Source organism: Vibrio pectenicida (genome assembly GCA_024347015.1).
In the GTDB taxonomy this organism is placed as follows: domain Bacteria; phylum Pseudomonadota; class Gammaproteobacteria; order Enterobacterales; family Vibrionaceae; genus Vibrio; species Vibrio pectenicida.
This window is the reverse complement of record AP024890.1, coordinates 230686-288356: the sequence shown is the minus strand read 5'-3', so window position 1 is coordinate 288356 and position 57671 is coordinate 230686. Positions and strand designations below refer to the sequence as shown.

General features: G+C 40.7%; 48 protein-coding genes and 1 pseudogene (2 of these 49 only partly in view). 24 read left to right on the top strand and 25 right to left on the bottom strand.

Translation table 11 applies throughout. The features are described 5' to 3' along the window. From puuE to OCV27_RS16195, 7 genes are all read left to right on the top strand, one after another. Nucleotides 1-809 carry the 3' portion of an allantoinase PuuE gene (gene puuE, locus OCV27_RS16225; RefSeq protein WP_125320998.1) on the top strand. It extends 115 nt beyond the left edge of the window, so only the last 809 of its 924 coding nucleotides appear in the window; its start codon lies off the left edge, out of view; it ends in the stop codon at nucleotides 807-809. A 1-nt stretch (nucleotide 810) separates the two neighbouring features. After that, nucleotides 811-1326, top strand: coding sequence for a 2-oxo-4-hydroxy-4-carboxy-5-ureidoimidazoline decarboxylase (gene uraD, locus OCV27_RS16220; RefSeq protein ID WP_125320999.1), 516 nt, complete (start codon nucleotides 811-813; stop codon nucleotides 1324-1326). A 65-nt stretch (nucleotides 1327-1391) separates the two neighbouring features. After that, the gene (gene alc / locus OCV27_RS16215) at nucleotides 1392-2375 is read left to right on the top strand and encodes an allantoicase (RefSeq protein WP_125321023.1); all 984 of its coding nucleotides are present in this window, start codon (nucleotides 1392-1394) and stop codon (nucleotides 2373-2375) included. 14 nt (nucleotides 2376-2389) lie between these two features. Continuing rightward, a complete protein-coding gene (locus OCV27_RS16210; protein WP_125321000.1) occupies nucleotides 2390-2908 on the top strand; it encodes an ureidoglycolate lyase in 519 nt (172 codons plus the stop codon). A gap of 42 nt (nucleotides 2909-2950) precedes the next feature. Continuing rightward, nucleotides 2951-4204: a urate hydroxylase PuuD gene (locus tag OCV27_RS16205; RefSeq protein ID WP_125321001.1), complete on the top strand. Its 1254-nt coding sequence runs from the start codon at nucleotides 2951-2953 to the stop codon at nucleotides 4202-4204. Between the two features lie 156 nt (nucleotides 4205-4360). Further along, on the top strand, nucleotides 4361-4861 hold the full coding sequence (locus OCV27_RS16200; RefSeq protein WP_125321002.1) for a putative pterin-binding protein: 501 nt from the start codon (nucleotides 4361-4363) through the stop codon (nucleotides 4859-4861). Between the two features lie 5 nt (nucleotides 4862-4866). Then, on the top strand, nucleotides 4867-6984 hold the full coding sequence (locus tag OCV27_RS16195) for an ATP-binding protein (RefSeq protein WP_125321003.1): 2118 nt from the start codon (nucleotides 4867-4869) through the stop codon (nucleotides 6982-6984). An 18-nt stretch (nucleotides 6985-7002) separates the two neighbouring features. Here OCV27_RS16195 and OCV27_RS16190 read toward each other — a convergent pair whose 3' ends face one another. From OCV27_RS16190 to OCV27_RS16160, 7 genes are all read right to left on the bottom strand, one after another. Continuing rightward, the gene (locus OCV27_RS16190) at nucleotides 7003-7737 is read right to left on the bottom strand and encodes a methyltransferase domain-containing protein (protein WP_125321004.1); all 735 of its coding nucleotides are present in this window, start codon (nucleotides 7735-7737) and stop codon (nucleotides 7003-7005) included. A 178-nt stretch (nucleotides 7738-7915) separates the two neighbouring features. Then, a complete protein-coding gene (gene guaD / locus OCV27_RS16185; protein WP_125321005.1) occupies nucleotides 7916-9223 on the bottom strand; it encodes a guanine deaminase in 1308 nt (435 codons plus the stop codon). A gap of 31 nt (nucleotides 9224-9254) precedes the next feature. Beyond that, nucleotides 9255-10106: a xanthine dehydrogenase accessory protein XdhC gene (gene xdhC / locus OCV27_RS16180; protein WP_125321006.1), complete on the bottom strand. Its 852-nt coding sequence runs from the start codon at nucleotides 10104-10106 to the stop codon at nucleotides 9255-9257. A 29-nt stretch (nucleotides 10107-10135) separates the two neighbouring features. After that, nucleotides 10136-12460 (bottom strand): xanthine dehydrogenase molybdopterin binding subunit, encoded by a 2325-nt coding sequence (gene xdhB, locus OCV27_RS16175; protein ID WP_125321007.1) that lies wholly within the window; start codon nucleotides 12458-12460, stop codon nucleotides 10136-10138. Further along, a complete protein-coding gene (gene xdhA / locus OCV27_RS16170; RefSeq protein WP_245986724.1) occupies nucleotides 12453-13841 on the bottom strand; it encodes a xanthine dehydrogenase small subunit in 1389 nt (462 codons plus the stop codon). The genes xdhB and xdhA overlap by 8 nt, the downstream gene beginning before the upstream one ends. Before the next feature lie 410 nt (nucleotides 13842-14251). Beyond that, complete coding sequence (locus OCV27_RS16165) at nucleotides 14252-15832, bottom strand: S8 family peptidase (protein WP_125321009.1); 1581 nt, start codon at nucleotides 15830-15832, stop codon at nucleotides 14252-14254. A gap of 337 nt (nucleotides 15833-16169) precedes the next feature. Further along, a complete protein-coding gene (locus tag OCV27_RS16160) occupies nucleotides 16170-17831 on the bottom strand; it encodes a methyl-accepting chemotaxis protein (protein WP_125321010.1) in 1662 nt (553 codons plus the stop codon). A gap of 545 nt (nucleotides 17832-18376) precedes the next feature. On the opposite strand from OCV27_RS16160, the gene OCV27_RS16155 reads away from it, so the two are divergent. Together OCV27_RS16155 and OCV27_RS16150 are read left to right on the top strand one after the other, a co-directional pair. Then, nucleotides 18377-18733, top strand: coding sequence for a YibL family ribosome-associated protein (locus OCV27_RS16155; protein ID WP_125321011.1), 357 nt, complete (start codon nucleotides 18377-18379; stop codon nucleotides 18731-18733). A gap of 124 nt (nucleotides 18734-18857) precedes the next feature. After that, nucleotides 18858-19349: a GNAT family N-acetyltransferase gene (locus OCV27_RS16150; protein ID WP_125321012.1), complete on the top strand. Its 492-nt coding sequence runs from the start codon at nucleotides 18858-18860 to the stop codon at nucleotides 19347-19349. Nucleotides 19350-19413: 64 nt separating this feature from the next. Here the strand turns inward: OCV27_RS16150 and OCV27_RS16145 are convergent, their stop codons facing one another. Continuing rightward, nucleotides 19414-19617 (bottom strand): hypothetical protein, encoded by a 204-nt coding sequence (locus tag OCV27_RS16145; protein WP_125321013.1) that lies wholly within the window; start codon nucleotides 19615-19617, stop codon nucleotides 19414-19416. 166 nt (nucleotides 19618-19783) lie between these two features. Here OCV27_RS16145 and OCV27_RS16140 point away from each other — a divergent pair, with 166 nt between their 5' ends. From OCV27_RS16140 to OCV27_RS16130, 3 genes are read left to right on the top strand one after another with little or no spacing between them, the layout of a single operon-like run. Continuing rightward, a complete protein-coding gene (locus OCV27_RS16140; RefSeq protein WP_125321014.1) occupies nucleotides 19784-21148 on the top strand; it encodes a DNA-3-methyladenine glycosylase 2 family protein in 1365 nt (454 codons plus the stop codon). Then, nucleotides 21145-21627 carry a methylated-DNA--[protein]-cysteine S-methyltransferase gene (locus OCV27_RS16135; protein ID WP_125321015.1) on the top strand — a complete coding sequence of 161 codons (483 nt, stop codon included), beginning with the start codon at nucleotides 21145-21147 and terminating at the stop codon, nucleotides 21625-21627. The genes OCV27_RS16140 and OCV27_RS16135 overlap by 4 nt, the downstream gene beginning before the upstream one ends. Continuing rightward, nucleotides 21627-21992: a hypothetical protein gene (locus OCV27_RS16130; protein WP_125321016.1), complete on the top strand. Its 366-nt coding sequence runs from the start codon at nucleotides 21627-21629 to the stop codon at nucleotides 21990-21992. Before OCV27_RS16135 ends, OCV27_RS16130 begins: the two co-directional genes overlap by 1 nt. 85 nt (nucleotides 21993-22077) lie before the next feature. On the opposite strand, the gene nhaD is transcribed toward OCV27_RS16130, so the two are convergent. Further along, nucleotides 22078-23511, bottom strand: coding sequence for a sodium:proton antiporter NhaD (nhaD, locus tag OCV27_RS16125; protein ID WP_125321017.1), 1434 nt, complete (start codon nucleotides 23509-23511; stop codon nucleotides 22078-22080). Nucleotides 23512-23790: 279 nt separating this feature from the next. On the opposite strand from nhaD, the gene OCV27_RS16120 reads away from it, so the two are divergent. Next, entirely contained in the window at nucleotides 23791-24444 is a 654-nt protein-coding gene (locus tag OCV27_RS16120) for a tail fiber domain-containing protein (RefSeq protein WP_125321018.1), read from the top strand. A gap of 57 nt (nucleotides 24445-24501) precedes the next feature. Here the strand turns inward: OCV27_RS16120 and OCV27_RS16115 are convergent, their stop codons facing one another. Next, nucleotides 24502-27615 (bottom strand): HD domain-containing phosphohydrolase, encoded by a 3114-nt coding sequence (locus tag OCV27_RS16115; RefSeq protein WP_125321019.1) that lies wholly within the window; start codon nucleotides 27613-27615, stop codon nucleotides 24502-24504. 4 nt (nucleotides 27616-27619) lie between these two features. On the opposite strand from OCV27_RS16115, the gene OCV27_RS16110 reads away from it, so the two are divergent. After that, nucleotides 27620-27817 (top strand): hypothetical protein, encoded by a 198-nt coding sequence (locus tag OCV27_RS16110; RefSeq protein ID WP_125321020.1) that lies wholly within the window; start codon nucleotides 27620-27622, stop codon nucleotides 27815-27817. Between the two features lie 199 nt (nucleotides 27818-28016). On the opposite strand, the gene OCV27_RS16105 is transcribed toward OCV27_RS16110, so the two are convergent. Next, nucleotides 28017-29321, bottom strand: a complete 1305-nt coding sequence (locus OCV27_RS16105; protein WP_125321021.1) for a dicarboxylate/amino acid:cation symporter — start codon at nucleotides 29319-29321, stop codon at nucleotides 28017-28019. 712 nt (nucleotides 29322-30033) lie between these two features. On the opposite strand from OCV27_RS16105, the gene OCV27_RS16100 reads away from it, so the two are divergent. Then, a complete protein-coding gene (locus OCV27_RS16100; RefSeq protein WP_125319900.1) occupies nucleotides 30034-30492 on the top strand; it encodes a YaiI/YqxD family protein in 459 nt (152 codons plus the stop codon). 409 nt (nucleotides 30493-30901) lie between these two features. On the opposite strand, the gene OCV27_RS16095 is transcribed toward OCV27_RS16100, so the two are convergent. After that, a complete protein-coding gene (locus OCV27_RS16095; RefSeq protein WP_185759732.1) occupies nucleotides 30902-31726 on the bottom strand; it encodes a hypothetical protein in 825 nt (274 codons plus the stop codon). A gap of 398 nt (nucleotides 31727-32124) precedes the next feature. Here OCV27_RS16095 and OCV27_RS16090 point away from each other — a divergent pair, with 398 nt between their 5' ends. Further along, the gene (locus tag OCV27_RS16090; protein ID WP_125319898.1) at nucleotides 32125-34683 is read left to right on the top strand and encodes a hypothetical protein; all 2559 of its coding nucleotides are present in this window, start codon (nucleotides 32125-32127) and stop codon (nucleotides 34681-34683) included. On the opposite strand, the gene OCV27_RS16085 is transcribed toward OCV27_RS16090, so the two are convergent. The 8 genes and pseudogenes from OCV27_RS16085 to OCV27_RS16050 all read right to left on the bottom strand — a co-directional run bounded on the left by OCV27_RS16085 (nucleotide 34680) and on the right by OCV27_RS16050 (nucleotide 39751). Further along, nucleotides 34680-35264: a PIN domain-containing protein gene (locus tag OCV27_RS16085; protein ID WP_125319897.1), complete on the bottom strand. Its 585-nt coding sequence runs from the start codon at nucleotides 35262-35264 to the stop codon at nucleotides 34680-34682. The genes OCV27_RS16090 and OCV27_RS16085 overlap by 4 nt on opposite strands. Further along, nucleotides 35265-35717 (bottom strand): helix-turn-helix domain-containing protein, encoded by a 453-nt coding sequence (locus OCV27_RS16080; protein ID WP_125319896.1) that lies wholly within the window; start codon nucleotides 35715-35717, stop codon nucleotides 35265-35267. Nucleotides 35718-35801: 84 nt separating this feature from the next. Beyond that, nucleotides 35802-35966 (bottom strand): annotated as a pseudogene (locus tag OCV27_RS16075) (integrase); the annotation flags it as partial. A gap of 174 nt (nucleotides 35967-36140) precedes the next feature. Beyond that, the gene (locus OCV27_RS16070) at nucleotides 36141-37415 is read right to left on the bottom strand and encodes a type II toxin-antitoxin system HipA family toxin (protein WP_125319895.1); all 1275 of its coding nucleotides are present in this window, start codon (nucleotides 37413-37415) and stop codon (nucleotides 36141-36143) included. Next, entirely contained in the window at nucleotides 37405-37740 is a 336-nt protein-coding gene (locus OCV27_RS16065; RefSeq protein WP_125319894.1) for a helix-turn-helix domain-containing protein, read from the bottom strand. Before OCV27_RS16065 ends, OCV27_RS16070 begins: the two co-directional genes overlap by 11 nt. A gap of 537 nt (nucleotides 37741-38277) precedes the next feature. Continuing rightward, nucleotides 38278-38727: a copper chaperone PCu(A)C gene (locus OCV27_RS16060; protein ID WP_125319893.1), complete on the bottom strand. Its 450-nt coding sequence runs from the start codon at nucleotides 38725-38727 to the stop codon at nucleotides 38278-38280. Next, nucleotides 38727-39326 carry an SCO family protein gene (locus OCV27_RS16055; RefSeq protein ID WP_125319892.1) on the bottom strand — a complete coding sequence of 200 codons (600 nt, stop codon included), beginning with the start codon at nucleotides 39324-39326 and terminating at the stop codon, nucleotides 38727-38729. The genes OCV27_RS16060 and OCV27_RS16055 overlap by 1 nt, the downstream gene beginning before the upstream one ends. Further along, nucleotides 39323-39751 carry a hypothetical protein gene (locus OCV27_RS16050; protein WP_125319891.1) on the bottom strand — a complete coding sequence of 143 codons (429 nt, stop codon included), beginning with the start codon at nucleotides 39749-39751 and terminating at the stop codon, nucleotides 39323-39325. Before OCV27_RS16050 ends, OCV27_RS16055 begins: the two co-directional genes overlap by 4 nt. Before the next feature lie 314 nt (nucleotides 39752-40065). Between OCV27_RS16050 and OCV27_RS16045 the strand changes: the two genes are divergently transcribed. After that, nucleotides 40066-41337 (top strand): HD-GYP domain-containing protein, encoded by a 1272-nt coding sequence (locus OCV27_RS16045; RefSeq protein ID WP_125319890.1) that lies wholly within the window; start codon nucleotides 40066-40068, stop codon nucleotides 41335-41337. A gap of 18 nt (nucleotides 41338-41355) precedes the next feature. On the opposite strand, the gene OCV27_RS16040 is transcribed toward OCV27_RS16045, so the two are convergent. After that, nucleotides 41356-42003 carry a DUF2057 family protein gene (locus OCV27_RS16040; protein ID WP_125319889.1) on the bottom strand — a complete coding sequence of 216 codons (648 nt, stop codon included), beginning with the start codon at nucleotides 42001-42003 and terminating at the stop codon, nucleotides 41356-41358. Nucleotides 42004-42419: 416 nt separating this feature from the next. On the opposite strand from OCV27_RS16040, the gene OCV27_RS16035 reads away from it, so the two are divergent. Together OCV27_RS16035 and OCV27_RS16030 are read left to right on the top strand one after the other, a co-directional pair. Beyond that, a complete protein-coding gene (locus tag OCV27_RS16035) occupies nucleotides 42420-44957 on the top strand; it encodes a glycosyl hydrolase family 18 protein (RefSeq protein ID WP_125319888.1) in 2538 nt (845 codons plus the stop codon). 471 nt (nucleotides 44958-45428) lie between these two features. After that, nucleotides 45429-46025 carry a GTP cyclohydrolase II gene (locus tag OCV27_RS16030; protein WP_125319887.1) on the top strand — a complete coding sequence of 199 codons (597 nt, stop codon included), beginning with the start codon at nucleotides 45429-45431 and terminating at the stop codon, nucleotides 46023-46025. A gap of 94 nt (nucleotides 46026-46119) precedes the next feature. Here OCV27_RS16030 and OCV27_RS16025 read toward each other — a convergent pair whose 3' ends face one another. The 4 genes from OCV27_RS16025 to OCV27_RS16010 are packed head-to-tail and all read right to left on the bottom strand — an operon-like array spanning nucleotide 46120 to nucleotide 52267. Next, on the bottom strand, nucleotides 46120-48234 hold the full coding sequence (locus tag OCV27_RS16025) for a type I secretion system permease/ATPase (RefSeq protein ID WP_125319886.1): 2115 nt from the start codon (nucleotides 48232-48234) through the stop codon (nucleotides 46120-46122). Between the two features lie 17 nt (nucleotides 48235-48251). Continuing rightward, the gene (locus OCV27_RS16020) at nucleotides 48252-50162 is read right to left on the bottom strand and encodes a bifunctional diguanylate cyclase/phosphodiesterase (RefSeq protein WP_125319885.1); all 1911 of its coding nucleotides are present in this window, start codon (nucleotides 50160-50162) and stop codon (nucleotides 48252-48254) included. 5 nt (nucleotides 50163-50167) lie between these two features. Next, the gene (locus OCV27_RS16015) at nucleotides 50168-50830 is read right to left on the bottom strand and encodes a transglutaminase-like cysteine peptidase (RefSeq protein ID WP_125319884.1); all 663 of its coding nucleotides are present in this window, start codon (nucleotides 50828-50830) and stop codon (nucleotides 50168-50170) included. A 45-nt stretch (nucleotides 50831-50875) separates the two neighbouring features. Further along, nucleotides 50876-52267: an HlyD family type I secretion periplasmic adaptor subunit gene (locus OCV27_RS16010; RefSeq protein ID WP_125319883.1), complete on the bottom strand. Its 1392-nt coding sequence runs from the start codon at nucleotides 52265-52267 to the stop codon at nucleotides 50876-50878. 276 nt (nucleotides 52268-52543) lie between these two features. Between OCV27_RS16010 and OCV27_RS16005 the strand changes: the two genes are divergently transcribed. The 5 genes in view from OCV27_RS16005 to OCV27_RS15985 are tightly spaced (at most 58 nt apart) and all read left to right on the top strand, a layout consistent with a single transcriptional unit that may run on beyond the window. Continuing rightward, entirely contained in the window at nucleotides 52544-54115 is a 1572-nt protein-coding gene (locus tag OCV27_RS16005) for a PAS domain-containing protein (protein ID WP_125319882.1), read from the top strand. After that, nucleotides 54108-54485, top strand: coding sequence for an STAS domain-containing protein (locus tag OCV27_RS16000; RefSeq protein ID WP_185759731.1), 378 nt, complete (start codon nucleotides 54108-54110; stop codon nucleotides 54483-54485). Before OCV27_RS16005 ends, OCV27_RS16000 begins: the two co-directional genes overlap by 8 nt. 58 nt (nucleotides 54486-54543) lie before the next feature. Beyond that, on the top strand, nucleotides 54544-54945 hold the full coding sequence (locus OCV27_RS15995; protein WP_125319880.1) for an anti-sigma regulatory factor: 402 nt from the start codon (nucleotides 54544-54546) through the stop codon (nucleotides 54943-54945). Beyond that, nucleotides 54945-55523, top strand: coding sequence for a SpoIIE family protein phosphatase (locus OCV27_RS15990; protein ID WP_185759730.1), 579 nt, complete (start codon nucleotides 54945-54947; stop codon nucleotides 55521-55523). Before OCV27_RS15995 ends, OCV27_RS15990 begins: the two co-directional genes overlap by 1 nt. A 17-nt stretch (nucleotides 55524-55540) precedes the next feature. Further along, on the top strand, nucleotides 55541-57671 hold the 5' portion of the coding sequence (locus tag OCV27_RS15985; protein WP_125319878.1) for a response regulator. The gene runs 593 nt beyond the window's last position; the window shows 2131 of its 2724 coding nt (coding positions 1-2131); the start codon lies at nucleotides 55541-55543; its stop codon lies beyond the right edge, outside the window.

Below are 57671 nucleotides of genomic sequence, written 5' to 3'. Positions count from 1 at the left end.
GAGAGCGTTGCCTTTTACACGGTGATGATGAATCTGAATCCTTTTTGTCTGAAATCCCCGCCGCTAAGCCCATTCAAGGTGCTCGTCATATGAGTATGGAATCAATCTATGAATATGGTAGCAGAGTGGGGGTGTGGCGTATTTTAGGTTTGTTTGAGCAATACCAATTTCCGTTGACTGTGTTTGCCGTCGCCATGGCCATTGAGCGCCACCCTGCTGTGGCGAAAGCAATGACTCAAGCTGGACATGAAATATGTAGTCATGGTTATCGTTGGATTGATTACCAACATATGGAAGAAGCGTTAGAGCGAGAGCACATGGCTAAGGCAATAAACATTATTGAACAGGTCACGGGCAGCCGGCCTTTAGGTTGGTATACGGGCAGAACAGGGCCTAATACTCGCCGTTTGGTTGCAGAGGAGGGCGGTTTTTTGTATGACTCAGATGCCTATAATGATGATCTTCCCTACTGGTGTGAGGTGGCTGGGCGCCCACAGCTTGTGATTCCATATACGTTGGACGCCAATGACATGCGTTTTGCTACGGCGCAGGGTTTTAATTGTGGTGAGCAATTCTACCAATACTTGAAAGACAGCTTTGATGCTTTATATCAAGAAGGTGCAACCGCACCAAAAATGATGTCCGTTGGGTTGCATTGCCGCTTGATTGGCCGACCGGGCCGAATTATGGCCCTGAAGCGTTTTTTAGATTATGTACAATCTCATGACAGTGTATGGGTATGTCGACGTGTTGATATTGCTCGGCACTGGCATCAATATCATCCATATAATGCGGCAAAAGGGGAATAAAATGCGTCAGTTTAGTACTTGTGCTCCTTGTGACATGGCTCGCGAAGAATTTATTAATCAGTTCGGTGAAGTGTATGAACACAGTCCTTGGGTTGCTGAGAAGGTATTTGAACAAGGGCTCGGTGAAAAAGATAATGAGGTTGAGTTTTTACATCAACGCATGGCAAAAGTATTAATCGAGGCAGAAAAACATCAGCAATTAGACGTTCTTTGCGCACACCCCGATCTTGCAGGTCGGGCTGCCATTAGTGGTGATCTGAGTGTTTCATCTTTGGCTGAGCAGGCGGGAGCTGGACTTAGTCAATGCACTACTGAGGAGTTTGAGCAATTTACTCTCTATAACGACTTGTACAAAAGCCGTTTTAACTTTCCTTTCATCATGGCGGTGAAAGGGGCAACTCGAAAGCAAATTCTCGATGCTTTCAATAACAGAATTAACAATGACGTTAAGACGGAATTTGTGTTTGCCCTTGAAGAAGTCAACAAGATTGCATTACTGAGATTACAAGATATGTAATAAAATCAATATTTTTTGAAGTGTTTGATGACGTTGATGTGAAGTCAATTCGTGAGGATAAAGCCATGTCGTTAGAGTTTGAACATTATATCAACCTTGCTGATGAAAAGCTTGGCGCTCAGGTAATTTATGCCACGGATGATTTTTTTGCTGACAAAAGCCGATTAATACGTCGTGAGGCCCCTAAATGGCGGGAAGGTATCTATGATGAAAATGGAAAATGGATGGATGGCTGGGAAAGTCGCCGAAAGCGTGAAGAAGGCCATGATTTTTGTATCATTCGCTTGGGTTTAGTTGGAATGGTGGCGGGTGTTGATGTCGATACTTCTTTTTTTACGGGTAACTTTCCACCCGCGGCATCTATCGATGCTTGTTATTGGCCTGATGGCGATCCATGTGCATTGACCCAGTGGAAAGAAATTCTACCCCAAATGAATTTATACGGTAACACTCACCACGTTGAGAAAATAGATAGCGACGAAGTATACACTCACTTACGCCTTAATATATATCCAGATGGAGGCGTAGCTCGTTTACGTGTTTATGGCCGACCGAGTGTCGATTGGCAAGGATTGGATCATAGGCAAAGAGTGGACCTTGCTGCGGTTGAAAATGGTGGGCGTGCATTGTCATGCAGCGATCAACATTTTGGCAATAAGTCGAATATCCTTGGCATTGGTCGGGGTGAAAACATGGGTGATGGGTGGGAAACGGCTCGTAGGAGAACGCCGGGTAATGACTGGGTACTTGTTGAATTAGGCCATGCTGGAAACATAGAATGTGTGGTTGTCGATACAGGAAATTTCAAAGGTAACTTCCCAGACCGCTGTTCGGTTCAGGCTGCCTATCTTGAAGGAGAGAGTAATGAAGATTTGATAAATCAAAGCGTGTTTTGGTCTGAATTACTTCCTGCTCAAAAACTCAATGCGGATGACATTCATGAATTTACCTCGGAGGTGATTAATTTGGGTCCTGTTACGCATGTGCGTCTGAACATATTTCCTGATGGGGGAATCAGTCGCTTGCGTTTATTTGGTACTAAGGCTTAACGGGCTAGACAGATATGGCATGTGAACTGGGTCGGTTAAAAATAGAGCCACTAACGGCACAAACGTTTGCTCAATTTGGTGAAGTCATTGAGATAAAAAATCGTGATTATTCGATCATCAATGATGGTATGGCACGCCGTTACCATAAACTGGCTGTATCCGATGTAAATGATGAAGACGGAAATGCGGTTATCAGTATCTTTAAAGCAAAATTACCCAATTACCCTTTCACTATCAAAATACTTGAGCGTCATCCACTTGGAACTCAGGCCTTTATCCCACTTGATGGACATCCATTTTTAATTGTTGTTGCACCTAAGGGGGATTTTCCCACACTTTCCCAGAGTAGAGCTTTTGTTACTAATGGTCATCAAGGCGTAAATTACTTTAAAGGTGTTTGGCATCACCCTCTGCTTACTCTGGTTGAGGGTGATCAGTTGTTGGTTGTTGATCGTGATGGAAAAGGGAGTAATTGTGAAACTGTGATGTTTGATAAAGATTTGGTTGAGCTTCATCTAGCAGATATTCCCTAATACTTTGACTTGATTTAAGTCGGCGTTAAATAGGAGAACAATATGGATCCTCATGTAACAGAATGGTTGAATCTAGTGATTCGCTGGGCTCACATGGTGGTTGGTGTTGCTTGGATTGGAGCTTCGTTTTATTTTGTTTGGCTGGAAAACAACCTTAATCGAATCAATCCGAAAAAAGGGCTCTCGGGTGACTTGTGGGCAATACATGGGGGAGGTATTTATCATCTAGAAAAATATCAGCTAGCGCCAGATAAAATGCCAGAGCATCTGCATTGGTTTAAGTGGGAAGCTTATTTTACTTGGATAACCGGCGTTATGTTGCTGTGTGTTATCTACTATTTTAATGCTGAGCTTTATCTTATGTCCCCTGATTCAGAGTTGTCACCAGTAGGGGCTATTTCTATAGGTATTGGTTCTCTTTTTATTGGGTGGATTATTTATGATCGATTATGCAATTCACCGCTTAAACAAGTGCCGATATTACTGGCCATTACGTTGTTTGTTTTTTTTGTTGGCGCCAGTTATGGTTTAATTCAAGTTTTCAGTGGTCGAGGAGCATACATTCATATTGGTGCCATGATTGGTACTATCATGGTCGGTAATGTGTTTAGGGTTATTATGCCGGCTCAGCGTGACTTGGTCCAAGCGATTAAGCAGCAATGTCAGCCAGATCCGTCCTTGCCTGCTAAAGCGCTACTCCGCTCTCGGCATAATAATTATATGACGCTACCTGTCTTGTTTATTATGATAAGTAATCATTTTCCCAGCACTTATGGCTCCAGTTACAACTGGGCGATTCTAGCGGGTTTGTCTGCTCTTAGCATTTTGCTGCGCCATTATTTTAATACCCGCCATAGCAGTCAAAAGTTTGTTTGGGCGATCCCTGCATCAGCCTTAGGAATAATAGCATTAGCTTTTGTATCGTCTCCTTATATGACTAATACATCGTCAATGTCGATGTTCCAAATGGATAGTTTAGAAAAAATCTACTCCACGGAAATGAGGGATGAAGTTCAAGATAATTACGTTAGCTTTACTAGGGTAAATAAGGTCATTCAACTTCGCTGTGGTGTTTGTCACTCTCAAACTCCTGCACATCAGGCATTTTCGGTCGCACCTGCTGGCGTAAAATTAGACTCACCACAAGATATATTACACCACCTACCTTTAATTATGATTCAAGCGGTACAGACCCAAGTGATGCCACCAGGTAACTTAACTCAAATGACAGATGAAGAGCGTGCCTTGATCCAGTTATGGGTTGTTCAAGGTGCTTCTATTTCTACAAGTCAATAAAATCATGGCACTACTTTTTAAATATTCTGATGTGTTGTATTTGGCATCAATCATTGGAATTGAGTGAAGTCAAGAGTAGTAGTGATTCTTTGGCTATACTAAACGATAAATATATAAAAAAATTAATGATAATTAAAGCACTTTTGAGGGTTTCTTATGCGCCAAGTCGTTTTTGTCAGTTTGCTGAGTATTGGGGTAATGTTCGCTAATATTGTACATGCCCTGCCTCCTCCAGAAGGAGATCCAATACTTTGGGTCTCTGGCAAAATTACCGAGTCAAACACATCTAGTGGTGTTGAATTTGATACTAAAATGATTAAACAGTTACAACAAGGTGTCATTACAACCCATAACCATGTTGTTGCTGAGCCCTTAGAATACAAAGGACCTAAGTTAAGTGCATTGTTGGACTATGTTGGTGCAAAAGGTTCGTCACTTAAAGTGATTGCCTGGGACGATTATGTAGTGAGTATTTCCATTGCTGATATTAAAAAATATGACGTTTTGCTGGCAACACATGAAGATGGTATTAAGATGACTATTGATGGTAAAGGGCCATTTTTTATTGTTTTTCCATTTGTTGATCACCCAGAGCTTGATAGAGACCTGTACTATGGTTTGTCAGTCTGGCAGGTGCGAGATTTGATTGTCGAGTAGCGATTATGGGGGCAAGTTTTTGGGAAAGAGGACGACATTTTGTCGCTATCATCTCAGCGTTATCCCTTGTGCTTCTGTTAGTGATTATTTACGTTTTTTTCTCAGTCTCTAAAATTAAGAATGTTGCACCTGAACCTTATGTCACTATCATTAACAACAACATCACAGCGAAAACCAAGCTATTAACCGTAAAAGCGGCAATTCTTACCTACACCACCCACAGAGACAAAAAACATCTACTCCAGCTTAAGTTTAAATCGAAAGTGTTCCGAGCGAGTATCTATCATGATTTACTGGCTGAGAGGACGATAGACTTACACTCAAATTATGGTGATGTGGATGAACTCCGGCAGATTAACCATTTTGTTTCGGAGGCTTTTGATGACATTGATAAGCTCACTCTAGGTGATATCCAAGCAGCTCAACAAGTGATATCTGCATTTGATAAAGCATACACGCGATTGAATGCTTACTTGTCTGGATTTGTTAACAATGTCCAGCAGAGGCAGGCTGAATTTCTTAATTTTAAAGAGTCATTTTATAACAAACAATATATTTATTTGGGGATCATTTTCCTATGCTCGATGTTAATGGTCGGTGTGATCTCTTGGATGTACTTAAATCAAATCAGATTAGGGAAAGACTTAGAAGAAAAAACCCAAGTTATGGAAGAGGCCAAAAAGAATGCCGAGCAAAGTGCCAATGCTAAAGCAAGATTTTTGGCTAATATGTCCCATGAAATGCGCACTCCATTAAACGCAATTATTGGTCTGAGTCAAAAAGAGTATTACCAATCATCAGATGAGCAGACTCGCCACTTTTTATCAATGATTAATAGCTCCGGTGAGCACCTTCTTAAATTGATTAATAATGTTCTCGACCTAAGTAAAATTGAGAAGGGTAAATCGACGTTATCCAACGACGATTTTTATCTCAGTGAACTTATCGATGTGTCTAAAACGGTATTTATTAATTTTGATAAGCAACACGACGTTGAGGTGTTCTTTTCTACCGGACTTAAAAGTGATTACAAAATTCGCTCAGATAAGACCAAACTAGTGCAAATAATTAATAATTTAGGTTACAACGCCCTTAAATTTACTGAAAAGGGACTGGTAGATATGTCCATCTCTATCGCAAGGGAAGACGGACAAACTCAACTCAATATTAGAGTCAAGGATAGTGGTATAGGTATGACTCAAGAGCAGCTTGATAAAGTATTTCAAGAGTTTACCCAAGCTGATGACTCTATTACTCGTAAATATGGTGGGACAGGACTTGGCTTGTCTATTTGCCAGTCTTTAGTCTCGATGTTTGGCGGTACGATACAAGTGAATAGTACTTTTGGTGCCGGCAGTGAGTTTAGCGTTAATATTCCGACAGAGGTGATAAAAGAGAAACTCTTACTTAACCCTTTACAGAACAAAAAATTTGTACAAGTGATTGCCAGTAACCAAGATGTACGCTCGTTGATCATTGGTGAATTAGAGGAACTTGGTCTTTATGATTCACAGGGGACCACCTTACTGTACTATCTTAGTAATGGTGAGCAGTTGGATGAGAAACTCAATCAATTTGTTGAGGTTGAGCCAGAATCCATCTTAGTTTATGGCCACGTTAATACGCCTTTGCCTCTTATGGATAATGCCAGGCTGCTGAGCAAACCTTACGATCTTTTGAGTTTAGTTAGCTGCTTGCAGGGTACACCTGAACCAAGCTCAATACCTCCCTCTATGGGATATGAGCCACGAAAGGTTTCAGCTATGCTGGTTGAAGATATTCGCATGAATCAGATTGTGGCAGAAAAGATGCTGCTGACGTTGAGTGCCGAGATCACAACGGTGAATAATGGTCAAGAATGTCTAGATATGCTTCGACAAAAAAGTTTCGATATTATTTTTATGGACATTCAAATGCCCGTGATGGATGGTCTGGAAGCACTGCAGCGCATCAGGACAGAAGGGCTTGCCCCCAATACTCCGATTATTGCTTTGACTGCTAATACGTTTGATAGTGATGTAGAGTATTACCTAGAGCAAGGGTTTAGTAGCGTTCTTGGTAAACCATTTAAACTTGATTGGCTAAAGGGCATACTTGATGAGTATACCCGTATTGAAGGGTAAAATATGTCAATTAGCCTATTATGGAGTTTTGACACCTACCAACATTCCTACACGTTGATTTTCGATACCAAGCATCCATTTTTTGAGTGGACTCAGATCACCAAAATCGTAGCAATGAGCAGAAAAAACACTATTAAACCCCGCTTTTATTAGTTGCTCTCGCCAGTGAAGTTCTGAATTGAAACAAACGCCTACTCCAGCGGTGTTGGCGCCCATTTGAGAAGTCATAGGCTTGAGTAGCTTAGAAGACGTTAATTGATAGATTAACTTACCTGGTGCATTTGAGTGATCTTTCCCTTCATAAAAGTTTTCAAAGATAATTACAATGCCTTCTGATCCAAGCATGTTGTAGGCAGATTTCAGGCCTTCCAACTGGATTTCATGAGTTTCGCTGTAAGAGGATGCAATAAAGTGATGTAATACCCAGTTAAACTGGATCATATCGTAGTCTTTGGTACCTTTGAATTGTTGATAAACGCTATTAATAAGAACTTTATTACTATTAGGTATATTTTTAGTGTTCATATTCGAATCAGGCTCTATGATATCGACAAAGCAGCCAAGGTATTGACTAAGTAGCTTGTCGGCATACAATCCATTACCTCCTCCCACGTCTAGAAAATGTGCTTGGTTTGGATTGCTAATATTCTGATCAATGATACTGCAAATAAGCCGAAATAAAGCCTTATCGATATATTCGACATCAAATTTAGCGACTTGTTGTGGATTAAGTAACCTTATATTTTCTGACATAAATAATACCTCCAGTTTCAGTTACTTAAGCATATATCATGCCCGAAATGTAATTTTTAAGTCATTGATATTAAATAATATGTAGTTAAATAAAGCAGTGGTATTGAATTTATTCTCAATATGATTTTTATTTTGATGTATCCGTATTTTTTACACACTATTTTCAACCTTTATATCTCTAGCTAAGAGCATAAGCCTTTTCACCTAGGATGTAGGTTTCAAATACGATACGGTCATCTCCAAGAGTCAGTAGAACAAAGAGCTTTTCTTCTAGAGTTTTGGTTTGCTCCATTCTTATAGAAAGTAATGGCGTTGCGTGTAAATCAAGTACCACAAAATCAGCCTCTTTACCGACTTCAAGATTGCCAATTTTATCTTCTAGGTCTAGAGCTCTCGCCCCACCAAGTGTTGCTAGGTAGAGAGATTTCAAGGGGTGTAATTTCTCTTGTTGAAGTTGCATTACTTTGTATGCTTCGTTCATGGTTTGTAATAAAGAAAAACTGGTGCCAGCACCAATATCGGTGCCCATACCGACTTTGACTTTGTAGCTTTCTAGTTTAGATAGTTTGAATAAACCTGAGCCTAAGAAGAGGTTGGATGTTGGACAAAACGCAATTGCTGAATCTGTTTCAGCCAAACGCTGACATTCGTGATCCGACAGGTGAATACCATGTGCAAACACGGAGCGCTTATGCAAAAGTCCATAGTGATCATAGACATCAAGATAGCCAGCACGCTTTGGGAATAGCTCCTTAACCCATTCAATCTCTTTAAGGTTTTCGGATAGGTGCGTATGCATGTAAACGTCTGGATATTTTTCTAGTAGCTTACCAGCCATTTGCAATTGCTCTGGGCTGCTGGTGGGAGCAAATCGAGGAGTTACAGCATAGAGAAGCCTTCCTTTATTGTGCCATTTCTCAATCAATTGTTTAGACTCGTGATAGCCCGATTCTGGTGTATCAGTCAGTTCTTCTGGTGCATTGCGGTCCATGAGAACTTTTCCAGCGATCATTCTTAACCGACGTTTTTGTGCTTCTTCGAAAAAGATATCAACAGATTGTTTATGAACAGTACCAAAGACCAAAGCCGTGGTGGTACCGTTACTCAATAGTTGATGAAAAAAGAGTTTGGCAACACTTCTTGCGTAGTTGGGGTCGTTAAAGCGCATTTCTTCAGGAAACGTATAGTTTTCTAACCAATCAAGTAATTGATCTCCATAAGAGGCGATAATTCCTGTTTGTGGGTAGTGTATATGGGTATCTATAAAGCCAGAAGTTATTATTTTGTTTTTATATTCAGTAATCTGCATGTCTTTTGGTTGTTTTTTAAGTAGTGTTTGAGCCTCGCCTATGTCTATTATGCTGCCATTTTCAATCACTAGCAGTCCATCATCAAAGAACTGATAAGAATTGTTTAGTCCAACGTCTTTTGGATCAGCGATGCTGTGTATAATACTTGCGCGGTAAGCTTTGCGTTGACTTGCCATATATACTTCCTTTTTGGCTTACAGTCAGGGGTTAGGCTATTCTATCTTTTATCGAGATCTCGGCTTGGTCACTGCAAGCCATTTTCTGCTTAGAGCGTTTCTGTTCAATGGGCTGCCCTTGATAGTGCATGATTAATTCTCCTGCGATTGATACTGCAATTTCTGCGGGATGTTTGCCATTGATACCACTTAAACCAATAGGGCAAACAACAGTATCTATTTGCTGTTGTGAGTAACCTCGTTGAGCTAATCGCATATCAAATCTCTTTCTTTTTGACTGTGAACCTATAATGCCGAAATAAGTACTATCGCCTTTGTCTAAGATGGCTTTCGCTAACTCAAAATCTAACTGATGGTTGTGTGTCATCACAAGGTAGTAACTTCCCGGGGGTTGACTACTAACTTCATATAGCGGTTCATCAGAGACTAACTTAGTGACATGTGTAGGGATAGATTCTGGGAAAATATTGTCACGTTGGTCAATCCAAGTAATTTGAAATGGAAGTGTTGACACAATATGTAACAGTGCCTGAGCCACATGGCCGGCTCCAAATATGACTAAATGTTTAATGTTAGATCTGATTGGCTCGAAGCTGAGTGTTGCCATACCACCACAGCATTGACCCAATCTCGCCCCAAGGTTAAATCGTTCTAGTTTTGGGGATTCCTCACCAGATAGCAGCATTTCACGTGCAATTTGTGTTGCAAGGTGCTCTAAATGTCCTCCACCAATAGTTGCGATTAGACGATCACCTGTGATGAGCATTTTAGTGCCAGCAGCCCTTGGCACTGATCCATGTGTTTCTAAAATCGTGACTATTACACAAGGCTGATGCTGTTTTTCTAGCTGAGCAAGCTCATGAACCCAATTATCGTTATACATGGTTTTCTCCTGAGAAACTGCCTACTTTACTAAGATGGTTTAGTTTGGGTCGCTTCCTGAATAGCCATTAACACACGCTCTGGTGTTGCAGGTGTGTTGAGTGTTGGGGATGAGCCCTTGGTTGCGATAGAAGCTATTGCGTCTTTTAATGCGCTCCAGACTGAAATAGCGAGCATAAATGGTGGCTCTCCAACAGCTTTTGAATGAAAGACCGTATCCTCAGGGTTAGTGTGGTTTTGTAGAAGCTGAGTATTAAATTCAATTGGCATATCGGTAATAGCCGGTATTTTGTAGCTCGCGGGCCCATTAGTTGTAAGGCGGCCTTGGTCATTCCAGCTCAGTTCCTCTGTGGTTAGCCAGCCTACGCCTTGTATAAAGCCGCCTTCGATTTGGCCAATGTCTATCGCAGGGTTTAGTGATGCACCAACATCATGAAGAATATCAACACGTAGAATTTTATATTCTCCCGTCAAAGTATCAATAATAACTTCTGAGCAGGCAGCCCCATATGCGTAATAGTAGAATGGTCGGCCACGTGCTTTCTCACGGTCATAATGGATTTTTGGAGTCCGATAAAAGCCAGTACTTGAAAGTGATATCTGATTGAAGTATGCCTCTTGAATGAAAGCTTCAAAGGTTATGGTTTCAGTACCGACTATCACATTGCCATTTTTAAACACAACGTCTTGTGCAGGTATATGATAGTGTTTGACCGCAAACTCAGTTAGGCGTTTTTTTATTGTTATAGCTGCGTTCTGAGCAGCTTTACCATTTAGGTCGGTTCCTGAAGAGGCAGCTGTAGGGGAAGTATTTGGTACTTTATCTGTATTTGTAGCTGTGATTTGAATTTGTTCTATATCTACTTGGAATTCTTCGGCAACAATTTGTGCCACCTTGGTGTTCAAACCCTGTCCCATTTCCGTACCACCATGGTTAAGGTGAATACTACCATCGGTGTAAATATGAATCAGTGCGCCGGCCTGATTGAGAAAAGTGGCGGTAAAGGAAATACCAAATTTTACTGGAGTGATAGCCAAGCCTTTTTTAAGTATTGGGCTTTGTTTATTGTACTTCTTGATGGATTGACGGCGAGAGTGATAGTCGCAGGTTTTTTCAAGCTCAGACGTGATCGCTTGCAAGCAATTGTCTTCTACTTTTTGGTGGTAATGCGTAATGTTTCGCCCTTCACCACCATAGTAATTAGCCTTGCGGATATCGAGAGGATCTTTCCCTAGGTAGTGAGCAATTTCATCCATGATATGTTCAATAGTCATCATTCCTTGAGGCCCACCAAAGCCTCTAAATGCAGTGTTTGATGCTTTATTAGTTTTGCAGCGATGGCCTGTAACCGTTGCGGCCGCCAAGTAGTATGCATTGTCAGAGTGAAACATAGCTCGGTCAACAATTGAACTAGATAGATCTGGAGAATAGCCACAGTCTCCTGAAAGGACAATATCAATGCCTTCAATGATACCAGCGTCATTGAATCCGACTTTATATTGATTGTAAAAAGGGTGCCGTTTTCCGGTTAGCGTCATATCTTCCATACGGGGTAGACGCATTTTAGTTGGGCGTTTGGTTTGATGAGCAATGACGGCGGCTAGGCAAGCAGGAATCGCAGCCTGAGTTTCTTTACCGCCAAAACCTCCGCCCATTCTGCGTACTTCGATGATAATTTTATTTATCGGTAGGTTGAGAACTTGTGCGACTTTATGTTGGACTTCTGTAGGGTTTTGCGTTGAAGCGTAAACCTGCACTCCACCATCTTCAGTGGGTACTGCGCTGCTGACTTGAGTCTCTAGATAAAAGTGCTCCTGTCCACCTATTCCTAACTCACCTTCAATGATGTGCTTGGCTTGCTTTAGGGCATTCTTCGATGAGCCTCTTTTTTGCTGGTGGCTTTCTGTGACAAATTGTTTTTGCTCTAAAGCTTGCTTGACATCGAGTAGAGGAGGAAGAGGTTGATACTCTATAATGGCAGCTTGTGCTGCCTTGCGTGCTATGTCGAGGCTATTGGCCGCGACGGCAAAAATTGGCTGGCCGTAGTATTGAATTAAGCCGTCGCTGAGTAGTGGGTCCCCTGGTAAAATAGCGCCAATATCCAATTTCCCAGGAATGTTTTGGTGCGTTATAACGATTTCAACGCCTTCAACTTCATAGCAAGGGGAAACATCAAGCTTAGTTATCTTTGCATGTGCATAGGTGCTGAGTTTTGCATAGACATGTAATTGATTTGGGTATTCAAGTAAGTCATCAACGTAAACCGCTGTACCTGTAACCTGTTTTTCTGCACTATCATGTTTGACACTTTTGCCTACGCCAGTGGTTAACTCCTTTTGATGTGATTTAGACATAAGAGGTCACTCGTGTTTCAATTTGATTGTTAAGATAGTCTTGTTCAATAAATAACCTTTGAAGCATGTTGGCAGCGACTATAGATCGGTACTCTTTGCTAGCACGAAAGTCGGTCAGTGGTTCGAAATCTTGGCTTATTGACTTCATTGCTGACTCGATAGTTTTCTGATCCCATGAACTACCAATGAGAGTGTTCTCACAATGAATGGCTCGTTTTGGAATTTCTGCCATACCTCCAAAAGCTATTCGAGCATTAATGACTTTGTTGTTTTTAATTTCAATATTGAAAGCGCCACATACTGTAGAAATGTCATCATCAAGACGTTTGGAGAGTTTATAGGCTCGAAACAATGTTTTACTTTTTAGCTTGGGGATGAGAATTTGTTCTATGAACTCGCTTTTTTGTTGTGTGGTGACTTTGTAACTAACAAAGAAATCGTCAAGTGGTATTGTTCGTTTTTCCCCACCACATCGTAGCTTTAACTTAGCGTTCAGTGCGATAAGAAGAGGAGCAATATCACCGATTGGAGATGCATTAGCTAAATTCCCTCCAAGGGTACCTAGGTTACGTATTTGTGGTGAAGCGAAACGGTGTAATAGCTCACCAAAGTCAGGAAAGTGTTGTGTGAGTAGGGGAGCTGCATCAGTAATATTGGTATTGGCACCAATACTAATTACTTTACCGTTCTCACAACATAGCTTCATATCATCAACAAGATGTAAGCATATCAAGGTTGTAATTTCTTTGTGAAGCTGAGTTACCTCTAATGCTAAGTCTGTTCCTCCCGCAACTAATTTGGCTTTAGGGTTTACAGTGTAAACCTTAGCTATTTCTTCAATGCTGCGCGGCAAATAGGCAGTGAGTTTACCAAACTTAAGGGTCGCAGGTTGTTTACTGAGAGATGTGAGTTGGGAAATGGTTGTCTTCTCAAGAGAAGAAAATTGATCAACTAAAGGTTGATTAGAAGATAAGGAAAGAGCCGCATCTACGATTGAACGATAACCAGTGCAACGACATAAATTGCCGGCGAGAGACTCCAAAATATTTTGTTTGTCTAACTTAGGCTTATTCTTTACCAGTGCAAACATCGACATAATAAAGCCAGGAGTACAGTAACCACATTGAGAACCATGAAAGTCAACCATAGCCTGCTGAACGGGGTGCAACTTATCACTCTCTTGCAAATCTTCTACCGTAATGAGCTGTTTTCCATGTAATGAAGAAATAAAGGTCAGGCATGCGTTAATGGAACGATATTCAAGCTGATTGTTTTTGGCTTCAGCTAAAACGACGGTACAAGCGCCGCAGTCTCCAGAACCACATCCTTCTTTAGTCCCAGTTTTACGTGTATGTGTTCTTAGGTATTGAAGAACAGTCATGTTGGGTGAAAGTTGATGTTCTTGTTTGACTTCTTGATTGAGCATGAAAGTAATCAAGAGACCTCCGGTGTTGTGACACAGTTGTTTCAACCATAAAAATCTAACGTATTGTGCAAATCTAATTTTATAGCATCACTGATATCTTGGTGGGTTAAATGTCAGTAATTGTTGTTATCTTTAAGTATATGAATACTAGTGGCTATTTTCTAATTTAAATTTAATATTAACAACAGCTATTGAAATCAATATTATTTATTAAGCAGCCTAGTAGAAATTGAGTAGGGAATCGGTAGCAAAACGGTCCATATACGAACCGCTCACTAATATATGCTTTTGGGGGTTGGTGGATGAAAAGATGCCAGCCAACAAGTGTTGACTGGCATTGACTCTATGTTAGACGTTTATTTAAGTTAGTAGTTTGCTTGGAGAGTCACCCCACTGTAGGTGCTATATGCATTTAGCATGACGTGGTAACGACCAGTTTGTGTATTGGATATAGTACACACCTCATTATTACCAGAGCGATAAGGGCGGCAGTCCCACGTCCCGGTTGTCGGTTGTGCACCAAATCGTACATATAAATCAGCATCGCCGGAACCACCATTTGTGGTTATAGTGAGAGTTTTACCCGCAGTGACATCAATATAGTACTGCTTTTTCCCACCGCGGCTCGCGCTAATATTACTCACAGGTGTTCCATTACTAAGCTCCCCATCTGGAGTTGGAGTGTTACAATCTGGCTCACAGCCACTATCGTTGAGGCTGTATACAAGTTTGTTTACCGTGCCCCTAGTGTCATTAATCTTGCCAGTGCTAGCTCTGTTTGCTATTAGTGCTGAGACTTGTGATGGAGATAAAGAGTTGTTTTCATCTAGATAGAGCGCAGTCACACCAGCAACATGAGGTGCAGCCATTGACGTACCACTAATGGTTTTGTATCCACCATCATACCAAGCCGACTTGATGCTTGAGCCAGGCGCAAATACATCAACACAGTTTCCCCAATTCGAGAAACTGGAGCGACTGTCACTGCTTGTTGTGGAGCCGACTGTTAAACCACTTGGCTCACGGGCAGGTGAAGAGTTACAAGCGTCGGCATTCGAGTTGCCCGCAGCTAATGCGAAGCTAATGCCAGATTGTACAGCGCTTGCGACTGCGCGATCCAATGAGCTAGAAACACCTCCACCAAGGCTCATATTGGCCACTGAAGGGCCTGAAGCATTGGCTGCAACCCAGTTGACTCCTCCAATAACCCCTGAATTTGAGCCCGATCCTCTACAACTTAATACTCTTACACCAACAATGTTGACGTTTTTTGCAACACCGTATTGATTTCCACCTATGGTTCCTGCAACGTGGGTACCGTGCCCATTACAGTCGGTTGAATCGTTATCATTGTCGACAAAATCATAGCCAGATCTGGAACGACCACCAAATTCAATATGGGTGTTGGTTACACCGGTATCAATTACATATGCCGTGACACCTGTACCATCAAAGTTATAGTTGTAGCTGCCGCTTAGAGGTAAGTTACGTTGATCAACTCGGTCTAAGCCCCACACTGCGTTTGTTTGGGTTCCTTCATCTGACAAAATAGGATCGAGAGAAACAATTTGGTCTTGCTCGATGAAGTCAACCTGTGGGTCAGATTGAAGAGATTTTAGCTGTTCTTTGGTTAGTGTGGCTGAAAATCCACTGAGTACATGGTCGTAAATTCTCTCGGCTGAAAATGCATGCTGGTTTGCTAAACCCGCGACTGTTTGCTGTGTGAAATGAACCAGCGCTTGTGAGCCTTCAAACATCATTTCTGGTTTTTTTAGCACCACGATATACTTATTTTTTATTCCTTTGTTACTTGCGACTGTTAGTAAAGGTGCAAGGTTTTGACTTTCGGTAGCAGTGGATTTTACCTCGCCTTGTTGTGCAAGCCCTGACGTTGAGATAACTGATAGAGTTGATGCAATACAACAACTTATAAGCTTCTTGTACATGTTATTTTCCTTTGAATAGTAAAAGATATTGTTGAACATGGCCTACGACAAACATCAAGCAATTGATATATTTTGTGGCTTCTGAGAAACCTATCTACAACTTACACACAAATTACACACATGGTAAAATCGGGGTGTTTAATTGTATTAATTAGTCAATAACTTTGCGTGTGATTCATGGAAATTGGTGAAAAAAAATTTGCAGTTACGTGACTATTGGAACGCACTTCAATAATGAGAGTTTTTGCTCTATAGCTTGCGGGGGACGTGCTAGGTGATTTGAGTGGCGAGAGAGGTAATGTAAAAAGGCCCGCTTAAATGGCGGGCCAAGGAGTTTTTAGACTTTAAACCTGCCCACTAAGTCATAGAGTTCATTAGCTCTATGGTTTAGCCCTTGGCTACCTGCTTTATTTTCATTCGCTAGTTCGGCAGATTGAGAGCTTTGGTCGGAAATAACCACGATACGTTCAGAAATTTCCTGACCCACAATGCTTTGTTCTTCCGTTGCTGTGGCAATGAGAGAGTTCATATCCATAATGGTGCCGATGGATTCCTGAATCTTGACTAATGCTCTGGCTGCAGCATTGGCTTCTTCAACCGTGCTTGCACCGCGTTTTCGGCTTGATTCCATCGCCTTAACAGCGTCATCAGAAGCAGATTTCAACTGCTCAATCATTTGGTGAATTTCGCCAGTGCTGTCTTGAGTTCGACTTGCCAATTTACGAACTTCATCAGCTACCACGGCAAACCCGCGGCCTTGCTCACCTGCTCTAGCAGCCTCGATAGCAGCATTGAGTGCTAATAGATTGGTCTGTTCAGCAATGTCTTGAATGACTTCTAGAGAAGACGATATGTTTTGAACGTCACTTTCAAGGCGAGAGATGACACCGTTGGCTTGTGAAACTTCTTCTGCAAGTGCTTCTACCGACTGCGCTGCTGAATTGACAATACTTTGAGCATTCTTTGCATTATCATCCGCTTCTTTAGCTGAATCCGCTGCTTGACTGGCATTGTTGGAAATTTCTGATGCGGTCGTTGTCATCTCAGTCATTGCTGTAGCGACTTGTTCTGTTTCCTGTCGCTGCCCTGACGCGATTTCATCGACTTTTGCCGCACGTCCAGTCATATTGGTTGTTTCAGATACCACCTGCTGACCGACTTCGCTGACACTGCGGATTATAGTTTGTAGGCTAGCGACAAAGGCATTAAAGTTGGTACTCAGTTGTGAAAACTCCGGCGCTTTAAAACTATCCATACGCGCTGTTAGGTCGGCATCGCCACTGGCAAATGAGCTTATAGATGCATCAAATAGTTCAAGAGGCTTAAGAATAGTGCGATTTACTCCGACAGAAAATACCGCAACAATAGCTGCAATAATAATACAGAATAGGATGATAGCAGACAGCGTTTCTTGCAGTGCCTCGTTGGATGAGCTTTCCATTTCTGCAACAAGCTCGTCAATATCATCAGTGTAGAAACCAGTCCCTAGCATGAGATCCCACTCTGAAATAAAAATAGAATAAGCGAGTTTAGGTAAGGCTTCTTTTTCACCAGGCTTGGGGAAATAATAGGTGGTGAAATCTCCAGATTTCGAGTTACGGATAAGATCACGAATAAGATAGTTACCTTTCTTATCCTTCAAATCCCAATAATTATTACCAATACCTGCGGTACTGCTGCCTTGAATTTTTCTGATACCTTTAGAGTCGTAACCAAACATGTAGCCTGTTTTACCGTATTTCAGGGCCCTAAGAATAGGGGAGGCTTCTTCGAGACTTGCACCTTTATCAAGTAAAGGTTGTACCGCAGACTGTGCCATTTGAAGATAGTGTTTAAGCTCCTCTTTCTTCATGTCCATCATATTACTTCGAGTAACTTCAATCTGCTGAGCGTTAAGCTCGTTGGTTTTTATGTAGGTAAATCCAAGCATGCCCAGTGCAATGATGAGTAAAGGAGCAAGTGCCAAAATGTATAGGCGGCTTCGAATTGTAAGGCTCATACATACATCCTGTTTTTAGTAGTTCTTAGGGCGCCAGTGTCAGTGCCAGTTCCAGTTATAAATAGTTGAACCCAGGAGAGCATGCCTAACAAAGACTAAACAATATAGGGGGCGGATCCTGAGTCAACCGCTGCTACATTAAGATTAGACAATATGTGGGTATAGGCACATATTTATTGATAATTTAGTTTTTAGTTTTAAATGTATAGGAATGGATTGTTCTAGGTTGCATGAGTAAGCTCCAATTTTTATCTTTTATGTCAATATATTAGTCATGGGTAGCGTGCAAATTATATCGCGCTATAAATAGCGCTTGAATTTGACTGGACAGATGAGTGTATTACGAGGCTGGTAGCCAAATGTATTACGTCTTGTTTTTAGATGAAGTTTTCAAGCAGGTCGTAAGTCTCTTTTTATGGCGTTATTGGCTCATACCTCGTGCGCTACTGTGTTTGTGTCAAGCTGATATGTGGTTGATTGTTTGGCAATACAGCACTTCCTAATTATGTTAGACTCACTAACCTTTTTTCTGAGAACATGACATAATGAGTACTACGCAAGAAATTCAAGATCTTAATAATCGCGTCGATAAATGCCAGCGCAAGTTGGACTCAGCGAGAACTCGTGGTGACCAAGAAATGGTGACTAAATTTACTGATGAAATAGATAAACTCAATAAAAAAATTCATGCCTTCAGAAGTAAGCAAACTTATGATTTGAGCAAGGAACGTAAAACGCTTAAAGCGATGGCCTTTTCACGTGAGATTACCAAGGCGGAGCAGGCTGATATTGGAAAGCTAAAGAAGTCCGTCAAAGGCTTAATTGTGGTACACCCAATGACGAAGCTGGGTAAGTTTCTAGAGCTAAGCGTGATGACAGGCTACGCCCCAAAACCTTTTTAATCCCATTGTGATGAATTTTCCTAATGGTATTGATTGTGCTTGTTCGGATCTCTTTATCTTCTTGATATGAATCAAGGTTTGTATTATTTTTATTGGCCTTTATTCTCGTTTTCAGGAAGTAAATATGAGTGATCAAAGGTTAAGCATTATCCAAATTACCCCCGAGCATGATTCGAAGATATGCCAGATCATAAAACAAGTTGGCAAAGAGTATGGTGCTGTTGGAGAAGGTTTTGGACCGTCAGATGCTGAAGTCGAAAATATGAGCCAATATTATTCGCTGGAGAAAAATTCCTTGTATTTGGTCGCTCTTCTGGATAATAAGATCGTAGGCGGTTGTGGTATTGCTCCCTTCACCGCTGATGGGAAAATAAGTGAGCTAAAAAAGCTTTTTTTGCTGAAAGAGAGCCGTGGGTTAGGACTCGGAAAAAAGTTGTCTCTAAAGTGCCTTGAATTTGCCCAGCAGCAAGGTTTTGAACAGTGTTACCTAGATACTTTATCGAATATGTCCGAAGCTGTTAAACTTTATGAAAGTCTGGGCTTTGAACACCTTAACTCTCCTCTAGCTGGGACCTTGCATGACAGCTGTGATGTATGGATGCTCAAGCATTTGTAGTTTTGATAGAATAGATAAAAAATAGGCCTGCTAAAACAGGCCTATTGCTATTTTTGAAGAAGGATTATAAATCCATCAGACTCTCAATAGACTCTTCCACCGATAGGTCGTAGTAAGAGCGTATAGTTTGCCCATCAGTAGCATCGATCAATATATTACTAATGCCAGAGGTGCCGTGTACTTCTATTATTTCTAGGCTTTTTTCAACATTATGGTAGGTGAGTTTATGGTTATCTTTGAGCACAATAGTGCACGTGTGTAAGTTCATAGCCAACGTCCTTATATTTGTTTTATTTTATTTTATTTTCCATTGTAACTCTAGATGAGTTTAAACCAATAGCAAATTCGATTCGGTTCCGAAAATGGCTAGTATTCTATTCTTAGGTAGTTAAACTTTATATAAGAGCTCAAAGCTGAAGAATTGAAGAGTTTTTATGCACTTAATATCACAAGTCTCCTTGCAAGAATGTCAAAATGCTCGTAAAGCAAGAGATGCACGTTTTGATGGTCTGTTTTACGTGGCTGTAAAAACAACAGGCATTTTTTGTAGACCTATCTGTCCAGCAAATTTACCTAAAGAAGAAAATGTCGAGTACTTTTTTGATAAAGCGCAGGCGCTAAAGGCAGGATATCGGCCATGCTTGCGGTGCAGACCAGACAGTGCACCAAACTCATGGGCATGGAAAGGAGTGGAAACTACTTTTTTGCGTGCTGTCAAACTTATTGATCAAGGTGTGCTTCAGTCCGGTAGTCTTAGTGACTTATCGCAAAAATTAGGAATAAGTGACAGGTATTTACGTCACTTGTTTCAACGCTATCTAGGTATGCCTCCGAAACAATATGCTTTGTACCATCAATTGATGTTCGCTAAGCAGTTGCTCCATTCTAGTTCAATGTCTATAACCGATGTTGCTTTTGCCAGCGGCTTTGCAAGTGTGCGCCGTTTTAATGATGCATTTAAACAAGTTATGAAGCTCACCCCTACCCTGATGCGTCAGAAGCAAGGCCAACTACAACTTGAAACCAACTATATTGATTTGACATATAATGGGCCGTTAGATTGGCAACATATGCTTGAATTCTATCGGTTAAGAGCGATTGAGGGTTTGGAGCGTGTATATAAAAATCGTTACCAGCGAAGGTTTATCATTAATGGTGCATCAGGTACTTTTTCTATTTATCCTATTCGGACTGGAATAATGCGAGTTGAGTTTGAGTTATCTGATCATCTTCAGCTTCAAGCCATGGTTAATCTGCTAAGGAGGATGTTCGATCTCGATAGTGATATCCTAGCGATTGAAAATGTTTTTAACCACCTAAGCCCAAAGTTAATCAAGAGAAGCGGTATCCGAATTCCAGGCGTTTTGAGTACTTGGGAAGCTGGTGTACGTGCAATTTTGGGCCAACAAGTGTCAATTAAGGCTGCTATAGGGCAACTCAACTTGCTGGTGCGTCATTTACAACCCCAAAAAGTGACTCACTTTCCGACGCCACAAGAAGTGGGTCAAGCCGATGTGTCTTTTTTGCGTATGCCGCAAAGCCGGAAACAGACTTTGATCAGGTTTGCCGAATATGTGCAAGAATATCCCGAAGCAGAGTGTGATACATGGCTGGATATTAAGGGTATTGGGCCTTGGAGTATTAACTATGCCAAATTGCGAGGAGCCTCAAATCCTAACTGTTTTCTTGAAGGAGATTTAATTGTGAAAAAAGTACTGAAACAGTTTCCTGAACTCAGCTCTGATAGTGTTGCTCCGTGGGGGAGCTACGCCACATTTCATTGTTGGAGTCATGCATGAACCAGTTTTACACGACTTTTGAATCTCCCTTAGGCCAAATGACCGTCCAAGCGAATGACCTTGGTTTATTGGGTGCTTGGTTTGAGACTCAGACCACACAACCGCAAGAGTTAGGCAAAAAAGATCCAAAGCATCCTATACTTATTTTAACAATCAGACAGTTAAAGGAATATTTTTTTCAGGGTAGACAAACGTTTGAATTGCCACTTGCTGTTAGAGGAACTGTATTTCAGCAACAAGTATGGCAAGAATTAACGACTATCCCTTTTGGAGAAACATGGAGTTATCAAAAGCTTGCTGAAGCAATCGGTAATCCAAGAGCAGTTAGAGCCGTCGGATTGGCAAATGGTAAAAACCCTATTTCAGTAATTGTGCCTTGCCACCGAGTTATTGGTAAAAAAGGCAAGCTAACAGGGTATGCGGGTGGCTTAGAAAGAAAAGCGGCGTTATTAAAATTGGAGCACTGGGAACCTGATTAATGCGGTTAGAATATAGGATTATTTTCGTACTACTAGCCTTGATGTTGCAAGGGTGCTTTGAAGATAATCTCAATCGAATGATAAACAAACAAACTTATGAGTTTGAGGGGGTATATGAAAACTTATATACCCAAGATTTGCTGATGTTCAAAGATGCCAAAGTAACGATTAGTAAAGTTGGATCGCCTGATATATCCAAGTCATTTTCTGTTGAAGATAATTACTTAACAATCACAATGAGAAACAGTTCTTTAGAAAAAAGAGAAGACATTGTGATGCGTATTCACGGGGACAATGAAGCTTTGACTTGCAGTATTTGTGCAAAATATCAGTTGGCCAGTGTTTGGCAGAGGCGTCTTGAATAATAAGTACCTATTATCATCGGGCAGCAATTAGCTGCCCTTATAGTGGTATAGTGAGTTGGACCACTTGAGAATATTTTTGAGTTTCCTAGAATAAAGATGCGTTAAGTATAAGGTGCAATCCTATACTTACCACATAACCGATGGCGATAACGGGAGCCCATTTTAGGTGGCCAAAAAACGTATATTTGCCATGAGCTGCACCCATTAAAGCGACACCTGCCGCAGAGCCTATTGACAACAGACTTCCACCTACGCCCGCGGTAAGAGTAACAAGCAACCAGTTTCCCATAGACATCGATGGCTCCATAGTGAGAACAGCAAACATAACGGGTATGTTATCGACAATTGCAGACAGTATTCCTACTATGATATTAGCTAAAATAGGGTTCCATTGTGAATACATAACTTCAGACACTAACCCTAAATAGCCAAGTAAACTCAGGCCTCCTACACACATAACTACCCCATAAAAGAACAACAGCGTATCCCATTCGGCATGAGAAACGCGGCGAAACACATCAAATGGAACAACAGAACCTAGACGTTTTAAAGCGTGATCGTCACCCTTTGCAATGGCGATAGCTGCTTTTTTATGTAATGACGATTTAAGAGTTTTGCGTAAGAAAAAACCGAAGAATTGTAAGTATGCAAGTCCCATCATCATGCCGATGACTGGAGGGAAGTGCAGCACGGCATGAAATGCGACGGCGGTGGCAATAGTGATAATAAATAAGGCCACTATTCGGCGAGCTCCGCGTTTTAGCTCAACATGTTGGTGAATGGTATTTGGGGCTGTGTTTGGCACAAATAATGACATTATCGCCGCTGGAACTAAGTAATTTGCAACAGATGGGAGAAAAAGTGGCACAAACTCAGAAAAGGACACATGACCAGCTTGCCAAACCATTAGCGTTGTTATATCACCAAATGGACTGAAAGCTCCGCCTGCATTGGCCGCGACAACAATATTTATACATGCAAGATTGATGAACTTGGGGTTGTTGCCCCCTACTTTCATCACTACAGCGCACATAAGTAATGCTGTGGTGAGGTTATCTGCAATTGGAGAAATGAAAAAGGCCAGAATTCCTGTAAGCCAAAAGAGTGATTTGTAATTAAAACCTTTACTTACCATCCAAGCTTGAAGTGAATCGAATATCTTCCGTTCTTCCATCGCACTTATATAGGTCATTGCTACTAATAGAAATAGCAGTAGCTCTGCATACTCTAACAGATTATGTTCGAGTGCAGACTTTGCGATTTCTATTTGCCCATATTGTGAATAGACATATCCTATCATTGCCCATATAAGACCAGCAGCGAGTAAAACAGGTTTGGACTTTCTTAATGAAAGATATTCTTCAAGCATGACCAATATGTAGGCACTAACAAAAATGAGTAGGGACGCGTAGCCTACATAAGACTGTGTTAATGGGAGTACTTGCTGCGTGTTGACGGTTGCAAAAGAGTTAAAAGGGAATAACAAGAGGGCGATTAAGGCTGACCATTGTATAGCCATTACTTTCACTCCTTGAAAGTGAGTTGTTGCGATAGTGACGTCATTCTAAAGAGGTTTCTTATTCGGGTATGTGAGGTAGGTTTGATCTGATTAAATTGCAAGTAAACATATAGCATTGTTTAAATAACGTGCTGTAAGAAATGGCGTTAAGACATTGAGTTTAAATCAAAAATCTGTTTAACATTTGCGCTATGATCAATAATTAACCATTTCAGCTTGTTTCAAATTTGTTGTTAAAAGATACTCTGCACAATTTAAAACCACGGAGGGTTATTTATAATGAAACAACATGTTGTATTACTTTACTTAGGCTTAGTATTATTTTCGCTACCGAGCTTGGCGAAAGAATTTAATATTTTTTGTTATGATCAACAACAAGATGATTGGGAATGGTCGGATAATAAACAAACATTTAATTGGCCGTTAAAAACTCAAGAGCAGCCTTGGGAAAATAGCTATTTTGTGTTTATTCCTATTTCAGAAAGTGTATATCACTCTCTTGATGGATTTTGCCCTGAGGGAACAGTACCACAGCCTGCAGAAGGGCATTTTTCAACTTGGAAAGTGTTTTATGTGACGGATGGTGAACGTTCTTACTTTGCCCCAGGTAAGCGTTCTTATCATAATCTTATTGATCATGTTTTTCTTCGCTTTAGTGATGTTCATTTGAAAGAAAATATAGAGCGTATTACTTCTACATTAGAAGCGGTCAGAGCGATTAATGGTTATCGATACAACTATATTTTTCAAAAAAACAACCCAGAACTCGGCTTTGTTGCCCAAGAAGTTGAGCAATGGTATCCAGAGCTTATCAACACCCATTCTGAATCAGGTTACCTGCAAGTTGATTATAAAGGAATGATTGCCGTGCTACTTGAATCAATAAAAGAGATTGATGAAAGGTTAACTAAACTGGAAAATCATCAGCCCTAGCTAGATTAGCTTTTATTGGAACTTTGCGCAGTTGTGTAAACACATTTTTTGTCTCTGCTAAGTTTTAATATTCCCATTGTCTACGTCAATCTGATCTGGGCTTAAAAAACGTTCGGCGTAAGTGATGTGTAAACCTTGCTTAACAAATAAAGTGAAAAGGTCACCATCTATATGTTTGTTCGCTACCATATCTTCCATAATTGCAATGGCTTTACTTAACTTGAATGCTTTTTTATAGGGGCGGTCTGCGGCGGTTAAAGCTTCAAATATATCTGCAATGGCAAGAATTCTTTCTTTTACTGAAAGCTGGTCTTCACTTAGTTGGCGTGGGTAGCCACGCCCAGCTAATGTTTCATGATGAGTGGTAGCAAGTCTAGGGACCTGTTTTAGATCATCAGGAAAAGGTAAGCTTTCTAACATTTTAATCCCGCTCACCATATGCTCATTGATTCGATAACGATCTTCTTTAGTCAAAGTGCCTCTCAAAATAGATAGGTTGTAAATTTCGCCATAGTCGCTTAAAAACTCAGGTGCCTGCATAGTAATACCATAGTCATAACAAGGAGGGTGATACCGAGGTACTTTGTGTTCGGGTAGATCTTTAAGCAGTGTTTGTGTGGTTGAAGAAGCAGACAAGCGGTCTTTTTCTACTGGTGATAGACCGATAGTATCATCAAATTGTCGGCACCAAGTTTGAGCGCCAATTTTCTTAAGCTTGCTGATGTCTTCATCAGATACGGGGCGATCGCCTGTGTTTAGGGAGGCGACAAAGGTAAACTCTTCTTGTAACCGCGATTGTTGTGTCTTCACCCATGACAAGACTTGATCTACATCTTCGCCATTGTGTCTTTTCATGTAGCCTTTAAGGGCGATATCTCGCCATATCACTTCAAAACGCATACGAATTTCATGTAATCGGTTGTAATTGGCTTCCAGTTTTGTTCCTTTATCTACGATGTACTCTGGGACGGTTATTTTCCCGCAATCGTGAAGCCAAGCTGCCATTTGAAATTCACGTTTTTCCCGTTCTCCTTTAAAGCGGAAGTCTTCAAAAGAACCTTGTGTTGATGACTCAGCTGCATCGGCTAGCATCATCGCAATCACGGGCACTCGATTACAGTGACCCGCGGTATATGGTGATTTATCATCGATGGCTCTTGCGATAAGTTGAACAATAGAGTCAAGCAAGGCTTCTTGTTGCTTTTCATGCGCTTGCAATTGATTGGCCATCTCCTCGACAGAGTCTGACAACTGTGAGATTTCACGAATCCGACTTTTAACTGGTTGTAATTGTTTATAGTTACGCTTTTGAATTTTTTTGGTTTCTTTTTTCAGCGATCGAATAGCTTGAATGATAGGGGATCCTGATAGCCAAGCTAGCCATAGCATCGGCAACATAATTAAAGCGGAGATGCCTGTGGCGTATAACACTTGTCGTACTACTTGGTTATGTAATACGGAGACAGGCAAGGTAATAGCTAAAAATTCACTGGGAGAAGAAGATCCTACAGGTTGTAAATACACATAAGTATCACCTGACTTTGTTACTGAATTTACTAAACTGCCTTGTTGCGAGGGAGAGGCCATCAGGTCGTAAAAAACAGCATGGGGTATCACTCGATGCTTGGTTGCGGCTGAATTACCAAGCCACTTTGCGAGTAAGAAATCTTTCTGGGTGTCATTAACTTTTTTGATGGCTCGATTGATAATGGGTAGTAATTCAGCGTATCTCTTGTTGAGCGCGATATGAAATTCGGTCTCAAATCCTTGGTTAAAAGGGGCTATATCTTCAATGACGGTTACACCGTCGGTAAAATATTGGTGGACAGCGTGTTTAAGAATAGCGCTGCTGTCGATGAAACCACTTATTTTACCCGTTTTAAGAAGCGTCAAACCTTCGAACGAATCATTGACTTCAATGATGTCGATGTTTGGGTAGTTTTTTTTAAGATTTGGGATAATAGACCAACCTGATAAGATGGCGACTTTATCGTCATTGAACGCACTAAGATCTTTAATATCGGTTAATGTATCTGAAACCAGAATGCCAAAAGGTAAAGTAAATATGGGATCACTGTAGACGCCTTGAGCATAGCCGTCTTTGTGATATTGAAGGGAATGTAATGCGTCGAGTTTATCATTATTAAACTGATTGACCAATTCGCTCCAATCTAACCCATTACTAAATGCCCATTTTATGCCTGTCATTTGGCCGATCATTTTGACCATGTCAATCGCATAGCCTCTAGGCTCGCCAAGAACACTATAATCTATCGGTGCCCAGTTTCTTTGGTTGGAAATCCGTAAAGGGCTTAAGCTTTTGATTAGAGCTTTTTCTTGCTCAGTCATTGGTAGAGAGGGAAGTGTTGGTAGTGGTTTCTCTTTGAACGTTGGGTTAGTATCGGCCAGCATCTCACCAGTTTGGCGGAAAACATAAGCTTCACTTAGTTGCTGTGCAAAGGTTTGGTTGAGTATCGTGGAAAGGGTTGAGAGTAATACATCTATTCCTATCACCGCTGTTCCTGCATTATTTTTGGTGGCATAAGTTTGGCCAGATACAGCAACTTGAGCAAAGATATAGGGTTCAGTTTTGATAGTACCACCCGACTGGGCTTTTTGGTACCAAGGCCTTAAGGAAGGGAAGTATCCACTTAAGGTTTCTTGAGTTTTTCGTACCTTGAGATCGTTGCTAACAAAGGAAACGGTTTTCTTACGTTGTCCATTTCTAGCTTTTTTTACTGTGACCATCAGCCATTTGTCATCAGACTTTGCGTTTATATTTGATCTTAATGTTTGTTCTACATCCAAGTTAATTACTTGATAGAAGTCATCATCTTGAGTGCCAAAAAAGACACTGTAAAGTTCAGGGGTAGCTTCTAACGTTGTTAAAAAAGCAGGTAACCATTTCTGAGTATCATTTGAAGGTTCAACTACCTGAGCAAGAGTGAAAGCAATGTTACGCATACGAGTGTCAGTCTCTTTCATATTGTCACTGACATTCTTAGCAACTGAGGAAGATTCCGCGAGTTGATGCTCTTCCAAGGTTTGATAGATAAAGTGGTAATGAATAGATAGAGCTAAAGTTGCTGTAAGAGTCGCAACCAGTAATAACAGCGACCCTATGGTGACCCGTATAGAGAAGGTCTGCTTATATGGCTTTTTCTGAGGCATGACTGTGTTCCAGGTTCGAGATTTTACTACCGCGATTGAACCACGGACCAAAGAGTATTTTGAAAAAAAGGCGCGTCGTAAGCCACTAGATAAAGTATCGACTTGCTTGACGTTGTTCTTTGGTCAACAAGCCTATCGAGTTATAAGAGTCACTCTAATCAATGTTGCTAACCTTATAAAATTAAAGACATGTTTTGGTTAATTTGCAAGGTAGAGTCATGAGCTTTTTGACAGTTGTGAAGTCAGTAGATTAAGACATGGTAGGCTAGTTAATGTTGATCATGTTCTGGGGTATTTTATGATTTTAAAAGCCCCAAAACGTTTGTTTTGAGGCTTTGTATTTAGAAATTCATAAACTTATCAAGCGATGGTAATTTTAATGGTTTGGACGCTTATTCGGCTTAGGCTTTAGAGTGTTTTAGGCTCACTTGCTCTTCCTTTTCACCTGCAAGAGGGTCATTAAAGCGAGTTTCGTCTAGAGCACCTTCAGATTTAGCCACAATGACGGTAACCGCGTTATCACCGGTAATATTTACTGCTGTTCTTATCATATCAAGTAAGCGGTCAACACCCATGATTAAGGCAATACCTTCTAAAGGTAGACCCACTTGGTTCAAGACCATTGCAAGCATTACTAGACCGACTCCGGGAACGCCCGCTGTACCAATTGAAGCTAGGGTAGCGGTTAAGATCACCATTAGGTAATCACCCATAGTAAGGTCAATGTTAAATGCTTGAGCGATAAATGCGGTGGCTACGCCTTGCATGATCGCTGTACCGTCCATGTTCACAGTAGCACCTAGTGGAATAGTGAACGAGGAAATACTGTTATCTACACCCATACGATTTTTGGCCGTTTCCATCGAAACAGGAATCGTCGCGTTTGAAGAAGCCGTAGAGAAGGCGAACATGATCGCATCTTCCATTTTCTTCAAGAAGGTGATCGGGCTTAGTCCCGTGAAACCTTTTAGCATCAAACTGTATGTGACTAGACCGTGAAGAACCAAGGTTCCTGCCAGCACCAAGAAATACTCAGCAAGGTTCATGATTGCGCTCAAACCTAGGCCAGTAAACAACTTAGCCATTAGGAAGAACACACCGTAAGGAGCTAGGTTCATCAGTAACGCGACTAATTTCATGATCACTTCGTTCAGATCAGAAAATACAGATGCGATTCTTTCACCTGCTTTACCAGCGGCGCTGATGGCGATACCAAACAATACTGCAAACACAATCACCTGCAGAGTTTTACCTTCAGCCATAGAACTAATAGGGTTAGTCGGGAACATGTTAATAATAACTTGTCCCAAAGAAGGGGCTTCCGCTGATTTAAATGAACTTACTGCGGTGAGATCGGCTCCAGCACCTGGCTGGAAGATACTACCCATAGTAAGAGCGAATGTGATGGCGATAGTTGTGGTTACAATATAAAAAGCGAGTGTTTTACCACCCATTCGACCTAAAGTTGAAAGATCTTTTAGCGCGCTTGTTCCACAGACTAGTGAAACAAATACTAGTGGTACAACAAGCATCTTCAAGCTGGCGACAAAAATCTGACCACCAACTTCAAACAGTCCGTTGACTATATATGTGTCGACAAATCCGTTGTCGGCAAAAAGGCTGCGAATTGCAAATCCTGTCAAGATACCCGCTACCATGCCTATAATAACGCGGCTAGTTAGCGACAGAGGTTTCTTGGTATTCATCGTGAACACTCCTTATAGTTATGCACCTTAAGTTCACTTCAAGGCGTTCTGGAGGGTATCAGGCGAAGCGTAGAATACGAACGTAAAATGTATTGTTAGATATGTGGATGTGATTAAGATCACTTATTTTGGATTGCCTTTAACTTTTTAGTAACATTTTTCGCTGATTTTATTATTTTTTTTAATTTTTAATTTACATAAAAAGTGGTTTTATTTAAAAGTTACCCCATTATGTTCATATAATACACTCTGCGCATATGTAAAATCAATTATTGCCCATGTGAATAATAAATCACTACTTATTCATTCCTTGTTACTTTTTGACATGGGTAATGTATTGCTCATTGGCTGATTTTTGCTGCTTGAGCATCCCTTCTCCGATGTGAAATATTCTTCATTGTTGTTTTTGTTAATAAAGTTGTTGTTTAGTTGATGATTTATTTCGTTGTTTGTGTGTAATAGTTGTGTCTCTTTTGTGCGTTTTACAGTGGTGAATTGCTAATGAGTAAAAGAGATAAGTTGTACATTTGAATGATTTGCGTGGGCTTTTCATTGGATTACTATTATATATATATCGAATGATTGGTCGATGGTCGCTAGGTTTAATACTAATCGCGCATTATGAGACGTCGTGGTGACTATAGATTATTCTACCCAGACAGCAGCTTTTGAGGTTTAATGTCATCATTCGAAATTTTGGGAAGATTGACTAATGAAAATTTGGGTGGATGCTGATGCATGCCCTGTTGTGACTCGAGATGTTTTGTTTCGAGCATCAGAGCGAACAGGCGTAGAAGTGACTTTGGTCGCAAACCAGTTTATTCGTACACCGGCCTCTCCAAAGGTGACAATGTTGCAAGTTCAAGCCGGCTTTGACGTGGCGGATAATGAAATAGTTAAGCGTTGTGAAAAAGATGATTTAGTGATCACGAGTGATATTCCACTAGCCGATGAAATTATTACTAAGGGCGGACATGCATTGAGCTCTCGTGGTGAGCTATTTACTAAAGAGAACATTAAGTCACGGCTCAATATTCGTGATTTCATGGATACCATGCGCAGCAGTGGCGTGCAAACCGGCGGCCCAGCGCCTTTAAACCAAGCTGATAGACAGCAGTTCGCTAATCATTTAGATAAGTGGTTGGTGCAAAGACAAAGAAGCCTCAAGTAGCCTTAGTGTATCCATCTTCAAGCTATTGTGTCAGGCTGGTGAATAATCTATGAATGGTAACAATGTAGGCTTGCCCCTCTCTTATTCTTGGTATAGAGATGCTCTACGGCAAAGCCACGGCTTTCAAACATGTGCTGATATGCCAAATCAGATTCCAAATGCATGTATGGCAACCTAAATTCATCATTCAATGAGGTTTTACTGGTAGCAACGCGAGCAATTCTTTCGCGGCATCGCAGTGTACGATGCCATTACTGTAATACCCTTTTTCATAATTCATGCGCTGACCTCTTTAAAAATAAGGCCGTATAGTAGGGTAAATTTCCCCATCAAACGGCCAAAAAATCGAAGGAATAATTACGGAGACACACCAATATTGACACCCACCTCATTTTTGGACAAAAGTCAGTTAGTGCAATAGCACTAACTGAACCCCAAAGATTAGAAAAAGCATCTTGGGTACCTTAACATTATTAATGACGAATTTGGCTGATAAGAAATAGCATGGCTTCTCTTGTAAAAGACCGTTGAACCGATTCAGTTGTTCATCGGTTAATTCGTCGCCATATGCAGCACCACAATTTTCAAATGCATACTGAACAGCAGCATTTATTACACGATCTTTTTCTCTCTCGAAGTTATTCTTTATCGCAGTAGGCATAACTTCATTTAACGCACTCTCAATACTTCCATTAGGTATGAGCTTATAATTGTAGCAATCTTCTATGTCTTGCTTTGAAACCTGAAGATCGTAACTAAGGTCAAATTCTTTCCCATCTATAGGATTTAGTGCGTAGGTATTTTCAAATGCACCTCCCGTATAGCTATCCGATAGGAACACGAGCATTCTTTTATGTCCGTAGAACTCTACGTAGCCCAAGATCATATTTGTTTCAGGCACGCCTTTAACATAGATACGATGAAGAGGAATTCCTTTAGGTCGATTGACAATTGGGTCTGATGAGTGAAAATATCCAAAGCATGGTTCAGCTTCGTCGTTTAAAAGGTAGTCACGGGCAGTCTTGCATTCATTAAAGCCAACGCCAGCCTCTACAACTAGTGCTAACCTACTTTTTACTAATGACCTACCAGTTTCTAGCCCGCCAAAGGACAATGAGAAATCTATTGGCTCGACTAAATACTCGCTGCTCTCTTTAATTTCAGGGCCCTCCGTCACCTGAAACGCAACACTTATTATAAATAAGCGGCCATCAAATGCTCTAAAAAACATCATTTGGCGACCGATACCCTAACGAAGCTCGACCTCGTGTATTCAATATGTGTTCGGGCTTCGCAATATCTTCATCACTGACCTCATTACGGGTCGTGTGGAAGAATCCCAAAAAAGTAGAGTACTTTAAAATTCATAAGCTTATCAACCCCATCCTCCATTTGAAACGCAAAAAATACCACATTAATAATTCAGGGTAATACCTGATGGCGCTTTAACAGGCTTTTATTACAATGACTGCCATTTTGAACATTACTTATAAATTTACAGTAAGGTCTATAGATATATAGATATTACAATTTAGACCGGCTACATACTACTAATGGCGATATCTCACCGATCGACTATGAAAAGTCCTTTAGAAAAATGTCATGAAAAAATTGCGCAGAACAGGGTTATATATGAAATTCAATAAATTGAATGTGTTAATCGGGGTCGTTTTGCTTCCATCATGGAATGTACTAGCTGATACAATAGAGCAAACATTAACTTTTATTCCTTACAATTGTGCTTCAGGGAGGCACTGCCAGTATAAGGCAAGCGCTAGTGAGGAAGGTGGTTTAGATATCAGAAAACTCAGTAGCTATAAAATGACATTTAAATCTAAGCCTCAAATACTAGGTGTTAATGTTGGTAAGTTTATATGGAGTAATGGCTCTTTCGTTGTGACTGATGGAGATGCTGCGGGACAAGAAGTGCAGCAATGGCCTGAATTTTCTGGCACTGTAACTTTTGATGGTACACCAAGTGATGGTGGTACAGGTGCTTTACCAACCGAAGATGCCATTATCCATCATGTTACTTTTCCTTATGGTGATACGCAGACGACAATTGATCTTTTCAACTTAAATACACCCTATGCGACAGATGTGGTCATTTCTAATTTGATCGCTGGTACTTTGTATTCTTACCTTGTTGAAAAAAAATATCCTGAAGTTCATTTCAATAAGGAGTATTTAGTTGGTTCAATTTTGTCACAATTGTTACAAGAAGCCGGGTTAGCTGATTCTAGGATCAATCCTGACTATTCTGCAGAAGCCAAAAAACAAGCTATTCATGAGCCGGGATACGCGAGTCAGTTGCTTGCAGTAGGACAAGGCGGTCCATACCAAATTAATGACTACAACAAGCGTTTACCAGATACGACAATACCAGGCTCTTTGGGCCTCATCAACTACGATGCGCTTTATCAAGGACTAGGCTACACCATTGATGATCAAGACAGTGGAGTGCAAAGTGAACGTATTGGACCTGATTCCTTAGAAGATATTTATTTTGGCCCAATTGCTGCCACCTATTTCCAAATTAACGATATCAACCGTTTAGAAGTTTTAGCGGGTCAACTGTTTGGAAAGGATTTAGTCGCATCTGGTCTCAATATGACGAATAACCAGCAGTTGACAGTGGCTGACCTCAAGCCAGTTTTTGTTAAAGTGTTTACTCAACTATCATACAAAACTCAGCAAGATCAATTGCCAGTTCTAATCGATGAAGGTACAGTAGAGCAAGCCTTTGCTCAAGCGATAGAAAATGCTGGGGTAACACTTGAGACTACATACTCTTTGTCTGAGGAATCTCAGCGTAATGCTTTATACGATTTCCTTTACCAATCATTTGAACAGTTAGAGTCCCGTACTGCAGACCTGGATGCGGTTAGTGGAGAGATCACAGGTGACGGTAATGGTGTTTTTAATTCTCACAGTGAAATTATGAACCCAATATTCTCAGCAAATCCATCACTAGTAAATACTCATCAACCCCCCCAAAACCCAGAAAGAAATATAGTTGAAACTAAATATGACTCACTTCTCGGAAAAGAAAACGTTTTGATAACATCCGATGAAAATATTAATAAAAAGTCACTCGACTATTACAATTCAAAAAAAACCACGATACGTTACAAAGACGGCAGTGATGATATTGAATTGAAAATATCCGGAAAAGGGAGGGAGGAGGATATTGAGGTTTTTAAAAATGGTATAAAAATTCACTTCTCAAGCAACATAAATAAAAATATCCTATCTATGACAGGCACATTCCCTCATCATGAGATGTTTTTGCTAGAAGAAGTGGCTAGCTCGAAAAAAAACACACATACAGAAATCCTCCCTTATATCGAAATCAATAGTAACGAAGGTAAATATGGGAAATCCACATCACATGCTGAACTTTCCAGTATGCTAGATTTTAGGCTTGGTCGATCTCCGGAAACAAAAACAATAGTCACGCCTGTATTATCAAATAAAGATCATTGGTTTATGACTTCACTTGAAATTGACCATGAATCCAAAACCATAAAACCAACAATAACAAACACAACTCATGAAGCCAGAACCAAGGGAAATCTAGATGAGATATTAGATGGGTACTCCGATGTATTATCGTTAACTGAGGAAGCGATAAAGAAAAGTAGCTCCATGAACGATTACACCATCGAATCCCCCAATTTTTGTCAATCACTTCAATATGGAAACATGGGATGCGGAATAACCACAAACTTAAACATAGAATCATTGTTGAGTGGTGAGCTATCAGTTGAGCATTTAAAGTTTACTCCAGGCTCATTCAGAACAAATGAAGAGGCACTGCAAGTTGAGGCTTTCCATGATGGTAGTAAATACTTTCTACAGGGTAAAAAAGCCATGTTTGCAAATACATTCATTGAGTTTAGTGGGAATCCCAAAATACCTCTAGGGATAATAACGAATAATAGCTACTCTGAAGAAGATCTTCAAAATGACATTATGTCTTTTATGAGTAATGAGGATATTGTTCTGGTTGAAGTAAAAAACTTATCTCTACCATTACTAAAAGAAGACCAATCGCAGCGGAGCAATTTAGTCCTAGAGTCAATAAGAAGAGTTGACTTGGCTTTTAAATCATCAGAAATGGAGATGAGAAAGGAATCCTTGCACAATGAGATCCGTCAACTTTTCTCTAATCCCCATAGAGAACGTTAGGGTGATTTAGAAACAGGTTTTAATCCTGATGATGATTGCTTTAATGAGCCTGTGCATACAGACTCATTAAAGCGGGGAAGAGCCGGAAAACTAAGACAAATTTCAGGATTTGAAATCAGGTTCAACCCACACTGACAAACTTTGATACAAGCACTTGGGTCCATTTCAAACATGTCGCTTAAAAACTCATCCGGGTGAATCGCAGAAACACCAAGTGGCGACAATTTTTCTGTGGGGAAATCTTTTAAGTTGAATGTAATAATGGCTTCTGCCTGACCTTTTAGAGCAGTGGCTAAAATATGTCGATCATCTTCGTCTGGTAAGCTTAGCCCTGAAATCAAATACTCATACTCTTCGACTAAACAATCTGGTACATGAGCATTCATCAGGTTTTTTACTCGTTCCAATTGCTCTCGTTGCAAGCTAGGATTATTTTTCATCAAATTGCGGATCCACTCATCATGAATCTGATTGCTCCAGCGTGCTCTAAACAAGCCTGTGTTAGATAAATACATAAGATAACTTCTTAATGGAGCTGGATACATCACGCATACATCAAACAATACCGTGTACGTAGCCATTTAATATCCCATACCTAAGTCTTGATCTAAGGCAGATAGTTCATCCAGTGCTTCAATTCGTTGCTGCTCTAATTTTTGCATATATAAAATGATATCGGAATACGCCACTTTTCTTCTATTTTCTTTACGTGAATGAGGTAAACCACCTGCGTCCAGTAATTTGATTAAAGTCGGACGAGACATATTCAATAAATCTGCAGCTTCCTGCGTGGTTAGTTCTGCGTGGATAGGCGTTATACTAACGGAGTTACCTTGTCCCAATTGAGTAAGGACTTCAATTATTAGCTTTAAAGCACTCGATGGAATCTGCACTTCGTGTGTAGTGCCTGATTTATCGATAACATTTAGTTGCTGGGCCTCTCCGTTTGACTCCATAACCGCAGACAATTCTTGGCTGCTCAGCCGAGCCAAAGCTATCTCCTCTGCACTAAGTAAGGTGCTAGTTGTGTTCATAATACTTTCCCAATATATATTTAGTTATGTTAATTATTCGAAATATTCGCAACATGAAAGCTGCCACTGCTTTTTCTGGGAAGCTTACATTTTAATTCCCTCAGATAGCTTCAGTGCATCCTCGATTTCCGCTCCAAGGTATCTGATTGTATTGTCCAACTTAACGTGTTCCAGCAACAACTGAACCGCTCGAATATTCTTGGTTCGAGCGTAGATCAGCGTTGCTTTTGTTCGACGCATAGTGTGTGTAAAACTCACGGGGCCTAAAACTGATGTATGGGGTAAAGGCGAGCCGAGCTTCGCACCTTACTTTCCATGCTGGAGTTTGGCGGTCAGAAGAATGGATTCATTAGTTACGATTAGTATTTTTAACCACCACTATGGATCTAAAGTTATTTAAGGTCCATTATATTGGTCACAAATCTATTTTGAAAGCTCGTATGAAACCATCTCCAAGAACTCTTCCGAGCCGTAGAAAATAGAATCGTTAAGAATAGCCCTCTTCCAAAGCATTTTCCTGCCAAGCTCAGATAGATCAGCCGCATCACAGAGATATTCAAAGTTATCGTTAATAACCTTAATTTGATGACCGATGATATCGAGTGAAGTCTCCTCGTCTACATGAAACACGCGAGCTGCTTGCTTGCAGTTTTCGATTGATGAGATGTTTGAATTTCCAACAATAATCATACCGTGGCTGGCTTCTCCTCCAGTTCTGCTCTGTGGACACACATCGTATGCTGGAGTAAGTTCTAGCTTCTCACCGTTTACAAAAAATGCGTGGTTTCTGGCGTGATCATCCGTATTTCCAATAAGCACATTGAATACGACGCGTTTATATAATTCTAAGGTATCATCGCCAAAGCTTTTACACTGAACCTGCATTTTATCGACTAGTGCAGGGTAAGTGCAGTACCGAGCGTTGCTTTCATCAAGTCCAAGAACTGTAAGTCCAGAAATCATTGAGTGTCTGTACCATTTCCCATCCTCTGCCGGAGAACGGTCAAATCTCTCAACGAGCAGCGCATCTTTACCAGCTGAATGGACTAGATCAACCTTCGCAACATTAATTCCGCACAACGCAGCTAGTTTCATTGCCACATACTCAGACTTTACAATATCGTAAGTGTCATTAGATGCTGAGAATTTTGCTATGTACTTGATGTTGTCATCTGAAATCATAGCTTTAGGTCGAGCCCCACCGAGTGAGGTTCCGTGTAGCATGGCCTTATCAAGTTCAACTGGTAGCTTTTTACCTGATGCAATGATGTCAGCAGCCGACTGTAAAGCTTCCAGCGTCGCCTCTTCTTCACCGCGTTCATGATACTCGATTGGCGAGGCTTGAAAGTCGATAGATCCTATCCTATCCGAGGCCGAGTTCATTAAATACGTGAATTCAGTTAAGGGCTCATCAGCATCAAGGTTCAACTTGCTGTTAATGACCCTGCGCCCCCATGCATCTGGAGCTGCATCGCGAATCGAGGAGAAGTTAATGAGATCTAGGTCCCGAGCATAGATTTCAGATTCGATCAGTGGAAGTTCCTCCACATATATTGGCTCTTTATTGTCTCTTTTTAAGTAGCTTTGGCCGTATCGAAAACTCATTTCTCCAGACTCAGAGAAAATCAGTGCTCCAGCAATAACAGGTTCAGTTTCACCATTCAGCCATTTCCATACAAAACATTGTTCAGAAATCATTGTTTATTTTTACCTTTTGGTTTCTAACTCTTCTTGGCAGCAGTTTTTCCATTTTTTCTGAGCTTCTTTTTTTTATCTCTAGTCGAGATGGGTCTTGATCAAAGAGGTCGACTCTCAGAATTCTAGCCGCTTCAAAGTACAACCCAATTCCAACGGCTGGGTCACCGGACATCAACTTACCTGTTGTTGTACGTGAGACTTGCAGCTTATCTGTTAGCTCTTTAATCGTCATTTTTCGTTCTTTTCTTGCAATACTTAATAAGTTTGCAAAGTGCTGAAGCGCTGCTTCTGTTTGCTTACTATAGTGGCGGTTTTGTGTAGACATAATCAACCCTTAGAACTTTTCTATTATTATAGTTACCCAAACAAGAACTAACAATAAAATGACCACTATTGTAGACCTTAAAAACCTTAAGGTCTACAATAGTGGTCATTTAAAGGTTATACCTCACATTGATCTATCAACCAAAAGTGGACGCATGGTCAAGGCATTACGTTTTCCTGTGGCTGTTGTATGTAAAACCTTCAGTAAACCTTGCTGAATATGAAGTAAGGCTTATTTTAGCTTGGACGAAAATAGTTCTGGGAGTTTTCAAGAGCAACCCATTACTGCCAACCATCAGTAAAAGTAATGCGACTTCAGTGGTACGCTCTGTCATTGAGTAACTAGCTAAATGGTTTCTTGGTGAAAATGTTCTATAAAACAATGAGTTGATAGTGAGGTGTTGGCAATTTCCTTTATACTCGCAGCGGAGTTCCACTTAATTATATTTTCAATCGTGAGTATGTTTCGGTTGGTATTGTGTGGTAATACAACATACACACCATAGAAGGTGGTGTGTATGTTGAAAGATGAACGGTTTTATTTATGTTGATGCTTCATGCCGCTCATGACCTTTTTGATTGGCGCCGTTACGACTTTCTTTTCGCCGTTAGCAAAGGTGAGAGTCACATCGATATTCTCACCTTCGGTTAGTGGTTTCTTTAGGTTGAACAGCATAATGTGCAAGCTGCCAGGCTTTAGTTCGATCATGCTTTTGGCAGGGATAGTAAGCTTATCTACTTGACGCATTTTCATCACGTCGCCTTCTTTAATCACGTCATGTAGTTCTACTTTGCCAGCAGCTTCTGTTGTCGCTGAGACAATTACACGGTCTTTATCGCTGTGGTTCATTATTTCACTAAATACTGCACTTGTTGCTGCATTTGGTGGCGTTGCGCGCGCATAGGTGTGTGACAACATAATGTCTTCGCAGGCATGAGCAAATGGGCTAAGGGCGAGAGAGGTTAGAATTAGGGCTTTGAACTTCATTACGAATTTCCTTGTGAAGTAAGGGTTTTCATTGCTTGTACCAAAGGTGCTGGTGTTAGCGTGTGTGGCACTTTAGTGATTAACTTGCCATCTGGTTTTAGAAAGTAAAAATATGAGCTGTGATCGAGAGTGTATTTCAGCTCAGAGTTTTTCAATTTAGTTTTACGGAAAATGACGCCGTATTTATGTGCAAGAGGGGAGGTGACATCAAGAGGTGCTGATAACCCTTCAATCATAGGATGAAAATACTGCGCATATTTGTAGGAGTCAGCCGCTGCATCTCGCTCAGGATCTAAAGAGATAAACATGGGCCTAAATTTAGATGTCACTGAATCATCGAGTTGGTTTAAGGCACCAGCTAGCATTGCAAGTGACGTTGGGCAAACGTCAGGGCAGCGTGTAAAACCAAAGTAAACAATGCGGATCCGTGAGTCTTGTTGGTCAAAGATAGTTACAGGTTTGTCGTCTTTGCCAAATAGGATAACGTCTTTGTCTGATACAACAGGTGGCTCGACTTCGGGTTGTGAATCTAAATAGGAATTAACGCCAAATCCAAGTGCAAATGCTGCGATTAAGATTAAAGACCATTTTTTACTCATTGTTCCATCCTAATTGAGGCGCTTACACTTTGTTGGCCGTCGGTAATTTGACCAACCCAAGTCATGGTATTGGTGGTACAGACAGGTAGCGTAATTAAACCACTGTATTGTGAAGCGCCGCTTTTGTTGAGTTTAAACATTAGAGTACCCATCTCCATTTCATAGCCTTGCAAAGTCATAAATAAGCTTTGCTGTTTTGCATTAGGCCAATCAACGGTGATTTTTGTTGGTACCAAAGGTTGGCTGATATCGCGATCAACTTTTATACCAATCTTACCAAGTTCACAAGCCTGAGTTGTTAGGAGACAATATTCTGACAAAGGTTTGACTTGAGCACGCATTTTAAACCATTGATAAATGTCACTGGCAAAGAAACCTGCACTCATCACACAGGCAACCACAACGAGTTTAAGTATTGAAGACACAGAGCGTTCTCATTTTATGTTAAGAGGCGATCCTATCACTAGATGTTGAAAAATAGCGAAGCTCTCTAAGAAATTGTGCAGATAATCAATGAGTGATATGACGATGTATTGTTAGTTGTGACCTTATGCACTAAGCAACGTGCTAAGCCATAACTGGCAAACGGATTATTTCACTTGTAGCACGCTATTTTCGCCAAGGTGCTAGGCTTGTCACATTTATATGAGCGTGAGTGAGTAATGTGTGGTTTTAAACAAATAACATGGTTTAGCCTGTTTAGGCCAAAAAAAGCGAAAAGTCAGTTAGGTGGTTAAAGATGGATGTGCTACTTGATAATGTCAGTATAGACTTACGTAAGTTGTTATTTGAAATTGCCACAGCCCTTGATGCCGTTGGGGTTGATGATATCCAGCATGGCTATCGTGTAGCCTATATGGCGTATCAATGTTCTAAACGAATGGGCTGGGAAGAAGAACTTACCCAAGTCTCCTTTGCGCTTGGGTTGATCCATGATTGTGGTGTTTCTAAGCCTAAAGAGCGTGCCTCCTTATTTGCGACACTGCAACCTGATAATGTGCAAGCGCATTGTAATAAAGGTTATCAACTCCTGAGAGTTTGCCCTCCTCTTGCTGAGCTTGCACTGCCGATTTTATATCACCATACCGAATGGAGCACACTCTCTAATGAGAGCCAACCGTCATCAACAGACAAAAAACTCGCCAGTCTAATCTTCATATGCGATAGAGTGGACTTTCTTTACTTAGGCAGTACGCTCGATCAATTTGGTCATCTTACAAGCAGTGATAAGAACCTAATCGTCAATGAGCTTATGGAAAGTTCAGGTTCACTTTTTGAGCCTGGTTTAGTGGCTTGTATGTCTGAGCTAATACAATGTGATGATTTTTGGTTTTCTATGCAGCCAGAATATATTGAGACTATGGCGAGTCGCTTCCCGAGTGTGCCTTTTTTTGCTGCGCGAATGGGGTTAGAAAACTCGATTTCAGTCGCCGAACTTTTTGCAGAGATTGTCGATACCAAAAGCCCTTTCACCTGCCAGCACTCACGTAAAGTCGCTCGCCTCAGCGCCTTTATTGGCAAAAAGCTCGGCTTTTCAGCTAAAGCACAACGTATGTTGTATTTAGCTGGGTTAGTTCACGACATAGGTAAATTGAAAACCCCGTCAGTTGTGCTTCATAAACCGACAGATTTAACCAAACAGGAATATGCGTGTATTAAACGTCATGCCACAGATACTCGGCATACCTTGATGAATATTTTTCAGTCAAGCCAGATTGTTGAATGGGCTGCGAATCATCATGAAAGACTTGATGGTTCTGGATACCCGCTAGGAAAGTCGGCGAATGATATTGATCTTCCGAGCCGAATTATTGCGATTGGCGATGTTTTTCAAGCTTTGACTCAATCTCGACCATATCGTCAGGGTCTAACTATTAATGAGGCTCTACAAATTATACGTGCTTTGGTTGAGGATGGTAAATTAGACCAGCTAGTATTCGATTGCTTACAAGAAAATAGCCAAGAATGCTATTTTATTTCAACAGCAGAGCAAGCAACAGCCAGCGCTTAATACACTGGCTGTTTAGTGTTATGAGCCGTTGCTTAGCAAGAATTCTTTAAAGCGAGATTGAGTTTCTGCATCGGCTTTTTTGTACCAAAAATGTAACATTTCTTCTGCGGTTGAATCTGTACCTAGGTTGCCACTTGCGACTTTTTTGGTTGGCAGTACGGCAGTTGCTGCCATAGGTGCTATAGCAGCAACACCGCCTCGGCGATTATAGTCAGCTAATTCTAGCTTGAAATTTCGGCCAATCTGCATTCCATCTTTGACGAGTTTATCTTGTGTTATTGCTAAAGCGGAACCGCTAGCCGTGGTTAATTGCCACTTAAAGTTTTTGATTTCCTTTTCACCTTCATGTCGGTCTCGGTATTTTGGCATATCAAAAGTAAGCTCGGTTTCACTGGCGTCGAATTTTGTAATAATCGGGTCACTTTCGAGGATGATACGGTCATTACCTTGCGTGAAATAAGGCTGGTAACGGAACAAAATTTGGTTCTCTCCGTCGGGTAGGGTTAACTTTTTTGTTTTGGAGAAAAAACTTCCAGACAGTTCTGGCTTATCATCATTTACAACCAAGACATCAACTGTGTCCGGTATTGTTATTGTCACGTCAGCTACAGCCATGTTGCTTATCGTCAGAGCTGCTGCAGCCAAGAATGTTGTTTTGATGTTCATGACTCGATCCACTTATTTTGGTTAGCGTACACTTTGCCTAGTGAATCGGAATATTTCAATTAGATGAATGTCAAAGTGATAAGATTTCACGGAAAGTTAACTTTTATAGTTAATAGTTGAAACATTAACCTTGGCTAATATTTTATAAAATTTGGGTCGATATCCAGTTTACAGTGTAACAAAGTAAATTTGCTCTGCGAATTTTTAAGCTTGCCTCGAAAACAATGTTTATTTTTTTCATCAAAAAAAAAGTCTCTTAAATACTCAAAATAGGTTCTTCGGAAATATGTACATCGGATGGTAATCGAAGAATAGAGCCTACTTATCACAGAGCGCGCCTCTGAGTGGCCTTTGTTGATAAGAATAGACAAGACTTGCCCACCTTAGGGAAAGTCATAGGAATGAGAGAGACAGTTATGAATCGTATAACTTTGTATGCTGCGAGTATCGCTTTAGCATCATCGAGTTCAGTAATGGCATTGCCCACAACCCCAACTATTGATGTTAATGGTTCGAATAATCTTCAGTTCTCCAAGATTGAACTGGCGATGGATACGACTTCTGGATACAACCAGATGGTGAAATATTTTGAAAAAGCAGATATTAGCATCAAGTTTAATCAATGGAGTGGTACGACAGGAAATATATACAAGGTTTACTTTGATGGAATTGAAGTGGCCAATGGTGGTATTTCAGGAAGTCAAACTACGGCTAACTTTAAATATGAACAAGGGGGACGCTATCAGTTAATCGTTGAGGCATGTGATGTATCTGGATGTAGCGCCAGTTCACCCGCGACTTTGGTTATTGCCGATACAGATGGCATTCATTTAGAACCCCTGCCAATGAATGTTGACCCTAATAACAACCAGTACAACTTGGATCCCAATACGGTTATGGGTACATATTTTGTTGAGTGGGGCATATACGGGCGCGATTTTACGGTGGATAACATCCCTGCTCATAATTTGACTCACATTCTGTACGGCTTTATTCCTATATGTGGACCTAATGAATCGCTCAAATCTGTCGGTGGTAATAGCTATCAAGCCCTAAAAACGGCTTGTACTGGAGTACCAGATTATGAGGTGGTGATTCATGATCCATGGGCTGCATATCAAAAAAGCTTTTCTCAGGCAGGGCATTCGTTCAACTCGCCCATCAAAGGTAACTACGCTATGTTGATGGCGCTTAAACAGCGTTATCCTGAGCTTAAGGTTATTCCTTCCATTGGCGGTTGGACGCTCTCTGATCCCTTTTACGATTTTACCATTAAGGCTAACCGAGACATTTTTGTCGCGTCCGTTAAGCGATTCTTAACGACATGGAAATTTTATGATGGCGTTGATATTGACTGGGAATTCCCTGGTGGAGGCGGCGCTGCTCCTGATTTAGGCGATCCAGTCAATGATGGTCCTGCGTATGTGAATTTAATGAGCGAATTACGTATCATGCTAGATCAACTTGAGCGAGATTCTGGCCGGACTTATGAGCTGACATCCGCTATAGGCGTTGGTTACGACAAAATTGAAGATGTGAATTATGCCGAAGCAGTTCAGTATATGGATTACATCTTTGCTATGACATATGACTTTTATGGTGGTTGGAACAACGTGCCTGGTCATCAGACGGCTCTTTATTGCGGTACTTTTATGCGCCCTGGTCAGTGTGATGGTTCAGGTGTGGATGGTGATGGCGTTCCTTATAAAGGTCCAGCCTACACAGGAGATAATGGTATAAAACTGATTATTGATCAGGGTGTTCCGGCAAATAAATTGGTGCTTGGTACCGCTATGTATGGGCGCGGCTGGGAAGGTGTCACGCCAGAGACCTTAACTGATCCAAATGACCCTATGACAGGCACAGCAACGGGTAAACTTAAAGGCTCAACACAGCAAGGTATTTGGGAAGCTGGTGTGATTGATTATAAAGGTGTCAAAACTTATATGCTTGGGCCAAATAAAACGGGCGTTAATGGCTTTGAATATGGTTATGATAGCCAAGCTGAAGCACCTTGGGTTTGGAATCCTAGTACTGGTCAATTGGTTACCTTTGACGATGACCGCTCGGTAAAAGTTAAGGGAGCTTACGTTCGTAGCTTAGGCTTGGCAGGTTTATTTTCGTGGGAAATCGATGCTGATAATGGCGATATACTTAATGCCATGCATGAAGGTTTGGCTGGTGGGACGCCGGTTAACCGAGCGCCAATGGCCAATGCAGGACCTGATGTTACGGTAATTGGATCTGCGTCTATCAATATGGATGGTTCTCGTTCCAGTGACCTTGATGGCACTATTGTAAGTTACCAATGGGAGCAGGTTGCAGGAATACCAGTTTCACTCACAGGTGCGAACACATCTAAAGTGACTTTCAGTGTTTCAGAGGTGCCAAAAGTTGAAAAGCTAACTTTCAATCTGAAGGTAACGGATAATGATGGCGCTACGGGGACAGATGTTGTTGTCGTGACGGTACAACCTAAAGATGTAAAGCCAGGGAATTCAGCACCTATTGCGAGAGTATCGGCTCCAGATAGAGTGAAAGCTGGCGAGGTAGTGGTTGTTGATGCGTCTGGTTCGACTGATGCAGATAATGATCCATTAACTTATAACTGGGATATTCCATCTGGTTTGAAAGTGGACATTGATGGTGCGCGGGTAAGTTTCATTGCTTCTGAATATAATCAAGATACCTCTTTATTATTTACTGTGAGTGTCAGTGATCTTAAAGCCAGTTCTTTAGCATCTGTAACTATCGTTGTAGACAAGAAAGGTTCTGGAGGAGGGCAATGTGACAACGCCTGGGATGCCAATAGTATTTACAACAGTGGTGATAAAGTGACTTGGGATAGAAGAGAGTGGCAAGCAAGATGGTGGACAAAAGGAGATAACCCTTCGCAATCTGGCCCTTGGGGCGTGTGGGAGGACATTGGTCCAGCTAACTGTTCAATTAACTAATTAGTATGCCGCAGGTTTTAAGATAAATACGAAGATCTTCATTGAAATAAACAGTTATTTTTTTGCGATAATTCACCATCCCCATGGAGAGTCCCAACGTACACACTACTGACGATAGTGTGTACGTTTTTATATTTGTCTTTTCTTGATAGCCACAAATTGCTCTGGAAAATCTTCATTTATTCTTCCTTCTAAGTGCTGTGAGCAGCTGCAGTTTATGTGACGGAAGTAACATTTAAACTAGGATATTAGATTTACTCGAATTGATTGTTATTTAAGATGTTTATTTTTTAACAAAAAATATTCACAATGTAATCGATTTTTTAATATGAAACAAGTTTTGTATTTTGATGGTATTCTCCTAGTCTTAATAATGACAATTATAAATAGAAGTATTATTACAGCCCTGAAAGCTTTATTGATAAGGGAGTGTGGTAGTCAATTATGTTAAACATGAAAGTGAGTATACATATGTCTAAAGTACGTACACGAGTAGATTTTAAGGTCGGGCTAGAAAGTAATATTGATGCGGAAATATTATCTTTTCATGGCCTTAAGACAGATAAAGAGCATGTAGCCGTCATCTTTAAACAAGCCGACAAGATACAGGCTGTGCCTTTAGTACGTATGCATTCTGAATGCCTTACTGGTGATGTGTTTCACTCTTCTCGATGTGATTGTGGGGAGCAGCTTGAAGAAACAATCAATCGTATGGGAGAGTCGGGCGGTATTATCCTGTATTTGCGCCAAGAAGGGCGTGGTATCGGCTTATATAATAAAATTGATGCTTATCGCTTACAAAGCCAAGGCATGAATACCTATGAGGCAAATAATCATCTAGGCTTTGATGATGATTTACGTGATTTCACTGAGGCTGCCCAGATGTTAAATGCACTTGGTATTACTCAGGTTCGACTAGTGACAAATAACCCTAAAAAAATCAGTGAACTATCTAATTACGGTATTGAGATTATTGAGGTTGTAAATACATCTGCTCACGTTAAAGATGGAAATGAAAATTACCTCAAAGCAAAAGTATGTCATGGAAATCACTCACTGACAGTGTAAGAAGAGGTATTAAGGGTTCAGCACGTTAAACAACACATTGATGCTGAACCTATTTTTGTAAACACCCGCTACTCAAATTGATCGGTTTATCTAACTAATTTACAGCGCGAATGTTGCCTTGCCTAAGGTTATTGAGAACTTCAGCTTTTGGACCATCGGTAATAATAGTGCCTTTTTCCATAACTATTATTCGATCAACCACTTCCAACATGGACGTTTTATGGGTTATCAAAACCAAAGTTTCAGATTTTTTTAGCTGAGAAAGTTGCTGTTTAATTTGCATCTCAGAGCGATTATCCATTGCACTGGTAGGTTCGTCCATCAGTAAAACAGGTGGTCTATGTAAAAATGCACGTGCGATAGTAACTGCCTGGCGCTGACCTCCAGAAAGAAGTAAACCTCCCTCGCCAACTTGTCGTTCCAATCCTGCTGGATCTTGTTGAGTAAAGACAGTGACTCCAGCACGATTGGCTGCATCCATAATATCTCGGTCGTCGGCGAGAGGTCGTCCAAGCGTGATATTGTCTCGTATGGACCCATAAAACAGCTGACTGTCTTGAGGCACACAGCCGATATTACGCCTGATATCGATATGGTGCAGTTGCTGGATATCAGTGTCATCGATACGAACATGGCCTTCAGTAGGTTTATAAAGCCCAAGTATTAGACGCTCAAGTGTGGTTTTACCAGATCCTATTCTGCCAATGATCGCGACTTTTTCACCGGGATTGATTGTGAGACTTAAATCTCGTATTGAAGCGATAGGGGCATCTGGGTAGTTAAAGGTAACTTTATCTAATTCAATTTTACCTTTAACAATGGGGCGATGTATATAACGTTTACCTTCTTCTTGTTCATCTGGCATTGCCATGATTTGTTCAATAATAGCCAAAGAGGATTTTGCTTGATTGTAACGTGTAGAAAGCAATGAGAGCTGAACCATAGGGCCAATGGCACGATTACTAAGCATGGTTGCTGCAATGAGTCCGCCCATTGTTAGCTCGCCATCAGCAATTAAATAGACACCGAGAATGATCATGCCAATGTTGGATGCTTGTTGAACAAAGCCGGCGGTATTGTGGATTCCATCTGTAATACGTTTGCTTTTAATACTCCATTTGGACATATGAGCAACAGCTTCTTCCCATTTATATTGAAATTGGCTTTGTGCACCGAAAAGTTTGAGAGTTTCTAGGCCAGATAAGCTCTCAATGAGATTGGCATATTTTTGTGATGCTAAACGTGAGCCTTCTTCAATGGAACGTTTCAGTGGCCCTTGTATGATTATTGAGTAAATCACTAAAATCAATACACCTATAATCGGTATAATGACTAAGCTGCCTGCCATCAACCAGATTAATAAAAGAAATAGAAGAGCGAATGGTAAATCTATTAAGGAGCCAATTGTCGCGGAAGCAAAAAATTCTCGAATTGATTCGAATTCTTGTAAATGTTTAGCAAAAGCGCCAACAGATGGAGGCCTTGCTTCCATTCGAATTCCTAGTACTTTACTAAATATTTTTGATGAGATTAAAATGTCAGATTTCTTGCCAGCGACATCGATAAAGTAGCTACGAAGAATTTTTAGTGTCAGTTCAAATATAAAAATTGCAAAGATACCGCTAGCCAGCACCCAAAGTGTTTCAAAAGCTAAATTTGGAACAACTTTGTCATAGACTAAGCGGGTAAACATGGGGGCAGCAACTGCGAACATGTTAATCAGTATCGAGGCAATAAATACATCTCTGTAGATATTTCTTGACTGCCACAACGTGCTCCAGAACCAATGCCCTTCTCGGGTCTTTAGTATCTCGGGCGAGCGTTCATCATATCGGAACTGCTTTTTAACTAGGAAATAACGGCCAATATAGAGCTCATTGAGTTCTTCCAATGATACAGCAGTAGGCACTAGGCCTGATTCCCCAGTCACAATTTCAGCTTCCTGCTTCTCTAAGTTAATGGTGTTTAATACACAGGCATCTCCATCCTTAAGGAGTAAGACGACCGGTAATACTAACTCTGAGATGTCTGTCAAGTTAGAACGGTTTTCCTTAGCGATTAAACCTGCACGTTCGGTTGCTCGAGGGAAAAGAAATGGTGTTAGTTTCCCTGAGGACAATGGTAAACCATTAATTAGTGCTTCAGGCGAATTAGCTAAACCAAAATATCGACTGATGTATATGAGTGAATTGAGTAAAGGATCTTGCATGTACGGCTATAACCTTGTTACTTATCTACAATAAAACCTTGGAATACATCGATAAAATGTTCAGCCAAGAAATCAAGTTGGGCTTGTGTTTCAACTCGCGATGCAATGGTCTTTATACCAAGGTTGTGTGCAGTTCGTGAAATGGAAGTTAAGGTAAACTTCTGATTTTCATCATCTAAATGATGTGTATACAAGTAATCAACTTTAACATAAGCAGGTCTGAATTCGTTGATATAGTCCAAAGACTGGAAATTTCGACCGTAATTATCTACACCAAAATCAGCCCCTGCACTCCTGACGGCATTACAGAAAAGAGCAGTATGGTGTGGTGTATTGACAAAGCAGTTTTCAGGTATTTCAAAATGTAAAAGAGCTGCAGCAGATTTATGTTTGCCTAAGACTTGGCCGATCCAGCGGATAAAGCTTGGTTCAGCAATGCTGCTTTGAGAAATATTGATAGCGACTGGGTCTGAGAATACGCCATTTTCAAGTTGAGATACCATGATTTCTATTACGTACTCATCAAATATATGGCTGGCATGAAGTTGTTCTAATGCAAACATATATTGATTGGCGCTGAACCTCTCCCCATCCCTTTCTATTGCGGAGAAAACTTCGCGATGATAAGTCTTGCCTGAGCCATCATTAGCTGCTTGATAACGGAATTTAAACCAATCATTGCTCATCGCTTCTTCAACCAGTGTTTTCCACTGCTGCTTACCCATTAGATTCTCTGAGTTATCGCTAGTGACATAGCCATAATTGATTTCTGGATCAGATTTTGCGGTTGCAAGAGCGTTGTCCAGCATCGTCAGAATATCAGAGGTGCTCTTATTACTTTCGTTATACACCACGCCTAGAGCTAAATTTGATTTGGCCATTCCTGTCGGATCTGCATTGGTCCCATGAGCATAATTAACAATGCCCTCCGAAATCGATTTTAGTTCTCCCTCATCCATATTAGGCATAATGAAGCCAAATTCTTCATTAGAAATTCGCGCAATAGTCATTTCAGATGAGTTGAGTGCAACGCTGAGTTGGTTAGCAAGTTCTTTTACTAAACTGTCTCCTTCTTTGTATCCTTTCTCCTCATAAATTTCAGTAAGAAAATGTGCTTCAAGGATAGCGACGCCTCCTACTCCACTTTCTCCAAGCCATGCATTGAGTTGGTTCATGTAGTAAGCGCGGTTACCAAGCCCAGATACTGGATCAATATAGGCGCGTTCTCTAAGTTGTTGAGCTTCCTTTGCTTGAGCTTTGAAAGACTGCTCAACTTGCGTTGACATACTATTTATTCCTTCAACCACTGCAATAAGATCTAGGGTTTTTGGCATAGGTAATGGGTCGCCGAATTGATTCTTAGCGACTTGTTCCATCTTGGTTACTATCAGCAATAACGGACGTAATGCGCGCTTGAGAATAAAAGCAATCGATAATAAACCAATGGAAAAAATGATGCTAAACGCAACAAGTAGCCGTAAGAAGGCATTCCACAACTGGGCGTAGGCTTCCCCAGTGTGGCTGACTATCTCAACCTCTGCGAGTTGCATCCAACCACTGGTGACGACTCGGCGATCGTGAATGCGTTCAAATAAATTAAGATTGGTGAACCAGTCCGGTACGTCGAGTGGTTTAACGGGATAGGAGCGTATGATTTCTTCACCATTATCTAAAAAAATCAATCGAACAATGGAGTAGGTACTGCCATCAAATAGAGCATTAACCACAGATTCTACGGCGACTTGATCTTTGCTCTCAAGGTAGGGGGCTAAGGCAAGGCCAACGGTGTTAATAGTATTGTTCATTTCTGAACGCTGCTGTTGAATCAAGCTATTTCGCGTTGTGTTAAATTCGATGATGAAGACGGAGACCATCAGCATCAGAAATACTGCTATCATTCCCGCGACAAGTTGTTTATATAAAGTCATATTGCTTACTCATCGTAATTTAAAATTGGTTTATTCAATTTGAGTGATTTTTCTCTGGCTCTGAGATCATTCCATAAACTAAGTCTTGATGACTTCCCTGCCAGCTGTCCTTTTTTCGACTTCATTAGCCACAAGTTTTTACCATTGAAGCTGTAAATTGGTAATAAATCTCTGCGTTTTGAGGCTCTTTTTATTTGTGGGTCAATATTATCGAGCAAAATGGGTTCTGCGCTTGGTTTCGAGTAGTAAGCTAATACCATATGGAACTGGTTTAATGAGATTGCTTTAACGTAAACCAGCCTCAGCTTTCTGTCCGAGACCCCAAGCTCAAGTAATGAAAAATATTTTGCAATCGTAAAATCTTCACAATCTCCACCATTACTGCCAAGAAATTCAAGTGGTGTGGCCCAATAATCCTTTTTGCCCCAGAGGCGATCGTCATTAACGAAGTTTAGTTGATTGAAGAAACGGTTTACTTTGACCAACTTTTCTTTTTCTGAAATTGCTTTAAATTGCACCATTTCTCGACGCCAAGTTTCTACCCTCTTTCCTGCTCGCTCTCCATAAGTTTTGCGAACTGCTTCTACCCAACGCTGCTCTTGGGTGTTGAGTGCTTTTGAAGCCGTTGAAACTAAAATTATCACGAGGATAGAAAGCCAGAACTTCATTGCGCTACATTTTAGACGAATGTTTGAGTCGAGTATTGAGCATATTTATTCCTTTAATGCGTTATTTTTGGCACCGAGAATCGGCTTAAGTAAATATTCCATAACCGTTCTCTTGCCTGTAATTATATCCACTGATGCTGTCATACCAGGTATGATGGGTAACAATGCATCATTGTTAAGACTAGTTTCTTTGGTCCTTACTCTTACAAGATAAAAGCTATTTCCTTCTTCATCTGTTGTGGTATCAGCACTAATGTGTTCGAGACTGCCTTCTAGTCCACCATATTTAGTAAAGTCGTAAGCACTAAATTTAACAATGGCATTTAAGTTTGGCCGCAAAAAAGCAATGTCCTGTGGGGCAATTTTTGCTTCAACGAGCAGAGTGTCTTCGCTAGGCACTATTTCTACTATATCCATACCTGGCTGTATTACGCCACCTACGGTATTAACATTGAGTGTTTTAACGGTTCCCATCACGGGTGAAATGACGATGGTTCGGTTTACTCTATCTTCTAAGCCTACACTGGATTCAGTAAGTGAAGAGAGTTTATCCTGAGCTTGGTTGAGCTTTTCCTGTTGCTCTGAGCGAAATTTCTGGGCAGCATCAATACGATTTAGCATGGCCTCTTGAATGGCCGACTTTAATACTGGTATTTTAAGTTCACTTGAGGTCATTTCTCTTTGTGTGTCATTAACCTGTCTTTGTAATTTCAATAGTTCTATTTGCGGTACTACCCCTTCGTCTGCGAGCGGTTGAGTTATTTCAAGCTCTTTGCGGGCAAAGTTATAACTATCACGTAAGTTTTCCACACGAGCTTGGATTTCAACCAAGTCTTGTTGTTTTTGTTTTACTTGCTGGTCAATCACTGAGAGACGATTACTTAAATTATTAAGGTCTTGTTGGTACTCGGCGCGTTGTCTGGCGACCAGCCGCGGTTGTCTTTCAGCCAAAGAAGGAGGGAAGGCTAGCTTGTTGAAGTTGATTTCGACTCTTTTTTTCCAAGATTTTTGGTCATTTTTTTCATTGACGGTGACGCTGGTCATGGAAGCAGACAACTGTAAAACGCTTGCGGTTAGGTTAGCTATTTGTTGTTCACGTTCGCGAAAGTCGGACCGAAAACGCGTGTCATCAATTAAAAGTAGTTGCTGGCCTTTTTGAACTGATTGACCTTCACGAACTAAGATTTCCTTAACAAGTCCCCCCTCAAGGTTTTGCACTATTTGTACTTGAGAAGAGGGGACCACTTTGCCTTCTCCAACAGTAACTTTATCTATTTTTGCCCATGAAGCCCAGACTGCCGCTAGGATTAAAAAGAGTACCATCACCCAAAGCATTATACGTGCACTACTGGGAGTATTTAATAATAGCGCGGCAGTTTTATCATCCACATACTCAAGTTCACCGTCAGAAAGCTTGTTGTAGTTATCCTGAGCCATTGAATTATTCCTATTATTCTTTCGCATCGCACTGGTTTACTTTAAGAATAGTCAATTTTGCCAAAATACAGTAGTAACTTATTGGTGTATCAAGTACTTAAACAAAAGAAAAGTTGTAATTTGTGCACTAAGTAATGCGCGAAGATATTTATTTTTATTTACTGATGATTAGATTTTAGGTGGGCTGTTTTTGCGACCTTCTTCTATAGTTGATTGATTATTACCATCGAGTTGTTTAGGTATTTTTGTTGGGTGAAATCAATCCAAGGAGTGGTCATGAAGAAAACAAACAAAGGTTTTGATAATGAGTCAGCATTATACGAGAGCGTGTACAACGCAATTCACAGGTCTCAGGGAGTAATAGAATTTGAGCTCGATGGGACCATCTTTAACGCGAATCAGAACTTCCTAAATGTTGTTGGTTACACGCTTGATGAAATCAAAGGAAAGCATCATAGGATTTTTGTTCAACCAACCTATGCTCGAAGTCGTGCTTATAAAGATTTTTGGAATAATTTAGGTGCTGGTGAATTTGATTCTGGTGAGTACAAACGAGTGACCAAAAGTGGTAATGAAATTTACCTTCAAGCGACTTACAACCCTGTATTTGATGGCAATGGTAAGCCCATTCGAGTAATCAAGGTAGCGACAGATATTACTGAGAACAAACTTATCAGTCTAAAGGCAAAAGCTCATACTGAAGCTATAAACAAATCATTAGCTACCATTGAATTTAATTTAGACGGTACCATTATCACGGCCAATCAAAATTTTCTCGATTTAATGCATTATTCTCTTGATGAAATCAAAGGAAAGCATCATAGGATTTTTTGTGAAGATCAATACCGACAGAGTGTGGAGTACAGCCAATTCTGGGATAGCCTTGGCAAAGGTGAATTTAGTTCCGGTGAATATATTCGTGTTACCAAAGATGGAGAAACAGTATTTATTCAAGCAACGTACAATCCTGTATTCAACGAGCAGGGCAAGTTAGTTAAAGTACTGAAGGTTGCCTCAGACATCACAGAATATAAAACGGTTAGTAATGAAGCGCAGGCTAAAGCTGATGCTATTGATAAATCGCTTGGCACAATAGAATTTAATCTCGACGGGACCATTATTTCCGCCAACCAAAACTTTTTGGATCTTATGGGATACAACCTTGCAGAAATTCAAGGTAAGCACCATAGGCTATTTTGTGAGCGAGAATACAGTGAAACAGAGCAATACAGAGAATTTTGGCGTGAACTCGGCGCAGGCCAGTTTATTTCAGGAGAATTTAAACGTATTGCCAAAAATGGCCGCGAGGTCTTTATTCAAGCAACTTATAATCCAGTGTTAGATCTCAAAGGTGAGCCATACAAAGTACTCAAAGTGGCTTCAGATATTACTGATAGAAAAAAAATGTCTGAAGAACGAGCTAAGCAGGCATCGATGATAATGGAGATGTCGACTCCAGTGATGCAGCTATGGGATAAAGTATTGATGTTACCAGTGATTGGCTTAATTGATTCAAACCGGATCCAGATGATTATGGAAGCCGTATTACAAAAAGTTATCGACTATGAAGCGCGGGTGATAGTGATAGATATACAAGGTGTCCCTACAGTAGACAGTGCTGTAGCAAATCACCTTTTGAAGGTTGCTAAAGCAACGCGGCTTATGGGATGTGTTTGTATAGTGACAGGTATTTCTCCCGTGGTTGCTCAAGCGATAGTTAATCTTGGCATTGAGTTAAATGATGTTGTCACTCAGTCTACCCTAAAAGAGGGAGTTAACAACTCGTTCAAAATTGCCGGTTATACACTGATCCAAAGTGATGAACATCAGGAATCATGGCATGAGTAGCACCGCAGAAAACATGATCAAAGTGGTGACTCATAACATGAGTCGTTGCTTGATTGTCCCTATACAAGATGAATTGTCTATTGAGGATGCTAAAAGAGTTCAAGAAGTTATTTTGGATACACTAGGTTCTCGTCATGTGGCTGGTGTGATTATTGATTTTTCTGGGGTAGATATTGTTGATAGCTCTCTGTGGGATGTTTTCACCAAATCGGCCAATATGATTCAAGTTATGGGCTCTCATACCGCAGTAACTGGCTTAAGTCCTGGTATTATTGCTTCGATGATAGATTCCAATATGGATACCAGCAATCTAAAGACTAAAAGGAATATGGAGGAGGCTTTAGATTACCTACTCAATTATCAGAAATAAAACTATTAAGAATGTAGAGTGAGTCCCTTTTATTTCTGAATCGGAGGTTGGCTCAGGAGTGGATAATATTATTAAAATAGACATAGCGACTGACTCTGACGTTGGATACGCTAGCTTAGACGCGAAAAAGTTTGCTCTAAAACTTGGGTTTTCGACAGTCGATCAATACATGATTTCAATAGCAGTTAGTGAGCTGACACGTAATATTCTTAATCATGCTGGTCATGGAGTGTTGTATTTAAAATATCTAGAAGATGAGACCAGAACTGGAGTTGAAATCGTTGCCAAAGATAGTGGTGGCGGTATACATGATGTGCAAAAAGCGTTGAGTGATAATTACAGTACACACGGTACTATGGGGGTTGGCTTACCGGGCACTCAGAGATTAATGGATTCACTGCAAATAGAAACAGAAATTGGTGTTGGCACTGAAGTGACGGTAAGGAAATGGCGCAGATAATGGCTGAAAAAATTGAGATAGCGATAGGTGAAAAACCACTTGAAGAAGTCAATGGGGATGATGCTTTTTATCAGCAGAATGGAAATGACTATTTTATTAGCTTGTTCGATGGTGCTGGTCATGGGAAAAGTGCTCATAGTATTGCCAGTACAACAAGAAGCTTTTTGAAACAATCGTACCAGACAGATCTGCCCGTGCTAATGGAACAATTACACAACAATTTGCGCAGCACGAATGGTGGCGTTGCCATTATTGCTAATTTAGATATAAATTCATTGCGTTTTGATTACGTGGGTATTGGCAATATATTCATGTGCAAAGTTGGTAAGGAAGTTCAAAGGTTTATCTGCCAGCAAGGTGTACTTGGTTATCAAATACGGACACCAGTCAAAAATACAGTTCAACTTGTACCTGGAGAAATATTGATCCTTTATTCTGATGGAATCATGAGTAATTTTGATCCAAAAGATTACCCGAGCATCTATACTGATAATGCTGAAACTATCGCCCAAAATATTACTCGGAAATTTGCAAAAGCATCAGATGATGCAACTTGCCTAGTCATCCGAGTTAATTGAGAACTCGGACATGGACTATGAATCTCGAAACCGTCATAAAAGAAATGGAGCAAGCGTCTAAGGAAGGCAGCATTAAGCTTGCTGAATACAGCATTGAAGATAGCCCATCTATTGTTGATTTTAGAAATAAGGTAAAAAGGCTTGCGCTAGACTGTCAGTTTTCTAGGGTAAATTCAGTGCGATTGGCGACTGCTGTTTCGGAAGTTTGTCACAACTTTTTATCCACTTGTGACAGTTTTAATGTTGCACTTTTTTTTTCTCGCAATGCTGACCTCTGGGGAATTGAACTTGAGCTTAACAGTGCAGTCGGTTCTGTTACGTCAATGAATTACGATTACATTTTTGATTATTTTACGGTCGAGACGGCGAGTAACCATTCACACAAGCTGACGGCATTTAAACGTTTTCCCAATCCTAACTTTTATCCTAAAGAACACGTTGATATTCAACGTAATAAGCTTAATCAGCTCTCGCAGCAAGAATTGATGCGTGAATTAGAGATATCTTTAGAAAAAACCAAAGAAGCAGATGTGGCAAAAGGTGATTTCTTGGCCAATATGAGCCATGAAATACGTACCCCGATGAATGCGGTTATTGGTCTGAGTGAACTTGTTTTAAAGACTCAATTGACGTCAAAGCAGCATGATTACATTAGCAAAATAAACTCAGCAGGTCGTGCATTGTTGGGCATTATTAATGACATTCTTGATATCTCTAAAATTGAAGCGGGTAAAATGGAAATGGAGTCAATACCGTTTCAACTTGATAAGGTATTTGATGATTTATGTACAATAATTACCCTAAAAGCACAAGAAAAGGGATTGGAAGTCATTTTCTCGACTCCTCCAGAGTTGCCCAACTCGTTGGTTGGGGATCCTTTACGTCTTGGTCAAATACTCACTAACCTTTGCAATAACGCAATCAAGTTTACTGAGCAAGGAGATATCATTGTTAAAGTCACAAATTGTGAGCAGTTAAACGAATGGGTTAAATTAAAGTTTGAGATCAAAGATACAGGTATAGGTTTAAAGCCAGAACAGATACAAAAGCTATTTAGTGCGTTTAGCCAGGCCGATACTTCAACTACTCGTAAATATGGAGGTACTGGTTTAGGCCTAAGTATTTGTCAGAACTTGGTGCACCTGATGAATGGTGATATCTGGGTAGAAAGTGTTTATCAAGAAGGGAGTAGCTTTATCTTTACCGCTGAGTTTGGTGTTCTTGATAAAGAAATCGAGAACCAGCAAGAGCGTGTCTACAATTGGAAAAAGCTCAAAGGTATGAAAGCGCTCGTCGTTGATGACAATAAAAGCGCCCGCGATATTAACCAAGAACTCCTTAATTCCTACTCTCTTGAAATATCAACCGCAGTGAATGGATTTGAAGCCATTGATATGGTTAAGAAAGCAATGGCTGAGGACAGTCCTTATGAGCTTGTTTTAATGGACTGGCAAATGCCAGAAATGAATGGTATTAAGGCATCTGAAATTATTAAGACACTTGATTGCCCCCCGAAAATTATTTTAATGACCGCATATGGAAGAGAAGAAGTCGTTCTCCAAGCGTCTGAAGCAAAAATTGATGGTTTCTTGGTGAAACCTGTTAGTGCTTCAGCGCTGCTGGATACTGTTATGGAGGTTATGGGTAAGGCTGTGGTTTCTGACAGTTCAAGTCAGAATAATGAGAGTGAAGCCTTATACGATAGTTTTGCTACAGTTCGTGGGGCACCAGTACTTTTGGTGGAGGATAATGAAGTTAACCAAATTATCGCTATAGAGCTCCTTGAAAGTGTTGGCCTTAATGTTGAAGTAGCCAACAACGGAAAAGAAGGGGTAGATAAGGCACTTGATGGGAAGTTTGCCATCATCTTAATGGATTTACAAATGCCAGTGATGGATGGTTTGGAGGCTGCAAGAGTACTTCGGGAACAACCCACTCAAAGAGAGCTTCCTATCATTGCTATGACGGCTAATGCGATGCAACAGGATCGAGAGCGATGCGCTGAAGCAGGTATGAATGACCATATCGCTAAACCGATAGATACCAGTGAGCTTTACAGTAAGTTACTTAAGTGGATCGATCCGAAATTCAAAGATGACAATTTTGAGTTTGCATCTCCACAGCAAAGTGATGACGTTGCAGATAATG

Coding starts and splice junctions, on each gene's coding strand:
- uraD (WP_125320999.1), top strand. CDS start 811: ATGCGTCAGTTTAGTACTTGTGCTCCTTGTGACATGGCTCGCGAAGAA.
- alc (WP_125321023.1), top strand. CDS start 1,392: ATGTCGTTAGAGTTTGAACATTATATCAACCTTGCTGATGAAAAGCTT.
- OCV27_RS16210 (WP_125321000.1), top strand. CDS start 2,390: ATGGCATGTGAACTGGGTCGGTTAAAAATAGAGCCACTAACGGCACAA.
- OCV27_RS16205 (WP_125321001.1), top strand. CDS start 2,951: ATGGATCCTCATGTAACAGAATGGTTGAATCTAGTGATTCGCTGGGCT.
- OCV27_RS16200 (WP_125321002.1), top strand. CDS start 4,361: ATGCGCCAAGTCGTTTTTGTCAGTTTGCTGAGTATTGGGGTAATGTTC.
- OCV27_RS16195 (WP_125321003.1), top strand. CDS start 4,867: ATGGGGGCAAGTTTTTGGGAAAGAGGACGACATTTTGTCGCTATCATC.
- OCV27_RS16190 (WP_125321004.1), bottom strand. CDS start 7,737: ATGTCAGAAAATATAAGGTTACTTAATCCACAACAAGTCGCTAAATTT.
- guaD (WP_125321005.1), bottom strand. CDS start 9,223: ATGGCAAGTCAACGCAAAGCTTACCGCGCAAGTATTATACACAGCATC.
- xdhC (WP_125321006.1), bottom strand. CDS start 10,106: ATGTATAACGATAATTGGGTTCATGAGCTTGCTCAGCTAGAAAAACAG.
- xdhB (WP_125321007.1), bottom strand. CDS start 12,460: ATGTCTAAATCACATCAAAAGGAGTTAACCACTGGCGTAGGCAAAAGT.
- xdhA (WP_245986724.1), bottom strand. CDS start 13,841: ATGACTGTTCTTCAATACCTAAGAACACATACACGTAAAACTGGGACT.
- OCV27_RS16165 (WP_125321009.1), bottom strand. CDS start 15,832: ATGTACAAGAAGCTTATAAGTTGTTGTATTGCATCAACTCTATCAGTT.
- OCV27_RS16160 (WP_125321010.1), bottom strand. CDS start 17,831: ATGAGCCTTACAATTCGAAGCCGCCTATACATTTTGGCACTTGCTCCT.
- OCV27_RS16155 (WP_125321011.1), top strand. CDS start 18,377: ATGAGTACTACGCAAGAAATTCAAGATCTTAATAATCGCGTCGATAAA.
- OCV27_RS16150 (WP_125321012.1), top strand. CDS start 18,858: ATGAGTGATCAAAGGTTAAGCATTATCCAAATTACCCCCGAGCATGAT.
- OCV27_RS16145 (WP_125321013.1), bottom strand. CDS start 19,617: ATGAACTTACACACGTGCACTATTGTGCTCAAAGATAACCATAAACTC.
- OCV27_RS16140 (WP_125321014.1), top strand. CDS start 19,784: ATGCACTTAATATCACAAGTCTCCTTGCAAGAATGTCAAAATGCTCGT.
- OCV27_RS16135 (WP_125321015.1), top strand. CDS start 21,145: ATGAACCAGTTTTACACGACTTTTGAATCTCCCTTAGGCCAAATGACC.
- OCV27_RS16130 (WP_125321016.1), top strand. CDS start 21,627: ATGCGGTTAGAATATAGGATTATTTTCGTACTACTAGCCTTGATGTTG.
- nhaD (WP_125321017.1), bottom strand. CDS start 23,511: ATGGCTATACAATGGTCAGCCTTAATCGCCCTCTTGTTATTCCCTTTT.
- OCV27_RS16120 (WP_125321018.1), top strand. CDS start 23,791: ATGAAACAACATGTTGTATTACTTTACTTAGGCTTAGTATTATTTTCG.
- OCV27_RS16115 (WP_125321019.1), bottom strand. CDS start 27,615: ATGCCTCAGAAAAAGCCATATAAGCAGACCTTCTCTATACGGGTCACC.
- OCV27_RS16105 (WP_125321021.1), bottom strand. CDS start 29,321: ATGAATACCAAGAAACCTCTGTCGCTAACTAGCCGCGTTATTATAGGC.
- OCV27_RS16100 (WP_125319900.1), top strand. CDS start 30,034: ATGAAAATTTGGGTGGATGCTGATGCATGCCCTGTTGTGACTCGAGAT.
- OCV27_RS16095 (WP_185759732.1), bottom strand. CDS start 31,726: ATGATGTTTTTTAGAGCATTTGATGGCCGCTTATTTATAATAAGTGTT.
- OCV27_RS16090 (WP_125319898.1), top strand. CDS start 32,125: ATGAAATTCAATAAATTGAATGTGTTAATCGGGGTCGTTTTGCTTCCA.
- OCV27_RS16085 (WP_125319897.1), bottom strand. CDS start 35,264: ATGGCTACGTACACGGTATTGTTTGATGTATGCGTGATGTATCCAGCT.
- OCV27_RS16080 (WP_125319896.1), bottom strand. CDS start 35,717: ATGAACACAACTAGCACCTTACTTAGTGCAGAGGAGATAGCTTTGGCT.
- OCV27_RS16070 (WP_125319895.1), bottom strand. CDS start 37,415: ATGATTTCTGAACAATGTTTTGTATGGAAATGGCTGAATGGTGAAACT.
- OCV27_RS16065 (WP_125319894.1), bottom strand. CDS start 37,740: ATGTCTACACAAAACCGCCACTATAGTAAGCAAACAGAAGCAGCGCTT.
- OCV27_RS16060 (WP_125319893.1), bottom strand. CDS start 38,727: ATGAAGTTCAAAGCCCTAATTCTAACCTCTCTCGCCCTTAGCCCATTT.
- OCV27_RS16055 (WP_125319892.1), bottom strand. CDS start 39,326: ATGAGTAAAAAATGGTCTTTAATCTTAATCGCAGCATTTGCACTTGGA.
- OCV27_RS16045 (WP_125319890.1), top strand. CDS start 40,066: ATGGATGTGCTACTTGATAATGTCAGTATAGACTTACGTAAGTTGTTA.
- OCV27_RS16040 (WP_125319889.1), bottom strand. CDS start 42,003: ATGAACATCAAAACAACATTCTTGGCTGCAGCAGCTCTGACGATAAGC.
- OCV27_RS16035 (WP_125319888.1), top strand. CDS start 42,420: ATGAATCGTATAACTTTGTATGCTGCGAGTATCGCTTTAGCATCATCG.
- OCV27_RS16030 (WP_125319887.1), top strand. CDS start 45,429: ATGTCTAAAGTACGTACACGAGTAGATTTTAAGGTCGGGCTAGAAAGT.
- OCV27_RS16025 (WP_125319886.1), bottom strand. CDS start 48,234: ATGCAAGATCCTTTACTCAATTCACTCATATACATCAGTCGATATTTT.
- OCV27_RS16020 (WP_125319885.1), bottom strand. CDS start 50,162: ATGACTTTATATAAACAACTTGTCGCGGGAATGATAGCAGTATTTCTG.
- OCV27_RS16015 (WP_125319884.1), bottom strand. CDS start 50,830: ATGAAGTTCTGGCTTTCTATCCTCGTGATAATTTTAGTTTCAACGGCT.
- OCV27_RS16010 (WP_125319883.1), bottom strand. CDS start 52,267: ATGGCTCAGGATAACTACAACAAGCTTTCTGACGGTGAACTTGAGTAT.
- OCV27_RS16005 (WP_125319882.1), top strand. CDS start 52,544: ATGAAGAAAACAAACAAAGGTTTTGATAATGAGTCAGCATTATACGAG.
- OCV27_RS16000 (WP_185759731.1), top strand. CDS start 54,108: ATGAGTAGCACCGCAGAAAACATGATCAAAGTGGTGACTCATAACATG.
- OCV27_RS15990 (WP_185759730.1), top strand. CDS start 54,945: ATGGCTGAAAAAATTGAGATAGCGATAGGTGAAAAACCACTTGAAGAA.